This is a genomic window from Paenibacillus hodogayensis (genome assembly GCF_039536325.1).
Classification (GTDB): Bacteria; Bacillota; Bacilli; order Paenibacillales; family NBRC-103111; genus Paenibacillus_AB; species Paenibacillus_AB hodogayensis.
In genome coordinates this window covers 346,030-403,225 of record NZ_BAAAYO010000002.1, presented here as the reverse complement: position 1 = coordinate 403,225, position 57,196 = coordinate 346,030, and the positions used below count along the sequence as shown (strand labels likewise).

General features: G+C 58.9%; 52 protein-coding genes and 2 riboswitches (2 of these 54 running past the window's edge). Of the genes, 45 read left to right on the top strand and 7 right to left on the bottom strand.

Annotated elements, in window-relative coordinates:
• The 7 genes from ABD796_RS07290 to ABD796_RS07260 all read left to right on the top strand — a co-directional run.
• A protein-coding gene (locus ABD796_RS07290) for a glycoside hydrolase family 15 protein (RefSeq protein ID WP_344905205.1) crosses the window boundary here: on the top strand, window positions 1-362 show its end. It extends 1,609 nt beyond the left edge of the window; the window shows 362 of its 1,971 coding nt (coding positions 1,610-1,971); its start codon lies off the left edge, out of view; it ends in the stop codon at window positions 360-362.
• A 164-nt stretch (window positions 363-526) separates the two neighbouring features.
• Window positions 527-2,584: a penicillin-binding transpeptidase domain-containing protein gene (locus tag ABD796_RS07285; protein ID WP_344905202.1), complete on the top strand. Its 2,058-nt coding sequence runs from the start codon at window positions 527-529 to the stop codon at window positions 2,582-2,584.
• A 128-nt stretch (window positions 2,585-2,712) separates the two neighbouring features.
• Window positions 2,713-5,007 (top strand): helix-turn-helix domain-containing protein, encoded by a 2,295-nt coding sequence (locus ABD796_RS07280; RefSeq protein WP_344905199.1) that lies wholly within the window; start codon window positions 2,713-2,715, stop codon window positions 5,005-5,007.
• A gap of 254 nt (window positions 5,008-5,261) precedes the next feature.
• Window positions 5,262-6,197, top strand: a complete 936-nt coding sequence (locus tag ABD796_RS07275; protein ID WP_344905197.1) for an ABC transporter permease — start codon at window positions 5,262-5,264, stop codon at window positions 6,195-6,197.
• A 12-nt stretch (window positions 6,198-6,209) separates the two neighbouring features.
• Window positions 6,210-7,100: a carbohydrate ABC transporter permease gene (locus tag ABD796_RS07270; RefSeq protein WP_344905194.1), complete on the top strand. Its 891-nt coding sequence runs from the start codon at window positions 6,210-6,212 to the stop codon at window positions 7,098-7,100.
• 21 nt (window positions 7,101-7,121) lie between these two features.
• Window positions 7,122-8,771, top strand: a complete 1,650-nt coding sequence (locus tag ABD796_RS07265; protein WP_344905192.1) for an extracellular solute-binding protein — start codon at window positions 7,122-7,124, stop codon at window positions 8,769-8,771.
• A gap of 109 nt (window positions 8,772-8,880) precedes the next feature.
• Window positions 8,881-13,908 (top strand): sugar-binding protein, encoded by a 5,028-nt coding sequence (locus ABD796_RS07260; RefSeq protein WP_344905189.1) that lies wholly within the window; start codon window positions 8,881-8,883, stop codon window positions 13,906-13,908.
• A 196-nt stretch (window positions 13,909-14,104) separates the two neighbouring features.
• Here the strand turns inward: ABD796_RS07260 and ABD796_RS07255 are convergent, their stop codons facing one another.
• Complete coding sequence (locus ABD796_RS07255; protein ID WP_379116348.1) at window positions 14,105-14,917, bottom strand: class I SAM-dependent methyltransferase; 813 nt, start codon at window positions 14,915-14,917, stop codon at window positions 14,105-14,107.
• A gap of 563 nt (window positions 14,918-15,480) precedes the next feature.
• On the opposite strand from ABD796_RS07255, the gene abc-f reads away from it, so the two are divergent.
• The 5 genes from abc-f (at window position 15,481) to ABD796_RS07230 (ending at window position 19,268) form a co-directional block, all read left to right on the top strand.
• Window positions 15,481-17,460, top strand: a complete 1,980-nt coding sequence (abc-f, locus tag ABD796_RS07250; protein WP_344905183.1) for a ribosomal protection-like ABC-F family protein — start codon at window positions 15,481-15,483, stop codon at window positions 17,458-17,460.
• Window positions 17,461-17,557: 97 nt separating this feature from the next.
• The gene (locus ABD796_RS07245) at window positions 17,558-17,866 is read left to right on the top strand and encodes a DUF6442 family protein (protein WP_344905180.1); all 309 of its coding nucleotides are present in this window, start codon (window positions 17,558-17,560) and stop codon (window positions 17,864-17,866) included.
• Between the two features lies 1 nt (window position 17,867).
• Window positions 17,868-18,074, top strand: a complete 207-nt coding sequence (locus ABD796_RS07240) for a helix-turn-helix transcriptional regulator (protein ID WP_344905177.1) — start codon at window positions 17,868-17,870, stop codon at window positions 18,072-18,074.
• Between the two features lie 28 nt (window positions 18,075-18,102).
• The gene (locus tag ABD796_RS07235) at window positions 18,103-18,543 is read left to right on the top strand and encodes a GNAT family N-acetyltransferase (protein ID WP_344905174.1); all 441 of its coding nucleotides are present in this window, start codon (window positions 18,103-18,105) and stop codon (window positions 18,541-18,543) included.
• Window positions 18,544-18,680: 137 nt separating this feature from the next.
• Complete coding sequence (locus tag ABD796_RS07230) at window positions 18,681-19,268, top strand: GNAT family N-acetyltransferase (protein WP_344905171.1); 588 nt, start codon at window positions 18,681-18,683, stop codon at window positions 19,266-19,268.
• A 75-nt stretch (window positions 19,269-19,343) separates the two neighbouring features.
• Here ABD796_RS07230 and ABD796_RS07225 read toward each other — a convergent pair whose 3' ends face one another.
• On the bottom strand, window positions 19,344-19,814 hold the full coding sequence (locus ABD796_RS07225; protein ID WP_344905168.1) for an NUDIX hydrolase: 471 nt from the start codon (window positions 19,812-19,814) through the stop codon (window positions 19,344-19,346).
• Between the two features lie 162 nt (window positions 19,815-19,976).
• Here ABD796_RS07225 and ABD796_RS07220 point away from each other — a divergent pair, with 162 nt between their 5' ends.
• The 6 genes from ABD796_RS07220 to ABD796_RS07195 all read left to right on the top strand — a co-directional run bounded on the left by ABD796_RS07220 (window position 19,977) and on the right by ABD796_RS07195 (window position 24,941).
• Window positions 19,977-20,420 (top strand): MarR family winged helix-turn-helix transcriptional regulator, encoded by a 444-nt coding sequence (locus ABD796_RS07220; protein ID WP_344905165.1) that lies wholly within the window; start codon window positions 19,977-19,979, stop codon window positions 20,418-20,420.
• Between the two features lie 84 nt (window positions 20,421-20,504).
• Window positions 20,505-21,770, top strand: a complete 1,266-nt coding sequence (locus tag ABD796_RS07215) for an MFS transporter (RefSeq protein WP_379116342.1) — start codon at window positions 20,505-20,507, stop codon at window positions 21,768-21,770.
• A 130-nt stretch (window positions 21,771-21,900) separates the two neighbouring features.
• Window positions 21,901-22,815, top strand: coding sequence for a phosphotransferase family protein (locus ABD796_RS07210; protein ID WP_344905162.1), 915 nt, complete (start codon window positions 21,901-21,903; stop codon window positions 22,813-22,815).
• Between the two features lie 124 nt (window positions 22,816-22,939).
• Window positions 22,940-23,443 carry a hypothetical protein gene (locus tag ABD796_RS07205; RefSeq protein ID WP_344905159.1) on the top strand — a complete coding sequence of 168 codons (504 nt, stop codon included), beginning with the start codon at window positions 22,940-22,942 and terminating at the stop codon, window positions 23,441-23,443.
• 162 nt (window positions 23,444-23,605) lie between these two features.
• Entirely contained in the window at window positions 23,606-24,400 is a 795-nt protein-coding gene (locus tag ABD796_RS07200; RefSeq protein ID WP_344905156.1) for an S-layer homology domain-containing protein, read from the top strand.
• 100 nt (window positions 24,401-24,500) lie between these two features.
• On the top strand, window positions 24,501-24,941 hold the full coding sequence (locus tag ABD796_RS07195; RefSeq protein ID WP_344906272.1) for an acetyltransferase: 441 nt from the start codon (window positions 24,501-24,503) through the stop codon (window positions 24,939-24,941).
• Between the two features lie 76 nt (window positions 24,942-25,017).
• Here the strand turns inward: ABD796_RS07195 and queF are convergent, their stop codons facing one another.
• From queF to queC, 4 genes are all read right to left on the bottom strand, one after another.
• On the bottom strand, window positions 25,018-25,524 hold the full coding sequence (queF, locus tag ABD796_RS07190) for a preQ(1) synthase (protein WP_344905151.1): 507 nt from the start codon (window positions 25,522-25,524) through the stop codon (window positions 25,018-25,020).
• Window positions 25,525-25,591: 67 nt separating this feature from the next.
• Window positions 25,592-26,326 (bottom strand): 7-carboxy-7-deazaguanine synthase QueE, encoded by a 735-nt coding sequence (gene queE, locus ABD796_RS07185; RefSeq protein ID WP_344906269.1) that lies wholly within the window; start codon window positions 26,324-26,326, stop codon window positions 25,592-25,594.
• Between the two features lie 62 nt (window positions 26,327-26,388).
• Complete coding sequence (locus tag ABD796_RS07180; protein WP_344905148.1) at window positions 26,389-26,829, bottom strand: 6-pyruvoyl trahydropterin synthase family protein; 441 nt, start codon at window positions 26,827-26,829, stop codon at window positions 26,389-26,391.
• Window positions 26,826-27,500, bottom strand: coding sequence for a 7-cyano-7-deazaguanine synthase QueC (gene queC, locus ABD796_RS07175; protein ID WP_344905144.1), 675 nt, complete (start codon window positions 27,498-27,500; stop codon window positions 26,826-26,828). Before queC ends, ABD796_RS07180 begins: the two co-directional genes overlap by 4 nt.
• Window positions 27,501-27,629: 129 nt before the next feature.
• Window positions 27,630-27,673, bottom strand: a riboswitch (PreQ1 riboswitch).
• Between the two features lie 252 nt (window positions 27,674-27,925).
• Here queC and ABD796_RS07170 point away from each other — a divergent pair.
• The 16 genes from ABD796_RS07170 to ABD796_RS07095 all read left to right on the top strand — a co-directional run bounded on the left by ABD796_RS07170 (window position 27,926) and on the right by ABD796_RS07095 (window position 44,387).
• A complete protein-coding gene (locus ABD796_RS07170; protein ID WP_344905141.1) occupies window positions 27,926-28,780 on the top strand; it encodes a GNAT family N-acetyltransferase in 855 nt (284 codons plus the stop codon).
• A gap of 304 nt (window positions 28,781-29,084) precedes the next feature.
• Window positions 29,085-29,399: a hypothetical protein gene (locus ABD796_RS07165; protein WP_344905138.1), complete on the top strand. Its 315-nt coding sequence runs from the start codon at window positions 29,085-29,087 to the stop codon at window positions 29,397-29,399.
• Window positions 29,400-29,618: 219 nt separating this feature from the next.
• On the top strand, window positions 29,619-30,110 hold the full coding sequence (locus tag ABD796_RS07160) for an Lrp/AsnC family transcriptional regulator (protein ID WP_344905135.1): 492 nt from the start codon (window positions 29,619-29,621) through the stop codon (window positions 30,108-30,110).
• 17 nt (window positions 30,111-30,127) lie between these two features.
• Window positions 30,128-31,348, top strand: a complete 1,221-nt coding sequence (locus tag ABD796_RS07155) for an aminotransferase class I/II-fold pyridoxal phosphate-dependent enzyme (RefSeq protein WP_344905133.1) — start codon at window positions 30,128-30,130, stop codon at window positions 31,346-31,348.
• A 93-nt stretch (window positions 31,349-31,441) separates the two neighbouring features.
• Complete coding sequence (locus tag ABD796_RS07150; RefSeq protein ID WP_344905130.1) at window positions 31,442-31,762, top strand: aspartyl-phosphate phosphatase Spo0E family protein; 321 nt, start codon at window positions 31,442-31,444, stop codon at window positions 31,760-31,762.
• Window positions 31,763-31,925: 163 nt separating this feature from the next.
• Window positions 31,926-32,447 carry a hypothetical protein gene (locus ABD796_RS07145; protein ID WP_344905127.1) on the top strand — a complete coding sequence of 174 codons (522 nt, stop codon included), beginning with the start codon at window positions 31,926-31,928 and terminating at the stop codon, window positions 32,445-32,447.
• A 380-nt stretch (window positions 32,448-32,827) separates the two neighbouring features.
• Window positions 32,828-33,035: riboswitch (cobalamin riboswitch) on the top strand.
• A 181-nt stretch (window positions 33,036-33,216) separates the two neighbouring features.
• On the top strand, window positions 33,217-34,185 hold the full coding sequence (locus tag ABD796_RS07140) for an ABC transporter substrate-binding protein (protein WP_344905124.1): 969 nt from the start codon (window positions 33,217-33,219) through the stop codon (window positions 34,183-34,185).
• Window positions 34,186-35,226, top strand: a complete 1,041-nt coding sequence (locus tag ABD796_RS07135; protein WP_344905121.1) for a FecCD family ABC transporter permease — start codon at window positions 34,186-34,188, stop codon at window positions 35,224-35,226. It abuts the gene before it with no gap.
• A gap of 6 nt (window positions 35,227-35,232) precedes the next feature.
• Complete coding sequence (locus ABD796_RS07130; protein ID WP_344905118.1) at window positions 35,233-36,027, top strand: heme ABC transporter ATP-binding protein; 795 nt, start codon at window positions 35,233-35,235, stop codon at window positions 36,025-36,027.
• A 119-nt stretch (window positions 36,028-36,146) separates the two neighbouring features.
• Entirely contained in the window at window positions 36,147-37,205 is a 1,059-nt protein-coding gene (cobT, locus tag ABD796_RS07125; protein WP_344905115.1) for a nicotinate-nucleotide--dimethylbenzimidazole phosphoribosyltransferase, read from the top strand.
• A gap of 179 nt (window positions 37,206-37,384) precedes the next feature.
• Window positions 37,385-37,966 (top strand): bifunctional adenosylcobinamide kinase/adenosylcobinamide-phosphate guanylyltransferase, encoded by a 582-nt coding sequence (cobU, locus tag ABD796_RS07120; RefSeq protein WP_344905113.1) that lies wholly within the window; start codon window positions 37,385-37,387, stop codon window positions 37,964-37,966.
• Between the two features lie 221 nt (window positions 37,967-38,187).
• The gene (gene cbiB, locus ABD796_RS07115) at window positions 38,188-39,177 is read left to right on the top strand and encodes an adenosylcobinamide-phosphate synthase CbiB (protein WP_344905110.1); all 990 of its coding nucleotides are present in this window, start codon (window positions 38,188-38,190) and stop codon (window positions 39,175-39,177) included.
• Window positions 39,150-39,959 (top strand): adenosylcobinamide-GDP ribazoletransferase, encoded by an 810-nt coding sequence (cobS, locus tag ABD796_RS07110; protein WP_344905107.1) that lies wholly within the window; start codon window positions 39,150-39,152, stop codon window positions 39,957-39,959. The genes cbiB and cobS overlap by 28 nt, the downstream gene beginning before the upstream one ends.
• A 17-nt stretch (window positions 39,960-39,976) precedes the next feature.
• Window positions 39,977-42,769 (top strand): cobyric acid synthase, encoded by a 2,793-nt coding sequence (locus ABD796_RS07105; protein ID WP_344905104.1) that lies wholly within the window; start codon window positions 39,977-39,979, stop codon window positions 42,767-42,769.
• Window positions 42,766-43,344 (top strand): cob(I)yrinic acid a,c-diamide adenosyltransferase, encoded by a 579-nt coding sequence (locus tag ABD796_RS07100; protein WP_344905101.1) that lies wholly within the window; start codon window positions 42,766-42,768, stop codon window positions 43,342-43,344. The genes ABD796_RS07105 and ABD796_RS07100 overlap by 4 nt, the downstream gene beginning before the upstream one ends.
• Window positions 43,341-44,387, top strand: coding sequence for an RluA family pseudouridine synthase (locus ABD796_RS07095; RefSeq protein ID WP_344905098.1), 1,047 nt, complete (start codon window positions 43,341-43,343; stop codon window positions 44,385-44,387). The genes ABD796_RS07100 and ABD796_RS07095 overlap by 4 nt, the downstream gene beginning before the upstream one ends.
• Here ABD796_RS07095 and ABD796_RS07090 read toward each other — a convergent pair.
• Window positions 44,375-44,545 carry a hypothetical protein gene (locus ABD796_RS07090; RefSeq protein ID WP_344905095.1) on the bottom strand — a complete coding sequence of 57 codons (171 nt, stop codon included), beginning with the start codon at window positions 44,543-44,545 and terminating at the stop codon, window positions 44,375-44,377. The genes ABD796_RS07095 and ABD796_RS07090 overlap by 13 nt on opposite strands.
• Window positions 44,546-45,117: 572 nt before the next feature.
• Between ABD796_RS07090 and ABD796_RS07085 the strand changes: the two genes are divergently transcribed.
• The 11 genes from ABD796_RS07085 to ABD796_RS07035 all read left to right on the top strand — a co-directional run.
• On the top strand, window positions 45,118-45,489 hold the full coding sequence (locus tag ABD796_RS07085; RefSeq protein WP_344905092.1) for an arsenate reductase family protein: 372 nt from the start codon (window positions 45,118-45,120) through the stop codon (window positions 45,487-45,489).
• 93 nt (window positions 45,490-45,582) lie between these two features.
• The gene (locus ABD796_RS07080) at window positions 45,583-46,677 is read left to right on the top strand and encodes a site-2 protease family protein (protein WP_344905089.1); all 1,095 of its coding nucleotides are present in this window, start codon (window positions 45,583-45,585) and stop codon (window positions 46,675-46,677) included.
• Between the two features lie 92 nt (window positions 46,678-46,769).
• Window positions 46,770-47,957: an aminotransferase class I/II-fold pyridoxal phosphate-dependent enzyme gene (locus ABD796_RS07075; protein ID WP_344905085.1), complete on the top strand. Its 1,188-nt coding sequence runs from the start codon at window positions 46,770-46,772 to the stop codon at window positions 47,955-47,957.
• A gap of 969 nt (window positions 47,958-48,926) precedes the next feature.
• Entirely contained in the window at window positions 48,927-49,949 is a 1,023-nt protein-coding gene (locus tag ABD796_RS07070) for a LacI family DNA-binding transcriptional regulator (protein ID WP_344905082.1), read from the top strand.
• Between the two features lie 190 nt (window positions 49,950-50,139).
• Window positions 50,140-51,726 (top strand): FAD-dependent oxidoreductase, encoded by a 1,587-nt coding sequence (locus ABD796_RS07065; protein ID WP_344905079.1) that lies wholly within the window; start codon window positions 50,140-50,142, stop codon window positions 51,724-51,726.
• The gene (locus tag ABD796_RS07060) at window positions 51,723-52,043 is read left to right on the top strand and encodes a 4Fe-4S binding protein (RefSeq protein ID WP_344905076.1); all 321 of its coding nucleotides are present in this window, start codon (window positions 51,723-51,725) and stop codon (window positions 52,041-52,043) included. The genes ABD796_RS07065 and ABD796_RS07060 overlap by 4 nt, the downstream gene beginning before the upstream one ends.
• A 37-nt stretch (window positions 52,044-52,080) precedes the next feature.
• Entirely contained in the window at window positions 52,081-53,346 is a 1,266-nt protein-coding gene (locus tag ABD796_RS07055; protein WP_344905073.1) for a 4-hydroxyphenylacetate 3-hydroxylase C-terminal domain-containing protein, read from the top strand.
• 91 nt (window positions 53,347-53,437) lie between these two features.
• Window positions 53,438-54,877 carry a 4-hydroxyphenylacetate 3-hydroxylase family protein gene (locus ABD796_RS07050; protein WP_344905070.1) on the top strand — a complete coding sequence of 480 codons (1,440 nt, stop codon included), beginning with the start codon at window positions 53,438-53,440 and terminating at the stop codon, window positions 54,875-54,877.
• Window positions 54,874-55,626 carry an amino acid ABC transporter ATP-binding protein gene (locus ABD796_RS07045; RefSeq protein ID WP_344905067.1) on the top strand — a complete coding sequence of 251 codons (753 nt, stop codon included), beginning with the start codon at window positions 54,874-54,876 and terminating at the stop codon, window positions 55,624-55,626. The genes ABD796_RS07050 and ABD796_RS07045 overlap by 4 nt, the downstream gene beginning before the upstream one ends.
• Window positions 55,627-55,738: 112 nt before the next feature.
• Window positions 55,739-56,929 carry an LLM class flavin-dependent oxidoreductase gene (locus ABD796_RS07040; RefSeq protein WP_344905064.1) on the top strand — a complete coding sequence of 397 codons (1,191 nt, stop codon included), beginning with the start codon at window positions 55,739-55,741 and terminating at the stop codon, window positions 56,927-56,929.
• Window positions 56,926-57,196 carry the beginning of an LLM class flavin-dependent oxidoreductase gene (locus ABD796_RS07035; protein WP_344905062.1) on the top strand. It continues 1,091 nt past the right edge of the window, so only the first 271 of its 1,362 coding nucleotides appear in the window; its start codon is at window positions 56,926-56,928; its stop codon lies off the right edge, out of view. The genes ABD796_RS07040 and ABD796_RS07035 overlap by 4 nt, the downstream gene beginning before the upstream one ends.

The following is a 57,196-nucleotide window of genomic DNA, read 5'->3' as shown; positions in this document are numbered from 1 at the left end:
GGGAACGGCTGACCGTCCGCACCGACGTGGGCGGGATCGCCCGCTATCGCAACGACTATTATTTCCAGCGGTCGCTTGATACGGAGCGGATTCCCGGCAATCCGTGGATTATCTGCACGCTTTGGATGGCGGAATGGGAAATCGAATGCGCCCGCTCGATGGACGATCTGGCGGCCCCGCGCAAAACGCTGGAGTGGGTAACGCGCCATGCGCTGGAGACGGGCTTGCTGTCCGAGCAGCTCGATCCGTTTGACGGCAGCCCCCTTTCAGTAGCGCCGCTTACGTGGTCGCATGCCACCTTCGTGCTGGCAGTCGTTAAATATGTGAACAAGGCGAAGCAGTTTGCTTCCCGGAATGGATAGGACTCCGGAGTCCGGCGCTGCCGATGCAGCCCGGGCTTTTTTGGGCCATGCCGTTTATTGCCTTGTTACTCCTTCGTGAGGAAGATGTGAGGCTCCGCTTATTGAACGGGCTTCTGTCCTACTCTATGATAAACGGGCAGATCATGCGCGAAGGGGTGCGAACATTGAACAAATGGCTATGGCATGTGCCCGTCCTCCTGCTGCTCCTGCTGTCGACGGCGGCGCTGGGGGCATGCGATCAAGCGGAAGAACCGCCCGTAGAGGCGTTTCGCGCCTATTTGTCCGATTGGCAGCAGTTAGACTATGCCGGCATGTACGACCGGTTGACCCCGGAAGCGCAGGCCGGAATTTCCAAGGAAGATTTTGCCGAACGGTACCGGAATATATACGGAGGTATCGGTGCTGAGCGGCTCGCCGTCACGGCGGCTGCCACCGGACAGGCGGATACGGCCGGCAGCGAGGGCGAAGCCGCATTCGGCTACCATGCCGAGTTGGAGACGGTGGCCGGTCCTGTCCGGTTCGACCACCAAGTGAAGCTGCTCCGCGTCAAGGAGGGCAAGCGAAATGCGTGGAAGGTGCAATGGGAGCCATCGCTTCTGTTCCCTAACATGTCTCTCGGCGATAAGGTACGGGTGCAGACGACCCGGGGGGCGCGCGGCGAAATCTTGGACCGCAACGGCCTGGGCCTTGCCGTCAACGGGACAGGCATCCAGATCGGGATCATACCGGGCAAGCTGGGCGAAGACGCCGAGCAGTCCAAGACGAAGCTCGCCAGCATGCTGAAGATAAGCAAGACGGACATCGACAACAAGCTTAGCGCCTCCTGGGTCAAGCCGGAGCTGTTCGTCCCGATTGCGTTCGTGCCGGAGGAAGACGCAAGCCTGTATCTCCAAATTCCCGGTACGGATTTTCAGAAAAAAAACGTTCGCGTCTACCCGTATGCCGAAGCTGCGGCCCATCTGACCGGATATATCGGCGAGATTAACGCGGAGCAGTTGGAGCGACTCAAGACCAAGGGCTACGAAATGGGTGACTGGATCGGTCAAAGCGGCCTGGAGCAGTTGTTCGAAGAACGGCTTCGGGGAACGGCAGGAGCCCGCATCGCGATCGTGAGCGCGGAAGGCAAGGAGAAGGCGGTCATTGCCCGCACGGAGGCGTCGCCCGGCCAGACGGTCCGATTGACGATCGACGCGGAGCTGCAGAAGACCGTCTACGCCCAGTTCGGCAAGGACGCCGGTTCGGCGGCCGCCATACAGCCCGTGGCCGGCGACATTCTCGCGCTGGTCAGCAGTCCGTCCTATGACCCGAACGCATTCGTGCGCGGCATCACGCGGGAGCTCTACGACCAGTGGAACAATGATCCGCAGACACCTTTTCTGAATCGCTTCACCAAGGGCTACTCGCCAGGCTCCGCGTTCAAGCTCGTCACGGCCGCAATCGGCTTGGACGGCAAGACGCTCGATCCCGCCGAGCCCCGGGAGATCGCAGGACTATCCTGGACGCCGGACAAGTCCTGGGGCTCCTACTACGTGACGCGCGTGAACGGGATCAGCCCGGTCCGCTTGACGGATGCGCTTGTGTATTCGGACAACATTTACTTCGCCCAGACGGCGCTGCGGATCGGCGCCAAGGCTTTCGCCGATGCGGCGGGCAAGTTCGGAGTAGGCGAGCCGCTGCCGCTCCCTTATCCGTTCCGGACCTCCCAATTGGCGAACCAGGGAGGCATCCGGAACGATATTCAACTGGCGGACACCGGGTACGGGCAAGGGGAGGTCATCATGACTTCGCTGCATGCCGCGCTCATCTTCTCCGCTCTCGTCAACGACGGCGATATCGTGTATCCCGCGCTGACTGCAGAAGACGCGCCCGGCGGAGTCTGGAAGCGGCAGGCGATGACGCCGGGGACAGCTTCGCTCCTGCTCGACGATCTCGTCGTTGCGGTCAGCCGTTCCGGCGGCCCCGGCTATGGCGCTTATATCCCGGGCAAGTCGATAGCCGGCAAAACGGGAACGGCGGAATTGAAGCAAAGCAAGGACGCGAAAGGACAGGAGAACGGCTGGTTCGTCGGATTCGACTCGGCGGACCCGACGCTGCTGTTGTCGATGATGGTGGAAGATGTAAAGGGACGGGGAGGAAGCGGGTACGTGACGTCTAAGGTCAAGCGTATTTTTCAACAGGCGTCCGGTCCGCAGGCGATACCGAACAACAGAAAGCAAGGTTAGACGGCTGCCCAACGCGGGCAGCTTTTTTCACTTTTTTGCAGCAGGAAGGAAATGGTTTCCCATCTATAGAACTATATTAAGCAAAATTGTTGCAACTGAGAGATTGTTCCTGGATGGGAGTAACTGACGTGAAAAAATACTGGTTTCATAAGCTCCTGTACTCGTATTTGCCGATCTTCGTCATTCTGATCTCGCTGCTCGTGTTTCTGTTCGCGCTTCTCTTGAGCGATCAGGTGAAGAAGCAGGCGATTCAGGCCAATCTGGCCGGCACGGAGCAGGCGATGCAGTCCGTCGATTATTCGCTGCAATCCATACACGAGACGATTATGAAGGAAATCCGCAACAACGACAATATCGAGCAGTTTTTTAATGAAACCGCCTCTTACAACCCGGTTGCGCACGCCAAAGCTTCCGATATGCTGAACAGTCTCGTGGCTTCGAATGGGCTGATCAGCAGCATATACATGTACCGGGTGTCCGATCATAAAGTGCTCAGTACGCGGATGATGGCCGATATCGGACAATTCGGCGACCGCGCCTTTGCGATCGAGGCGTACAACGACAAGAAGCTGACTAACTGGACGGCCATCCGCGACTTCCGGGACGATTCCATTCAGCCCAACTCGCTGCCCGTCGTATCGCTCGTCCGCCGCTACCCGGTTCTGGAGGGCAGCTCCGGCATTCTGGTCGTGAACGTCGATGCCCGGGCCGTCCAGAAGGCGATCGACGGCATGACCGGGACCGGCCAGCGGTTCATGGATTTGTACGACGGCGGCGGTCGTATCTTTTTCGATAAAAAAGACCAGTTCTCCGACGTAAGCGCGGCAGAGCCGAATGCGTCCCGGCATCAGGCGATCTCGACCGTAAAGTCGTCGTTGACCGGCTGGGAGCTGCGCAGCGGCTTCGTTTCCTTGAGGCTGTTCGACGTCGCCTCCATGCTGACCAACGTATGGGTGCTGCTTGGCTGCGGCGCTATCGTGCTCGGCATTCTGTTCATCGTCTATTTCTCGCATCGGAATTATAAGCCGATCGAGCTTATTCTCCGGCATATTCATAGCAGCGCGGTACGGGCCGGGGCGTCCCCGCCATCGGCGGAGACGGACGAGTTCAAGCAGATTGCCATAGCGATCGACAACCTGGTCGAGCGATCCGACCAGTACAAGCGCCGGCATGACGAGGACCTGATCTACCGCAGGCAGCATTTTTTCCAGGAGCTGATGGAAGGCAGCCGCAAGATCGGCAGCGCCGAGTGGAACCGGGAGCTTGGCCTGTTCGGCTTGAACGGCGACGCGGAGCGGCTGCTCGTAACCGTAATCGAAATCGATCAATATGCCGATTTCTGCGGCCGTTACAGCCAGCCCGACCGCCTTCTGCTGAAATACGCCCTCGACAATGTCGTGAACGAAACGATGAAGGGGGCCAGTATCGGGATATGGGCGGAATGGACCTCGAACCGGCATTTGACGGCGCTGCTGCTATTGAACGGACGTTGGCAAGAGAAGGCCGCACTTGTGCAGGACGTGTGCGAGACGATGCGCGAGTGGGTCAGGAGCAATCTGAGCTTCACCGTCACGTTCGGGATCGGTAAGCTGGCGGAGCATATCGACGAGATCGTCTATTCCAGCGAGGAAGCGTTTAATGCCCTGAAATACAAGCCGGTGCTGGGCGGCGACAAGATCATCCCGGCCGCCGATTTTCCGCCCCAGCCGCAAAGCGAGCTTTACCGTATTTTACAATCGACCCGGGCCACGGTGCAGTCGTTCCGGCTGAACGAGGAACGTTGGCAGGAGGAGCTGGCCCGTTTCTTCGACGGGCTGCGCGAAGGCGTGTGGGGGCGGGACGATATTGTAAACCTGCTGAACTATATGTACTTCCAGCTCGAACGGGAAATGACGGAATTGTCGCCCGAGTTGCAGGCTGTCTGGAGGGAGCAGGCCGCTTCCCGGCTGACGGACGCGATCCGGCAGTTCGAGCTGCTGGAGGAGGCGCGCGAAGAGTTCCATACGGTGCTGGTCGCGCTGGCGGGCAAGCTGGCCGAAGCGAGACAAGGCCATCAGCATCACCAGCAGATCCGTGATATCAAATCGTATTTGGAGGCGAATTTCGCCAATCCGGACTTGTCGCTCGATTACATCAGCAGCCGCTTTGAACTGAATCCGAAAACGTTCAGCCGCTTGTTCAAGGAGGAGCTTGGCGAGAAGTTCGCCGAATTTCTGGCCGGGGTGCGCGTTCAGGAGGCGAAGCGGCTTCTGCTGGAAAGCGACGAGCCGGTTCAGACGATTGCACTGAAGGTCGGTTACGAGCATCCGCTGTCTTTTATCCGCATGTTCAAAAAATCGACCGGCATGACTCCCGGTTATTTCCGCAGCGGTCAGCCGGGAGGCCCCGGCGAAAAAGGTATACCGACTGAGAAAAAGGAATAGGGACGCGCTGCAAGCGACCGCGAAAGACGCTGAAACGAAAGGACGGCGCTCGATCTGCGGTCTTTTTTGCGTAGAGGAATTACGTATATACGGGCACGAAACATGCATATTGCCGGAACGGTGGGGACGGGAGTAGATTAGGGTGGACTTGATGCGACGGCTTCCGGCAGCGTCGGAGGCGGCATTTCATCCTAAGACGAAAGCGAGGTAACGGTATGGCTCAAGGAGCCAAAGCAAACGAAGTCCCTTTGAACATGCGTGTACGGCCCGCGGACCTGCATCGGCAAAGGCAAAAAAGAAAACGATTTCGGCAAAATGTCCCGCTGCTTATTTTATTCGTGCCGATTATCGCCTATTTTGTCATTTTCAAATACGTGCCGATGGGTGGTCTCGTTATCGCCTTCAAGGATTACAGCTTCCGGGACGGCATTCTTGGCAGCCCTTGGGTAGGTTTCGACAACTTCAGGCTGTTGTTTAGCAATCCGATGATGCTGAACATTATTCGCAACACGCTTGTCATTAGTCTGTTGAGCATTGTCATCGGCTTTCCGTTTCCGATTATACTGGCGATTTTGCTGAATGAAGTAAGGAAAGCGGTTTTCAAGAAGCTGGTGCAGTCGTTCGTCTACATCCCGCATTTTCTGAACTGGGTTATTATCGGGGGAATTATCGTCACTTTGTTCGCGCAGCAGGGCGGGACGATCAATATGCTGCTGCAGAAAATAACCGGATCGGTCTACCCGTTCCTGTACAAGGAGCTCAGCTGGTTGTCGATCTTCATCGGCTCCGGGATCTGGAAGTCGGTCGGCTGGGGGGCGATCATCTATTTGGCCGCGCTTGCCGGGGTCAGCCCCGAGCTGTATGAAGCCGCTGCCATCGACGGGGCGTCCAAATGGAGGCAGATGTGGCACATTACACTGCCGGGCATTCGGCCGACGATCGTGCTGGTGCTCATTCTCAGCATGGGGAACGTGATGGAGGTCGGCTTCGACCAAGTATACGTGCTGCAAAATTCCGCTGTCCTGAACGTATCCGAAGTCATCAGCACATGGAATTACAAGAGCGGCTTGCGCGGCAACAACATGTTTAGCGTCGGTACGGCGCTCGGCTTCTTCGAATCGCTGATCGGCCTTATTCTGGTCGTTACCGCCAACCGGATCGCGCGCCGGTACGGGGAAAGTATCTGGTAGGAGGAAAGGCGCATGAAAGCATCCAGAGGAGAGCATCTCTTTTATTCCGTTAACTATGTCATTTTGTCCGTGCTGGCGCTGAGCTGCGTGCTGCCGATCGTCCATTTGTTCGCGGTATCGCTAAGCAACAACGATGCGGTTACATCCGGCCACGTCGCGTTCTGGCCCGTCGGCTTCACGATGGATTCCTATCACCTGCTGATCGACCGAACGCCGGTTATCCGTGCATTCAAGAACAGTCTGGTCATCACCGTAGTCGGGACGCTGCTGAATATGCTGTTCACGATTATGGCCGCCTATCCGTTGGCGCGCAGCTACTTTTATTTACGCCGTTTTTTCAGTCTGGCCATCGTGTTCACGATGCTGTTCAACGCCGGTCTCATTCCCGGCTTCCTGCTCGTCAAATCGCTGGGCTTGATCGATTCGTACGCCGCTTTGTGGCTGCCCGGCCTGGTCAGCGCATGGAATTTGCTCGTGCTCCGTTCGTTTTTCGAACAGATTCCCGAAGAATTGGTCGATGCCGCCCGCATAGACGGCTGCGGCGAGTGGAGGCTGCTGTACCGCGTCTTCCTGCCGCTGTCGCTGCCGGTATTGGCCGCGCTCTCCTTGTTCTACGGAGTCGGACACTGGAATGCGTTCTTCGGCCTGCTGATCTTCATCAACGATGCCGCCAAGCAGAACTTGTCGCTGCTCGTGCAAAATATGGTGCAAAATCAGGAAATGCTGCAGGAAATCAACGGACAGCTGAGCATGAGCGAATCGGCCGATATGCTGAGCCAAATTACGCCGCAGTCAATCCGGGCTGCAGGCATTATGGTGATGGTTATTCCGATGCTGATCGTGTATCCGTTTCTGCAAAAGTATTTCGTCAAAGGGATGCTGATCGGCTCCATCAAAGGATAAAGGATAAGGGGGATACAGAACATGAAAGAAAACACAAGCAGACGCGCCGGCATGTCCGCTTTGGCCGCGGTCATGACGATGGGAACGCTGCTGGCCGCCTGCTCGGGCGGCGCCGGCACGCAGGGTTCGTCGGGAGCGCCCGGCACGGGGGACAAGTCCTCTCCGGCTGCTCCGAAGGAAAGGCCGAAAATTACCGTAACCCAATACGACCGCGGACAAATTCCGCAAGGGGAAGGGGATTTTACCAAAAACCGCTGGACCGAATGGATTAACAAAAATTCGCCTGTCGAAGTCGAATTCGTCGTCGTGCCGCGTACCGGCGAGGTGGCCAAATTCAATACGCTCTTCGCCTCGAACACGGCGCCGGACCTGATTATTACGTATAACGGCGATTACCGCAATAATCTGTACGTGTCCAAGCAGGTCATCCCGCTGGACGATCTGATCGAGAAGAACAGCACCAACTACAAGAAGCTGGTCGGCCAATATTCCGCGCTGAAGAAGACGGGCGTCAAGGATGACGGCAAAAACTACGAAATCGGCCGGGTCACCGGTCTGCGGCAGCACATTACACTGCTCATCCGCAACGATTGGCTGAAGAAGCTGAATCTGGACATGCCGAAGACGCCGGAAGATCTGCTGAAAGTGTCCAAGGCTTTCGCGGAATCGGATCCGGACGGCAACCAGAAGAAGGATACGTTCGGCTTCAACCTGAGCCAGTCCGGCGACGGCATCATCAACGCCATCTTCGGCAGCAGCACGTGGCAGATCGACAAGGATGGCAAGCTGTACCACGATTTCGACCGGGCCAAGGCGGCGCTTGAATTCAAAAAGCAGCTGTACGATTCCGGCTCCGTCGACAAAGACTTCCTGGCCGACAAGGGCGGGGAGAAAGCCAAGCAGGACTGGGTAAACGGCAAGCTCGGCATGTACGCGAGCGGCAAAGGCACCTCCGACCTGCCGCTGTATCAGACACTGAAGAAAAACAACCCGAACGCAGAAGTCGTTCCGCTCCAGCTGCCGGCCGGTCCTTTCGGTCACTTCGGTCCGGAGGTCGACGTACCGGCGGGAACGGTGGCGATGATCAACGCCAATGCCAAAAATCCGGCCGCGGTCATGCAGTACGTCGACTGGCTCATTTCGGAGCCGACCTTGCGCACGCTGAAATACGGCTTTGAGGGCGAGCATTGGAAGAAAGGCAAGAACGGCTGCCCCGAACCGATCGACCGCGAGAAGAACAAGAAAGAGCTGGATTGGAACTACGATTACTGGACACCGCTCGGCAGCACGATTTTCCTCGGAGCGTGCAACGAGCCGACCAGCAGCCTCGATCTCGACGATCCGCTGCAGAAGGAGCTGGCGAACATCTACGAGATGGGCAAGAAAGCGTATATTGACAAGAGCAGACCGGTCTACTCGGATATCGGCTTCCTTCCGCCGCTGCCCAAGGAACTGACGCTGGTCAGCTCGAACGGCTTCAAATATTTGGAGCTGCTGCAAAAGGCGATCGTCAGCGGCTCGTCCTATACGGCCGAGCAAGCGATCAAGGAGTCCAAGGACGTATGGGAGAAGTCCGGCGGCGCCCAGGTCGACCAATACTACACAAAGTACTTCCAAGATAACAAGGATAAGGCGTACATTTCCAAAGTCGATTCGTACGCCGGCTATTAGGAGGTCCCAGCGTAACCCCAACACGAATCGCCCGCAAGCAGCACGGACTGTCATCGCAGCATGACAGTCCGTCTCAATACAGTCATAGTCCGATAAGGAGGGAATTAAGTTGGCATTAGGAAGATGGATGGCGAATCGTACGAGAATCAGCCTGCTGCTTATCGCAGCGCTGCTGGCCGGGCTTGTCTCGGTGCCGGTTACGGCATGGGGAGACCCGGCGGGACCCGCATATTTTCAAGAAAGTTTTGAAGGCGCTGTCAATCAGTGGGACGGAACCCCCTGGGCGAAGGAAACAGACGCTTCCTTGGGCTCCCGGGTTGGCGTGCTCGACGCCTCGGGGGCAGCTTATCCGACGGTCCGGGCGAAGCCGTCCAACTGGACGAACTACGAGACGGCCAAAACGGATTACGAGTTCCGTTTCAAAGCGAAATACGGCGACGCCGCTTCGGGCGCGCCCAAATACGCTCGCGCTCTTTTCCGCTATAATACGGCATCCTCTTCCGCCAATTATTACTACTTCGAGTTCAGGCAGATCGGAACCGCCGTTTATTTCGGCAAATACGCGGACGGCGTCGATTCGCGGATCGGCAACACCGTTAACGTGTCCGCCTTGTTAAGCAATTTCAGCTTTAACGCTTGGCACGACTACGCCATTTCTGTCAAAGGGAATGAGTTCGAGCTGCGGATCGACGGCGTGCTGGTCGCCGTCACACCGGCAGATACGTCGCACACGGGAGGCACGATCGGCTTCGGCGCCAAAAATGCGACGCTGAGGGTAGACAACGTCGAGACCATTCCGTATGTAGATCACTCGCCGCTGTCGCTTGCGTTCTCCAAGGAGCTGCCGACCTATACGTATTACAACGCCGATGTGACAGGGAAATTCACCGTCCCGAACGCAACCGGACCGGTTACGGCGGCGGTGTATTACCGCTATGGCTCGGAGCCCGGCTTCCGCACGGCTGCGGTGGAGCAGACGGGTGGCGAGTTCAACGTGCACATTCCCGGCACGCCCCGCGCTTCCAGCGTAAGCTATGCGTTGTACGCCTACCAAGGGACGGAACGGGTGGGACGCTATCCGCAAACGGGCGAGAATGTATTGGCGGTCCGGCCATTCAACCGCTACTATACCGATTTTGAGAGCGATACCGTCGGCAGCGTTCCTCCCAATTGGAGCGTCCAAGGCAATCAGCCGGACGTTTCCGTAGCCGATGACGAGGGCAAAAAGGTGCTGCGTTTCGGCAACAGCGTCAGCGGCCAGAGCAGCATAGCCAAATTCGTTCATCCGTTCTACGGCAATCTGGACAATTTCACCGTTACCTTCAAGGCCAAATACAAGCGGACCAACCCGGATCCGAACGCATCCTATAATTTATGGAGGCTCCGTTACCGCAATACGGCGGTAAGTCACAATACCGTGGAATGGTCCACGCATAACGCCAAATACATCATGTTCCGCAAAGCGCCACTCGGCCCTTACCAGAACGGCAGCTATTACCAGTCGCTGATTGACGGCTGGCACGAATACAAGCTGGAGGCGGCGGGGGTAAACCACCGGCTGTACATCGACGGAGTGAAGGTGGTCGACTTCCAGGACGTGGATGAGCAGGCGCCGACCCGAGGCGGCTTGCAATTCGAGACGATCGGCGGACTGGAGCTGGAAATCGACGATCTTGAGATTAAGCCGCTGGACGTTCCGTATACGTTCTATGCGCTCCCTTCCGGCGATTTCTCGGGCGTGTTCGAGCAGTCCCAGCCTAAAGGGATCGATGTGACGCTGATCGGCGGCAATACGGCCGGCTCCTTTACCGTCGGTTATTCGGTGGCGAAAGCGGACGGCGACAAGGCGGTCGTGGCGTCGGGACAGCGGACGTACGCGGTGAACGCCGACGAGCGGAAGACGGACACGATTCCGTTCCAGCCCGTTCTTCAGCAGACCGGTACGTACGACGTCACGACAGAGCTGTATGTGAACGGCGTCAAGGCCGACCAGTATACGAAGCGGATGCGTATCGCCGTCATCAAGCAGGCGGCGCCCACGACCGGCCTCGATCTGGATAACGAGTCTCCATACGGCTTCAACACGGGGTACGACTTATCGTGGGACGAAGACCTGCTTCGCTCGATCGCCAAGATGGGCGTCAAGCACGCCCGCCAGGAGCTGAACTGGGCGCTGGTGGACAAAAACAACGGCTCGTACGACTGGACGACGTTTGACGAGATCGTCAACAAGTTCGGCCAGTACGGCATTAATGTAACGCCGATCATGGGCATTCCGTACAACGGCGCCTATGATGCCAACGGCGTGGTCGATACGGCGCAGGGACTGAAGGGGCTCGGCGATTTTACCCGCACGCTGGTCCAGCGCTACAAGGATCGGATTCGCCAGTGGGAGATGCCGAACGAACCCGAGCTTGGGGTGCTTCCTTACACCCCGCAGGAGATCGTTCAGCTCCAGAAGACGTTCTACGTCAATATGAAGCAGGCCGATCCGGATGCGGTGCTGATGGCCGGGGACCATACGTCGGGTGCGGTGAACATCTTGCCGGGCGAACTGGAGTTGGGCTCTTACGACTACGCCGACGCCTTCTCCTATCACCGGTATACGTACGGCGTCATGCCGGACGGCTTCATCCAGAACCAGACGAACGGCGTCAAGCAGCTGTTGAACGACCTGGGGGGCTGGAAGGACCTGTATGTATCGGAGTCTGGCTGGCCGACGGCGTTGGCCGGATACCCGTCCGTTTCGCAGGAGGTGCAGCGGGACTACGCGGTGCGCGGCTATCTCATCGACCGGATCATCGACCAGACCGTGAAGCAGGACCATTTTACATGGAAAAACGCCGGCTTCGACGACAATTTCTACAACACGAGTTTCGGCGTAACCGACGGGGACGGCAGACCGAAGCTGGCTTATGTCGCCCTGCATAATCTGATGACGACGCTCGACCAATCGCTCTACGCCGGCAAGGTGGATACCGGGGACGCGAGCGTGGAAGCTCATCTGTTTCTGAATGACAACGAGCCGATCGTAGCTTTGTGGAAAAAAGTCAACTACGGCAATACGCCGCCGGCTAACGCTCCGACCTCCCCGGTCGTCCTGCCCGCTTACGGGGCAAACGGTTCGGTTACGAAGATCGACGTCAACGGCAACGAAAGCCAGCTTGCGGTCGCGAACGGAACGGTAGCGCTTCAAGCAGGGGGCTCTCCGGTTTACGTGCGCGGATTGGGAACCGGAAGCGTGTATGCATCGGCGGCGACGCTGCTGGCCGAGAAGAAAGCGGAAGCGGCCGGCAAACTGGAGGCGTCCGGCCCGGCGGGTAGCACGGCGGCAGCCGCTTCTGTCGCGGAATTGGCCAGAATCCATACGAACATGGCGAATGCGCTTGCCGCAGTGCAGCCGGCCGCTCGAGCAGCCGGCATCGAACAGGCGATCAAGGACGTGTACGCTCTGATGAGCGCCGTGGCCGGCCATGTTGCGGGCAATGTCCTTGACCGGAACAAAGCCTACGTTGCCCTGGAATCGCTGTACAATTACGCCGAACGGGCTTCCGTATCGCTGATCCGGGCGAAGCAGGAGCAGCAGGTATCTTCGGTGCAGCTCGATTATGCCGCCAAGCTGGGAACGCAAGGCACGAGCGACGCCGCTACGGCGCGGTACGCTTACGATCACAAGATCGGGGCATTCGGCTTGATGCCCGTCTCGACCTCGGCGGTTATGAGGGCGAACCGTTACGGACGGATTGCGGAACAAGCGTCCGCATCCTCCAGGTATGCGAAGAGCTATGTGTATAATATGCTGGCGAGAGAGTTCGCGGGGGCGGTCCAAAGCATCGTCGCTTCCGAACCGGTGCGCTCCACGGCGGTCATGGCTTCGGCCACCCCGCTGAACTCGGTCATCGAGGCTGACGAAAGCAGCGCCGTCACCGTCTCGTTGACGAACCGGAGGTCCGTCAGCCAGACCGCTACCGTCAACTGGAGCTTTCCGGCCGGCTGGGAGCAGGTGCAGACTCAGCCGGTGACGTCGCAGATTTCCATCGGCGGCGGGCAGACGTCAAACCTGACCTATGCGATCAAGGCTCCGGCCAATGCGGCCAAAGGGCTGTACGATGTCAACATGCAATTGGTGCTGGACGGCAAACCGGTGGATTCGCTGCGGTTCAAGCTGAACGTGGCGGATGCCATTCAGGCAAAGCTGCTGCCGGTCACGGCTCCCGTAAGCAGTCTGTCGAAAGTGACGGTCCGGCTGAAGGGGACGTCTAGTATTCCGAAGACGGGCACCGTCGCCTTGAAGGGGCCGGATGGAACAGCTTTGCAGCCGGTCGTGCCGGGGGGCGACGCCTTTACGGTCGCGCTTGGCGGAACGGCGGATCTGGACTTCGTTTGGACGGATCGCACCCAGCGGCCGTTCAACGAACATAAGCTGCAGCTTCAAGTCCGGGATACGGTCAAAAACCGGGTGATTTTCAACGACGATGCCCTGCCGCTCGATTTCCTGCTCATCTCGAAGGCGACGACGGCTCCGGTGATCGACGGCAATCTGCAAGACTGGAGCGACGCTTATCCGATCCATCTGAGCCGGGAGGAGCACAATGCCTCCGGACTGTACGATCACGACGATCTTGACGCGACGGCGTACCTGAAATGGGACAGCGCCAATCTGTACGTGGCCGTCGACGTAACGGACCAGATTCATAAAGCGGCGGAGCCGCCGTCCGGTATATGGAAAAACGATTCCATCCAGATCGGAATCGATCCGCTCAACGACAAGGGCGGAGGCTACAAAGCCGACGATGTCGACTTCGGCTTGGCGCTGAACGACTTCGGGCAGCTTCTCGGCTACGTGTTCGTGGCCTCTGCGCCCAATCAGACCGGCGTTATCCCGAATACGGTGCAGTTCCAGATCGTGAGAGACAATCCGAACGGCAAAACATACTATGAAGCGAAAATTCCCGCCGACTCCATCGTCAAGGGGCTCCTGGGCCGGTTGGCGGCGGGGAACAAAATCGGGTACAACATGATCGTCAACGATTCGGACTTCCAGGACGGACGGCAAAATTACGTCTTCTGGACGCGCGGAATCGCCGAAAGCAAAAACCCGAGCCTGTTCGACAGCTTCACCTTGATCGATCCTTAACCGTTGCGGGATCATTGCCGGCGGGGTTCGTGTCCTGAAGTAGAGTTTGGTCCCTAGCGATGAGACGACGCTACCTCGGTCGGGTTTACCCCGGCAAGCTCCCGATCGATCGAGTAAACGACCAAGATGCGAAAAACGCCCTCGCATCCGCTAAATAGCGGATGCCGGGCGTCTTTTTGCCTGCTGCGCAGTTCGATCACAGCTTCTCGGCGACGAGCGTGAACGTCTTCGGAATGCCTTTGTCGAACGCGTCCGACGAAGCATTTGGCTCCTCCTCGAGCAGGCGGATGAACAGGCCGGCCGAGGCGATGCCGGTGACGATCTCGCCGAGCGTCCATTTGCGCAGCTTCACTTTGTGAAGGTCGGACTGGGCCGACTCCGGCACGAATTTAGCGTAGCTGACGCTGGTTTCCTCCAGCGACGTATCGAAATAATCGCCGTTCACCTTGTGCTTGCGGATGTTGGCTGTCGTTCCCCGGGATTGGATCAGCTTCGTCGAGACCGGATGGAAATCTTGCAGCACGAACCTGCCTCCCGAACGGAGCAGACCGGCAATGACGGCAGCCAGCGGCTCGAGATCGAGGAAATAGTGCAATATGCCGAATTCCATGACGACGAGATCGTAATCGCCGGTCAGCTCTTCGGACGGCAGCTCCAGCACGTCGGAGACGATATAGCGGATCGGCGCTCCGGCCGCTTCTGCCAGCTGCCGCGCGTAGCGGGCGTTCTCGGAGGCGAAGTCGACGACGGTTACATCGGCGCCGAGCAGCGCCATGGCAACGGCTTTATGGCCATGGGAGCCGAGCAGATTGGCCGCCTTGCGGCCGTTCAGTTCGCCGGCGAAGCGGGCGAAGGAGCGGATGCGCGCCAGCGGGTCCTGGACGATTTTGGCCGCCGCCGCTTCGGGCGTGCCGAACCGGTTGACCCAGGCGTCGTATGCCTGCTGGTTCCAGGCCAGCTCGTTGCTTTCATTCAATTGCTTCTGCACATTCGATTCCTCCGCGTTCATTTCTATAATCGGATTCCGCTGTTTTATGTTTTGACGTTTATATTTTAACACATGAATCAAACAAGTCGAACGGGAGGGCGGGCAGCAAGCTGCTTTGCCGGGATTTGACCGAGATGAATGGGATGCCGATGACCGTTTCCGGCTGACGGGCATTCGGTCGGGAGCAAACGCAACGGGCCGGCTTTCAGCGGAATGGCCGAACGGCTGGCCGGCTCTCCCCAGTTGCGCCCCGATTTTCCCTATGCTATAGTAAATGTAATTTCTTTCAATCGATTCGGTAGAGGAGGTGTCACTATGTTGCAAGTCGCTGAACGTAGCGGTTGGTCCCAATATTGGGTACATCAGGCTACGATCGTATTCCGTTTATTCGCTAACGGGAGACGTCTGTCCATTTTTGGCGACTGCAACATTTTGACCCTGTAGATCGCGGTCCGACGCGCGGCGCATTGCCAATAGCTCGGGTCCGGTTCGTATGGCTGACAAGAAGCCGCGGGTAAAAGGTTGCCTTTTGCCTGCAGGCTTTTTTTTGCGTATCCAAAATACCGAAAACGAGGGTGAACGAGATGATCGTATGCATAGCGGAAAACATCAATAAAACATGGGGCGGCACGACCGTATTAACCGAAGTGACGCTGGACATTCACGAGGGGGAGCGTATCGGGCTGGTCGGGCCGAACGGCTGCGGCAAGACGACGCTGCTGAAGCTGCTGGCCGGTATAGAGCCTCCGGATGCGGGGGTCATTCACCGCAAAAAAGGATGCCGGACCGCGCTGCTGGCGCAAATCCCCGATTACGGCCCGGACGCGACGGCGCTTGACGTGCTGCACGAGGCGTTCGGCGAGCTGCTCGCGCTGCGGGAGCGGATGACGCGGCTGGAGATAACGATGGCCAGTCCGGACCCGTCGGTTACGGAGAAGGCGCTCCGCGAATACGGAGCTTGTCAGGAGGAGTTTGCCGCACAGGGCGGCTATGAAATGGACTCCAACGTAGCGCGCGTGGCAAGCGGACTCGGCATCAAGCATCTGCTGCAAACGCCGTTTGCGAGTCTGAGCGGCGGCGAACGGACGAAGGTATGTCTGGGTCGCATCCTGCTGCTGCGGCCCGATCTGCTCCTGCTGGACGAACCGACGAACCATCTCGATCTGGACGCCGTTGAGTGGCTGGAGAGCCATTTGCAAGATTATGCGGGCAGCGTCCTGATCGTGTCCCATGACCGGTACTTTCTCGATCGGGTCGTGAACAAAATTTACGATCTCGAAGGGGGACGCCCGGAAGCTTATCACGGCAACTATTCTTTCTTCGTCGAGGAAAAAGAGCGCCGGCTGCTGCTGGAGTTCGCGGCTTACCAAGAGCAGCAGAAGAAAATCGCCAAGATGGAGGAAGCGATCAAGAGAATGAAGCTGTGGGCCGCCCAAGCCGACAATCCGGCCATGTTCCGGCGGGCGGCGTCGATGCAGAAGGCGCTTGACCGGATATTCCAACTGGACCGCCCCGTGCTGGAGCGGAAACGGATGGGCCTCGCCTTCTCCATGAACGAGCGGAGCGGGAAAGACGTCTTTGTTCTGGAAGGAGTGAAAAAGTCGTTCTCCGTCGACAGCGAGGCAGCTCCTGAAGAAAGTAGCGGGATGGGCGAGACCAGCCGCAGAACGCTCTATGCGGGGCTTCATATGCAGGTGCGGTTCGGAGAGGCGATAGCGATAGTCGGGGGCAACGGGAGCGGCAAAACGACGCTGCTGCGGCTGCTCGTCGGGCAAGCCGAGCCCGATGAAGGCACGGTGAGACTGGGGAGCAACGTGAAGATCGGTTACTTGGCTCAGCAGGACTGGTTCTCCGACGAGAGCAGGACGATCTTGGAAGTGTTTCGGGATACCGTGATGGTCGAAGAAGGGGAGGCCCGCCGCCTGCTTGCCCGGTTTTTGTTCTACGGAGCGTCCGTCTTCCGTCAGGCAAGCAGTTTGAGCGGCGGCGAGCGGATGCGGCTCAGGCTGGCGCAGCTCATGCATCAGGAACTGAACGTGCTGGTGCTGGACGAGCCGACCAACCATCTGGACATCGATGCCCGCGAGGCGCTGGAGGAGACGCTGGCGGCCTTCCCGGGAACGATCGTGTGCGTATCTCATGACCGGTATTTGCTGAACAAGCTGTTCCCTGTTACGTATTGGCTGGAGCGCGGGACGATGAACCGGTACGAGGGCCATTACGCAGAGGCGCGAATGAAGCGGGAGGAGCTCCGGGCAACCCGCAGAGAAGCCTCGGGCGAGGTGAAGGAGGCTGTTTCCGGAAACCGATTTTCAGATAGCGCGGTCACCAGGCGTGTGCGCGAGCCGCAGGCAGAGAGCGGCGGCGCCTCGGCCGGACAACGGGACAGGCATGCCGTCAGACTGGAGAACGATATCGCCTTGACAGAACGTAAAATCGAGCTGCTGGAGAAGGCGATGATGACCGAATCGGATGTCGCCAAGCTGTCGGCGATGCACGGCGAAAAAGAGCTGCTGGAGGCCGAGCGGGAGCTGTTGTACGAGCGCTTGGTGGCTGAAGAGTAGACAGGAAACCAGGTATAGGCGGCGAAGTAACAGACATCCGGCGACTCTTCCCCATCCCTAACAAGAGTAATCAACACGAAGAGGGAGCTTGAAAAACATGAATAAAGAAGATATTTTAGAAAAAAGCAGAAAGTCCCGTTTTGACGAAAGAGAACAAAAAATTTTGGGCGATTCGAACGAGATAGGTTTGATGGTTGTCCTTGCCTTGACGTTGTTTTTTGCAATATGGGGTTTGTTGCATGGAGTATATCGCTATGACCTTTATGCGGTTTTCACCGCATGTGTTGCCGCTAGAAGCGTATATAAATATTTTCAATTGAAGTCGGTCAAATTAGTATTCGCCTCCATATTGGGAATGACGGCTGCGATAGGCAGTACAATTGCGTTCTTTCTGGGAGGAGCATGAATTGAAAGACGATTTGGTTTTAAATAACCGCCTTAAAGTAGCGAGAGCGGAAAAAAATCTGTCACAAGGCCAATTAGCGGAAATGGTGGGGGTATCCCGCCAAACGATCAGTTCTATTGAAACCGGACAGTTCTGCCCGACCGCTAAATTAGCTCTCGTATTATGCATAGCTTTGGATAAGAAATTTGAAGAATTGTTTTATTTTTGAGTGTACGAACAAAGGAAGGGAAGGATGAATGATGTTAATCCCGTTAACGACCCGATTGCAGGACGATGAGGTCGTTTCTCTGCTCGGTCAGTCGGTTTTTCCTGACCCGGCGGCCATTGAAAAGGCGGTTGCCCTGTACAGGGACGACCCGCATCATGAATTGTACGGTCTTGAATTCGAGGGAGCTCTGGTCGGCCTGGCCGGCATTGCCATGGGTAGAGGCGAGCCCGGAACGCTGCAGCTGCGGCATATTGCCGTCCATCCCGATCATCGCGACAAAGGCTTCGGCAGAGATATGGTGGTGGCGCTCATCCCGATGAAGCAGCCCGAGCGGATCGTTGCGGAGACGGATGACGAGGCCGTCGATTTTTACCGGAACATCGGCTTCACGATCGAAAGTCTGGGCGAGCTTTATCCCGGAGTGGAACGGTTCGCGTGCACTTATGTCACGGATGAAGAGGAAGAATGAGGATGTTGTCTGCATAACGGTTCCATGAGGCACCAGGTTCGGGCCCCAAGGAGTGCAGGAGTGGATCGAAGGATAAGAACCTAGGCACCGCAGCGAGCGCATAAGCAGGCGATCTCAAGGAGAAAGAGGCGAATGCGATGCTGGACAAAAGTCTGGAATACTACCGGGTCATTATGAAGCGCGAAGCGGGAACGCCTCTGCCGCAGGCGGACCTGCCGGAAGGCTTTCGCTTCGCTCTGTACCGGGACGGAGACGAGCAGGCTTGGGGAGAAATCGAGACGTCGGTGCTGGAGTTCGAGCAGACGGAGGAAGCGGTACGGTATTTTCGCGAAAACTATGCCGCATATGCTACCGAGGTCAAGCGCCGGACGCTGTTCGTTGAGCGGGAGGACGGCAAGAAGGTGGCCACGTTTACGGCGTGGTGGAACTACACGGGCCGCCGCCGCTACCCGTTCATGCACTGGGTGGCGGTGAAGCCGCGCTACCAGGGACTCGGGCTCGGCAAAGCGATTATCGCCAGAGGCGTCCGACTGATGACGGAGCTCGAGGGAGATTGCGTCATGTACATTCCGACGCAAACGTGGAGCCATAAGGCGATCCGGCTGTACCTGTGGGCCGGCTTCGAGCTGGAGACGGAGGAGCCGGAGCCGGGCGGCGTCATTAACCAGACGAAGCAGGCGCTTGAACTGATCCGTCATTTGATCGAAGAACGCTCCGATCGCTAGAATATTACTGGTGCAAGAAGGGGGCTGGCTTGGGGCTGGCCCCCTTTTACGGCTATCGTTTAGGCTGGACTGAGGCTATTGCTTCGCTTCCAGCTTCGTCTGCGACAAAAATCGGTCGAGAATCGCCCGATGGCTGCCCACAATCCCTTCCGGCAGTTCATCCAGCGGGAAGTAGCGGACGTCCAGCGACTCCTCCCGATCGATCACAAGCTCGCCGTGCACTTCACGGGTGCTGTAGGCAATAGTCACGGCATAAAATTCGTCTCCGTTCGGAGCGGTCATAAACGATTGCGGACCGGAAAATACGTCGATCAGCTTCAACTCGCCAAGGTCGAGAGCGGTTTCCTCGCGCACTTCCCGGCGGACCGTATCCTCGGCCGATTCCCCGAGCTCCATCAAGCCTCCGGGAAACGCCCACTTGCCGGGCGGGTGAATGCGCTGTTGAAGCAAAACGCGATTGCTATTGTCGACGATGACGGCAACCGCCCCGACCAGAATAAGCGGCCGATGCCCGACGATAGCCCGTAAATCCTCTATGTATCCCATGACGCCCCATTCCTCCTTTTTTAATGCCGGTACGTGTTCCACGTAGTGTACCAAATAAACCCAAGCTTGTGAAGAAAGTCGATGCCGCGCAAAAACGATTGACAACAAGTCGGGGCGTCCCTTATATTGTTTGTACATACAAAACAAAAGGAGCGGTTCATGATGAGCAATAACCAAGAGCCGGACGAAAGTTTCCTGCACAATTGTTTGTTTTTTACCGCCAACCGGCTGAGCCGGGCCATTACGAGGATGGCCGAGGAAGAGTTTGCCGCCACCGGGCTTACGCCGATGTACGGCTATTTGATCCGGCTTGTGAACGGAACGCCGGGCATTTCGCAGAAGGAGTTGTCCGAGAAGCTGTACGTCACGCCGTCCACGCTGACCCGGTTTGTCGATAAGCTGGAGAGCAGGCAGCTCGTAAAGCGCAAAGGGCAAGGAAAGACGGTGCTCGTCTACCCGACGGAGAAGGGCCGGCAGTTGGAGAGCAGCATACGTCAAGCTTCGAAGGACTTGCATAAGCGGTATGAAGCCATTATCGGCGAAGAAATGTCCGACCACCTGACGATCATATTGGAAACGGCAAGCGAGCAATTGGAGAAACGCTGACCGTTTTTGCAATTTATTTTGTATGTACAACTAAAATTAAAACTGATGGGTCACCGCATGGGAAGGAAAGGAACGGATGGAGTTATGATGAAAACGTCAAGAATGTATTACGGCTGGATAGTCGTACTTATTACGTTTGCCGCTTTGCTTGTATCGGCTGGGGTCCGCTCCATGCCCAGCTTGTTTATGATTCCGTTCGAACAGGAGTTCGGCTGGAGCCGGGGCGGCATTTCCGGCGTCATTTCGACGGGCATTTTTTTATACGGCTTGGTAGGACCGTTTTCGGCCGCTTTTTTGCAAAAATACGGCATTCGCCGCGTAATGGTATTTTCCTTGGCGCTGCTTGCGGTTAGTCTGTCCATTACGCCGTTCATGACGGCTTTGTGGCAGTTCCAGCTGCTATGGGGGCTTGTGGCCGGTCTTGGAACCGGAGCGATGGCCAACGTGCTGGGCGTTACGGTAACGAACCAATGGTTCGTGAAGCACCGCGGTCTGGTCGTCGGCTTGCTTACGGCCAGCGCCGCGACCGGGCAGCTGCTGTTCCTGCCGCTGCTGGCCAAAATTACTATGGAGGCGGGATGGAAATATGCGATATACGCAGCCGTGGCCGTAGTCGTCGTATTGCTGGTCATCGTAGCCGTTTGGATGCGCAGCCATCCATATGACGCCGGATTGGCCCCCTATGGGACGAATGAGCTGGTCAAGCCGGAACCGTTCCGCGGGAACCTGTTCCTCGTGCCCTTGCAGGCGCTGCGCTCGGCGCTTCGCAATAAGACGTTTTGGCTGCTGGCCGGTACGTTCTTCTTCTGCGGCTTCTCCACAAACGGTCTGATCGGCACCCACTTGATTCCGGCGTGCGGGGATTTCGGCATTAACGAGGTGGCGGCTGCCGGACTGCTTGCGATGATGGGACTGTTCGACCTGGTCGGAACGACGCTGTCCGGTTGGTTGTCGGATCGGTTCGACAGCCGCTGGCTGCTGTTCTGGTATTACGGCTTGCGCGGGCTTTCGCTGATGTTCCTGCCTTATGCGCTCGATTCGAGCCCGGCCGCACTGATGACGTTCTCGGTGTTTTACGGCCTGGACTGGATCGCCACCGTGCCGCCGACGGTCAAGCTAGCTTCCATGGAATTCGGCAAGGAACGGTCCGGCATGATATTCGGCTGGATCGTGGTAGCCCACCAGCTCGGCGCCTCGACGGCCGCCTACGGCGCCGGGGTCGCGCGGGATTGGCTCGGCTCGTACACCGTGCCGTTCGTCGCCGCAGGCTTCGTCTGTCTGTTCGCCGCCCTGATGGCGGTGCGTATCGTCAAAGCAGGCGGCTCCCGGGCTTCTCAGCCTCAAACGTAATGGAGCTTTGCAGCAGCCGAACGTGACAGCCCCCCGCCGGGAATGCACATATTCGTTTTTTCCCTGTCTCGCTGAAAACGGGCGTGATAAAATAAGCGAATAACGTTCCCGACGAAAGAGGCGACTGGCGATGGACTTGACGGCAATACGCGAGCATATTCCCGGATTGGAACCGCTGACCGGCGTGCAGCCGATCAGCAAAGGTTTTTCCTTCGACCGCAAATACGCGCTGCTTGGACAGAATGGTCAGCCCGCCTATGTGCTCCGCACGGCAACCTTGAAGGATGCTGATCGCAAGCGAAACGAATTCGAGATCGTCCGCCGCGTGCACGAAACGGGTGTCCGTACATCCGGGCCGGTGGCGTTCGGCACGATCGAGGCAAGCGACCTATGTTTTATGGTTCTTACTTATGTAGATGGCGACGATGCGTCGGAAGCGTTGCCTCTGCTGACGTCCGACGAGCAGTATGCGATCGGCGAAACAGCGGGAAGCGAGCTGCGGCGGATGCATGAACTGGAGCATCCCGGAGGGCTGGAGGAATGGTCCACACGGCGCCTGGCCAAGCATAAGCGGCAGTTGGAGCAATACCGCTCTTGCGGCGTCGCTATTCCCGAAGAGGCGGCGGTGCTTTCTTTTATCGAGGAGCATGCGGGTCTGATGAACGGCCGTCCGAACCGGTTCCAGCACGACGATTTTCATCCGGGCAATCTGCTCGTCCGCAACAAGGCTTATGCCGGGGCGATCGATTTTAACCGTTACGATTGGGGAGACCCGTATCACGATTTTTTGAAAATTGCCTATTTCAGCAGAGACGTCAGCGTACCGTTCGCGATTGGCCAGATCGACGGCTATTTCGGAGGACGGGTTCCGGAGCTGTTCTGGAAGCTGTACGCTCTGTACACGGCGATGATCGTCCCACCGACGATTACATGGACGCTCCAGGTCGTGCCCGAGCAATTGGATTCGATGCTGGACCGGATCCGGGTCGTGCTGGAAGATCATCGCGGCTTCGATAGCGTCGTTCCGGGATGGTATAAGCCTTAGACGACCGATGACCGATGAAACTGGACCTTGGTCCAGTTCCAGATTCGCGCCGAAGCAGGAGGATTCCTTTCGTTCGTTTGTGGTAAAATGGAAGCAACAAAGAATGAATGAAGGAGTTGTACCGATGAACGTCAGGGTCATTATGGGAGCGGTTCTGCTGCTGCTTGGTGCTTATCTGTTTCTGGATCGCGGGGGGAACTTGGGGCCGGGCACGATATTCGCCTATTTCTGGCCGAGTTTGTTCGTTATGCCGTTAGGATTATTTTTTCATTGGATGTATTTCCGCATGGTTGGTCGCAAAGGAATTGGGCTGCTCATTCCCGGCGGCATATTGCTCACGGCGGGGATCGTTTGCCAGATCGCCATGCTGTTCGACGGCTGGAGCTACATGTGGCCTGGATTTATTATGGCGGCGGCCGTCGGTCTGTTCGAATTTTATTGGCTGGGCAGCCGCAACAAATGGCTGCTGATTCCGATCAACATTTTGGTCGTGCTGTCGCTGCTGTTCTTCATCGTGTTCTCGGCCGGGGCGCTGCTCGGTCATCTGGCCGGTCAGCCGGTTATCGCGATTGCGCTGCTGCTGGCGGGGGCGCTGCTGCTCGTCGGGAAGAAGCGGGAACTGAAATAGGACGAATTAGGGGAAGGGTGCGGCCGCCAGGCCGCCCTTTTCTTTTTTAGCAGGAGGGTGGAACAAAATGGATCGGCATGCGTCAATATACATATCGGAACAATAGCTATTTGGAGATGGGCAACATGAACGGGCTGGCCACTACAAAGGAGCGGATGAGTAATGATTGCAGATTTAAGATGGAGAGCGGGCGCGGTGGGAGCCGTCATGGTTTTGCTGGCGCTGTGCGGGCAGCCGTCCGGCGTGTCGGCCAAGGAGGCGGCTGCCGATCCGATCCTTTATGGTGGAGCCGCCGACATGTCGAAGCAGTTGCCGCCGGATCTGGTAAAGACCCCCGATCTGGTCAAAACCTTACCGCAGGGCGGTAAGAGCGGCAGCCTTGGTTCCGCGCAGGCGGGAGATGTACCCGATTCGGCGGTGGAGGGGGCGAGCGATTGGGCCAAGTCGGACATCAAGCGGGCGATTGCGCTCGGCCTGACGACGGACAAGGCGCTTGGGAGCTTTCAGGAGCCGATCACTCGCCAGCATTTCGCCGGACTGATGGTGAAATGGATGGAGGCGATTACGGGCAAAAAAGCGCAGCCGATCTCTCCGAGTCCGTTCAAGGATACGAACGATTCCGATGTGCTGAAGGCATACGGGCTTAGCGTCGTTCGGGGCGTCTCGGACGATACGTTCGCTCCGTCGGCGAAAGTGACCCGGCAAGAAATGAGCGTCATGATCGAACGGGCGTTTCATCTGACCGGCCGGTTTCCGACGTCGTCGGTCCAGGTCGAGCCGTTTGCGGACGCACAGGATGTGGCGGAATGGGCTGTCGGAGCGGTGACCTATACGGCTTCCGCCGGCATTGTCAACGGCGTCGGCGACGGTCGGTTCGACCCGCTCGGCTCGGCCACGAGAGAACAGGCGATCGTCATCGTCAAGCGCGCATACGAAGCGGTGGAGACCACTCCGTGACCGCAGCTTTCAGCAGCCGGATAGCGGCTGCAGCAGACTGTGGAGCATGGCAAGCTCATCGCAACCTACAAGACTGAAGGAGGCTTTAAAAGTGCGCAAGATGGAAATCCGCCCCTACGCAGAAACGGACCACGACCGGTTGGTGGATATTTGGCACAGGGCGGTTATACGCACCCATGATTTTTTGACCGAAGAGGACATCTCTTACTATTACGGCTTCGTTCAGGGAGGCGCCCTGAACTCTGTGGAAATTTGGGTAGCGCGGGATGAATCCGGGGAGCCGAGCGGCTTTGTCGGCCTCGACGGGGCCAAGGTGGAGATGCTGTTCGTCGACCCGGAGCGTCACGGACAAGGGACGGGAAAAGCCTTGCTCGATCACGTCGTCGCCCTGAAGGGCAAGCCGGTAACGGTCGACGTCAACGAACAAAACGGAGGCGCCCTCGGCTTTTACCGGCGATACGGTTTTGAACAAATAGGGCGGTCCGAGCTCGATGGCTCCGGCAAGCCGTTTCCGCTGCTTCATCTGAAGCTGGATTCCTGAGGCTCCGGCCCGCCACAACGAATAAACGGCAGCGCGGAGGCGTATTACGCTTCCGTCTGCCGTTTTTGTCGTGCGGTTACCGGTTATCGACCTTCTCCGGATACAGATCGTGGTTGAGCAGCCGGTGCTCGGCCATCTGCCCGTACTTGGTGCCCGGCCGTCCCCAATTGCAGTAAGGATCGATGGAAATGCCGCCCCGCGGGGTGAATTTGCCCCATACCTCGATATAGCGCGGCTCCATCAACGCGATCAGATCGTTCATGATGATGTTGATGCAGTCTTCGTGAAAATCGCCGTGATTGCGGAAGCTGAACAAATACAGCTTGAGCGATTTGCTTTCGACCATGCGCCGGTCGGGAATATATGAAATGTACAAGGTGGCGAAATCCGGCTGTCCGGTCATCGGGCAAAGGCTCGTAAATTCCGGGCAGTTGAATTTGACGAAATAGTCCCGTTCCGGATGCTTGTTGTCGAACGCCTCCAAAATGTCCGGCGCATACTGAAACCGGTAATCGGTGCCCTGATTGCCGAGCAATGTAATGTCTTGTAAGTCGTGTCCGCTTCTTCCCAGTGTTTCCGACATAAGAGCAATTCCTCCTTCATAGGTTAACGGTCTTAACCGTCTATCGGTTCCCCGGCTTTTCCGGATGCTAGACGCCCTTCTTGTTGCCCCACAGCCAAGTATGCAGCTGTGGCAGCACATGCGCCCGCTTGAGCCGTTCGTGAGCGATTACGCATTCGACCAGCCAACGGTACCGGTCCAGCAAGTACGGCAGCAGCCGTCCCGGGTCGGTTTCCCGCAGCCGGTCGTTACCGCTTTGCACATAGAACGGCACATCCGGATAACGCTCATGGACCTCGGCGGCGTAGAGCAGGTCGGCATCGTCGAAAATCACGATCTTGAGGCTGAACCGCCGCTTGCGCTCCAATAAGTTCCCGACGATGGAGTCGAGAATCACCCAATCCGTCGACATGCGGGAACTGGGAGGCTTGGGCGACAGCGTCAGCTCGTCGATCTGCCAAAACCAGTCCTGCCAGCGGCTGCCTTGCGTTTCCAGCGCGATCGTCACGCCTTGCCCGCGAAGCAGGTCGACAAGCTCCGCCAGCTGAGGCAGCAGCGCGGGGTTTCCGCCGGATACGGTCACATGGTCGAAGGTGTCCCCTCCGATTGCCCTCAACTCCGCGTATATATCCCGCGCCGTCATCAGGCGAATCTCTTCCTTGCCGGTCCCGTCCCACGTAAACGCCGAATCGCACCAGGCGCAGCTGTAATCGCAGCCGGCGGTACGGACGAACATCGTTTTGCGCCCGATGACCATCCCCTCGCCCTGCACGGTCGGACCGAACAGTTCCATGACCGGAATTCGCCTTGCCGCGCTTTCCATCGTTCCAACAGCGCCGCCTTCCGATTGACTGCCGGTCGGCAGATTCGTTTGTCCGCGGCCGTTCACAGGCTTTCGCCGTCTTTCGGCCGGTATAGGCAATAGCTGGTCGGCGTCTCGCGCACATACACCTGCAAGCAGCGGGGGCGGTTCGCCGTCCCGTCCAAATGTGCCTGAACCAGCTCGCAAATCGTACGGGCGACGACCTCGGTCGTGGGAAACCGATCGGGCCGTTCGTCGTCAAAAAGATCGGAGTCGTCGTTTAACAGCGAATGGTCGAATCTATCGTGAATCAATTGCTTCAGTATGGCGAAATTAACCAGGAAGCCGGATGCGTCCAACTCGTCCCCGGCAACCGTAATATTGGCGAAGTACGTATGTCCGTGCAGCTGCCGGCATTTGCCCGCTTGCTCCGCAGGGACGTAGTGGGCCGCGGCGAACTGCATATCCTTGTTCAACTCGTAGACGAAGCGGTGCGCAATCGCGGGATACATTTGCTGAATCATGGCAGTCCGGCCTCCCGTCCTGGCAAAGCCGCGGCGACGTATTCGTCCAGACCTTTCCGGCGCAGCTTGCATGCCGGACATTGTCCGCAGCCGTCGGCGACGATGCCGTTGTAGCACGTCAGCGTGCGTTCCCGCACGAAGGCGAAGGCGCCGAGCCGGTCGGCCAGCTCCCACGTCTGCGCTTTGTTCAGCCACATCAGCGGCGTTTCGATTACAAACGGATAGTCCATGGCCAGATTGAGCGTGACGTTAAGCGATTTGACGAATACATCCCGACAGTCCGGGTAACCGCTGAAGTCGGTTTCGCATACCCCGGTTACGATATGCCGGGCGCCCGCTTGCTTGGCCATAATGGCGGCGAACGACAAGAACAGCAGGTTGCGCCCGTCGACGAAGGTGGTCGGCGGCGCACCTTCCCGTTCCTCGATGGCTACATCGCTGCGGGTCAGCGCATTGGGCGCCAACTGCCCGAGCAGCGAGAGGTCCATAATACGGTGCGGGACTTTCAAATCGCGGGCGATCGAGGAGGCACATTCGACCTCCCGTCTATGCCGCTGGCCGTAATCGAACGTCACGGCCTCCACTTCGGCGTACCGTTCCATCGCCCAGAACAGGCACGTGGTGCTGTCTTGCCCGCCGCTGAAGACGACGACGGCTTTCGAATCGTTCATTTACGCATCTCCCTCTCTTATCGAGAAGAACGAGATCCTTCGAGATACCCTTCACTAAAGAATCGGCGCGAAGCGTGCTGCCGCTTCGCGCCGAACGCAAAAACGACGATACCTGAACGGGGTCATCGCTTTCACTTAGTTTTTTATCGAGGGAGTTCGCGAACCTCTCCCGGTGGTACCGTCCCGTATAGCTGGACGTTCCTCTCCGGATTTCTTCTTTAGTTTTCCTTCGTACTATAGCACAGGGGCGCGGCAAAGGGAATAGGGTCCAAAGCCGGCGGCCTGTTCGTCGGAAGGAGTCGGGCGTGGCGCCGGAATCGACATTTTGCGCTATTGACCGGGAAGGCCGGCAAGGCTAAAATCGTACTAATCGGATTCGGGTGTATCGGCGTTGCCAGGCCCATAGCGAAGGGGGACATTCATCAATGGAATGGAAACAGTATGACAGCGCCCGGCTCTTGCTCGACAAAGCGGGCGACCTGCTGGAACGCGACGAGGCGGCCAACAGTTTGCTGCTCGGCCTGCTCGATACGCTGGCACGGCAGGAGAACAGCGGTCCGCTCGCTACCGCTCCTCTTGTGGCGAGTGTGGACGACGATCGAGGACGACCGGTGCTCGTCCTTTTGCTGAATGCCATAAATTTGATCGTATACGGGAACGGGCCGGAGCAGGCGCAAGCGGTTCGCGTGGCCGTATCGCACCTGGTCCGGTGGAACCGGCACGTGCCGGGCCTGGTCGGTTCGGTGGAGGTCGCCCGTCAGTTTGCGGAGGAGTGGGCGGAGGCTGCCGGCAAGACCGCCGTTGTTAAAATGAACCAGCGAGTTCACCGGCTAGATGCGGTGAACCCGGTGCGGATCAGTCCGGGACGGCTGCAGCTGGCCGGAGAGGACGACGCTGCTCTGATCGCCGGCTGGGTTCACGAGTTTGCCGAGTCGGTCGGGGAACGGATGACTGCCGAGGAAGCCAAGACGAGAACGCGGGAAGCGATTGCCGGTTCCACTTTGTTTTTGTGGACGGATGCCGGAAAGGCGGTCAGCATGGCCAAAAAAACGCGCCCGACGCGCAGCGGCATCGCGCTCAGCCTCGTCTACACCCCGTCCGAGCTGCGCGGCAAAGGATACGCCACCTCGTGCGTAGCGGCGCTCAGCCAGAGGATGTTGGACGAAGGGCGGCAATTTTGCTGTCTCTACACCGATTTATCGAATCCGATCTCGAACGGCATTTATGCCAAAATCGGTTATAAGCCGGTGCAGGATTCGATTCAATACCGATTCAACTGAACGGTGCGGGCATGACGTACCGGGTTAAGAAAGGGTCTGCCCGGCAATGGGTTCCGCTTTGCGCCAATGTGCGGAAAGCGGAGTCCATTGCCGGGGGACTTTTTTTGCATACAACAAAACTGATTCAAATACCCCAAGAATGGCTTAACTACCTAATAGAAGGACAATGATCCGCGGCGCCGAGGGAGGCGCGGACGTGACGGTGCCCTTTCGTACGGAAAATGAGGCGGAACTGTTCTTTTCGATAGTAGTATTGCATAAATATGCATTGATATGTATAATTTAATCGAGAGGTGAATGAACGATGAATATCGCATTTGACGATACGCTGCCGGAGAAAGCGAAGGTGGCGGCACTTATAGAAGCAAGCGGATTGACGGGACAGTGGGACGCTGGCCGGTTTTTCGGCGAAGCGCAGGAGGAATACCGCGTCATATCAGCTTACGACCGCGACAGACTGGTCGGGATCGGACGCATTCTGGAAGAGGGCCGGTCCGAAGACGAAGGACAAAGCCGATTCGATATCGTGGTCATGCCCGATTACCGTCACCGCGACATTGTGGGAACGATGTTCCGGCTGTTGAACCGCCGCCGCCGTACCCCGGTCAAGCAAGCTTGAGAGCGGTCGCGCCCACGCACACCCGCCCCGAGAAGTCCTGTGGAGCAAACCCGGAGCCATCGAGCGCCCATGCGCCCGAAAGCACGTCCCGGCAAGCGCTCCGCGGACGTTTCGGGGTTATTTTGCTTTGCTTCGGTCGTGAATTGGTGTATAGTGGTTTTAACGTTTTTTCAACGATTATGGGGATTATCCGCGAACCTTACAGGAGGTACACTCGACATGGAAGAATTGAAGCTGAAAGTGCTTGAGTTGCTGAAAGAAGACGCTCGTCGGACCCCGGATCTCGTGGCAACGATGCTTGGCGTCGATGTCGACGAGGTTCGGCGAGCGATTAAGGAGATGGAGGCGGACCATATCATCGTCAAGTACGCCACTGTCGTCAACTGGAGCAAGGTCGACGACGAGAAGGTGACCGCGCTGATCGAGGTGCAAATTACGCCCGAGCGCGGCCGCGGCTTTGACGCGATTGCCGAACGCATCTATCTCCACCCCGAAGTGAAATCCGTCTATTTGATGTCTGGCGCTTACGATCTGCTTGTCGAGATCGAAGGCAAAAACCTCAAGGAAGTCGCTTCGTTCGTCTCCGGCAAGTTGTCGCCGATCGAGAGCGTGCTTTCCACGAAAACGCACTTTATACTCAAAAAATATAAGCAGGACGGGATCATCTTCGAAGATCACGTCGAAGATTTCCGGATGCATATTTCTCCCTAAAGAAAAGGAAGATTCGGATGATGAAACAGGAACAACTTCAGACAGGATCGGTCAACGATTCCACTTCAATGACGCGCTATTTGAACCCGCTCGTACGAGACATGCCGCCATCCGGCATTCGCAAATATTTCGATTTGGCAAGCGGCAACAAGGAAATCGTCTCGCTCGGCGTAGGCGAACCGGATTTCGTCACCCCGTGGCACGTGCGCGAGGCCGCCGTCGCTTCGCTGGAGCGGGGACGTACGACCTACACCCCGAACGCCGGACTGCCGGAGCTGCGGGAAGCGATCGCCGAATATTTGTACACCCAGTTTGATGTAAAATACGAGCCGAGAAACGAGATCCTGGTAACGATTGGCGGCAGCGAGGCGATTGACCTGGCGCTGCGTTCGTTCATCTGTCCCGGCGACGAAGTGCTCGTGCCCGAGCCTTGCTATATTCCTTATGCGCCGATCACCTCGATCTCTGGCGGCGTAGCGGTCGGCATCGAGACGTTCGCCAAGGACAACTTCCGGCTGACGCCGGAGGCGCTGCGCGCCAAGCTGACGCCCCGCTCGAAGGTGCTGATCCTGTGCTACCCGAGCAACCCGACAGGCGGTATTATGAGCTACGACGATCTGCTGCCGATTGCGAAGATCGCCGTGGAGCACGATCTGCTCGTCATATCTGACGAAATCTACGCCGAGCTGACCTACGGCACGAAACACGTGTCGATTGCGTCCCTGCCCGGTATGAAAGAACGGACGATACTCGTAAGCGGCTTCTCCAAAGCGTTCGCCATGACCGGCTGGCGCATGGGCTATGCCTGCGGTCATCCCGATCTGATTTCCGCCATGCTGAAAATTCACCAATATACCGTCATGTGCGCTCCCGTCATGGGTCAGGTTGCCGCCCACGAGGCACTGACCAAGGGAATGGATGAGAAGGACCGGATGGTCGAGTCCTACAACCAGCGGCGTCGGCTTGTCGTCAAAGGATTCCGCGATATCGGCTTGGAATGCCATGAGCCTCAGGGCGCGTTCTACGTGTTTCCTTCGATCAAGCAGACGGGTCTTTCCTCCGACGAGTTTTGCGAACGTCTGCTGCGGGAAGGCAAGGTGGCGACGGTCGCCGGCCATGTGTTCGGGCTTGGCGGAGAGGGCTATATCCGCTGTTCATACGCGGCCTCCGTTGCTCAGCTACAGGAAGCGATCCACCGGATCGATCTGTTTTTGCGCAAGCTGGAGACGCAAGGCTGACGACGGAAATGCCGTGTTCGACAATTGTAAATGTATTACACTTTTTCCTTACTCTCTGGTATAATGGGACTAACCGCATGGGCGGGCAGACTTATGGCACACAAGTTCGAGGAGAGGAAGGGATCGGATGTAATGGTCATGGATGTCGAATTCGGCAATCGTTCGCACCCCAAGTGCGAGAGCATAGCACGACAACCATTGCAATGGCCTTATTCGGCGCTGCGAAAGTCCCGATCCGACTCAGCCGTTGCTGCAGCTTCATTGGAAGACGAAATTACGAGCTTGCGCCGCCAGATGGAAGACGCTTTTGTGCAATGCCATTCCTTTACGTCGGAGCCCGTCATGGATATAAGCCGGAAGCTGGATGTTAAAATTTATGAATATATGAGAGTTTTGCATCAAGGACTGGGGTAACCCGGTCCTTTTTTTGTTTTATCTTTGTTGCCTGCCCGAGTGTACAAAAAGCCGGCCTGGATCGGGATAGCGGCAAGACTTGTAGGGCGCCCGGCAAACTTTCGTTTCGAAACTTGGCGTGCTATCATAGATGTACAGGTTGAAAGTGGAGGGACAAGCGAAGATGAAAGCGTTATGGGGCAGAATGGGGCTGCTTGCTGCGGCAATGGCCTTCTTGTTGGCGGTGGCAACCGCATGCGGGGGATCGAAGGCGGACGCGACGGTTTTTATGATGTTTCCGCAAAATTCTCCGTTCAACAAGCAGGACGAGGTGGTAAAGACGTTGACGGCCAAGCTCGGAGAGAAGCCGACCGTAGAGGTCAGCATCAGCCCGATTTTCGAAATGCAAAAGATGATCGTGGATTTGGCGGCGGGCGATTGGAGCGTTTATGTGCTGCCGAAGGAGCAGTTCGACGGCTTTAAGAAGGAAGGCGGATTCGTGCCGCTCGACGATGTGTTGAAAAAAGAAGATTTTCCGGACGGGGTCTACGACGGTCAACTGGTCGGCGTGCCGCTCAAAGATTCGAAGCTGCTCAAGGATGCCGGTTACAAAGGCGGAGAAGTGTACGGCTTTATTATCCAGCGATTGAAGGAAGGGAAGCGCGAGGCTGCCAAGCAAGTGCTGAAAGCGATGGCGGAACGATAAGCGGATACGATCAGCGCCAACGGGCGTGCCGGACGGCGCGGCCGTTTTTGTTTCTAGTGCGATTGCCGTGAGACGGTCTCAGGGGCAATCGAAATAGACACAGTCCGGCTATGCAGAGAAGGCGGAGGGGAGCCTTTGAGTCCGCAAAAGCGAAGCGGTCGCCTTTGAGATCGGATTCCGCCTGCTACTACTCAAACAGGGAATCCGATTTCAAGTGCGATTGGAGGAGCAAAGGGTCACCGCAGCCTCGCTTTGCCGCCGATTTTTCTTATGCGATTGCCGTGAGACGGTCCCGGAAAGCTATTGTCAGATGAGACAATATAGCCTATAATCGATCCGTAGCCAGATAGCAGTCACAAGCAAGCATGGTGCAGTCCAGACCATAATCGGCCAACAGGTGCCCGGCGTCTTTCGGCGTGCGGGTTAAAAGGGAAGTCGGTGCGAATCCGACGCGGTCCCGCCACTGTAAGCGAGGTATTTGCCCGTATGCCACTGTTCCCGGAAGGGAGCGGGAAGGCGGGGAAAGCGGCGCTGTTCTTTCAAGCGCGCCTCTCGAGTCAGGAGACCTGCCTGTTTTGGCAAAGCTTAAGGATTCCTTCGAGGAAAAGGAGCCGGCTTATTCGGGAACGATAAACCGTTTCGTGCTGTCCGTGCGATTGCCCGTATTTGCTGCGCCCCCGTCCTGATCAGGATGGGGGCTTTTTTGACGGAGGACCTCATATCGCCGCATTCCGGGAACGGTCCGGAGCAAGAGAAGGAGAGAAACGCTATGAAGAAGCTGTCTATGCTGCTGCTGGCATCCGCGCTCGCGCTGAGCCTTGCGGCATGCGGTCAAGGCAAGCAGACCGGCGGGGTCAAGGAGCCTGCCCAGGCACAGCAGGGGGATACCGGCAAAGCGCCGCAGGCGACAAGCAAGAAGACGACTTATCCGCTGACGCTAAAGGATAGCTCGGGCAAGGAATTTACGTTCGCCAAGGCGCCGGAGCGAATTGTTTCGCTTTCGCCTACGGAGACGGAAGTGTTGTTCGCGATCGGCTTGGGCGATAAGATCGTCGGCGTGTCCGATCTGGATGACTACCCGGCGGAAGCGAAGAGCAAGCCGAAGATGGGCAACCTGCAAGGAAATCCGGAGGCGATCATCGCGGCCAACCCGGATATCGTATTCGCCGGGCTGTCGTTGAATAAAAATTCGGTTACCAAGCTGAACGAGCTGAAGCTGAATTTGTTCCAGACGAACCCGAAGACGATCGACGAGGCGATAGACCGGGTGCTGCTGCTGGGGGTTATCACGGATAAGCAGGACCAGGCGGAACAGGTCGCCGGCCAGATGAAGAAGGAAAAGCAGCAAGTCGTCGATGCGCTGAAGGGCTTGAAGCCGGAGCAGAAAAAGAAAGTGTACATCGAATTTTCCCCGGGTTGGACGGTGGGCAAAGGCGAGTATCTGGACGACATGATTGCAATTGCAGGGGGCGTCAACGTGGCATCGGACTTGCAAGGCTGGAAGCAGATCAGCGAGGAGAAGGTGATCCAGGCGAACCCGGACGTCATCTTCTTCGCCAAGGGCGTGCCGAATCTGGAAAAGACGATCCGGGAGCGCAGCGGCTGGGACAAGATCGCGGCCATACAGGGCGGCAAGGTGGTCGGGCTTGACGATAATCTGATGTCGCGCCCGGGCCCGCGCATTACGAAGGCGTTGGTCGATATGGCCAAAGCTTTGTACCCGGAGCTGGTGAAATAGATGAAGCGTAAGCTGTTGGCATGGGGAGTGGCAGGAATGCTGCTCCTCCTTGTTTCCGTCGTTGTCAGTTTGTCGCTCGGCTCGGCGCATATTCCGGTCTTGCAGGTATGGGGAATATTGCTCAAGCAAATTCCGTGGATCGGGGATTCGGTAACCGCCGTCTGGCCCCAATCGTCGGAGCAGATTATTATGAAGGTACGGCTGCCGCGCATCGTGCTCGGCATATTGGTCGGAGCGGCGTTGTCGGTCGCGGGCGCGGGGTTTCAGGGCGTGCTGCGCAATCCGCTGGCCGATCCGTATACGCTTGGGGTAGCGTCCGGCGCTTCGGTCGGGGCGGCCTTTCTCATTTTATTCGGACTTCATTATGCGTTATTCGGGATATGGACCATTCCGATCGTCGCTTTTGCGACCGGTCTGCTTACGCTGTGGATCGTATTTCGGCTGGCCGGCGTGCAGGGGAAGTTTCGCACGGAGACGGTTATACTGTCCGGCGTGGTGGTGTCGGCTTTTCTCGGCGCGCTCGTTTCGTTCATGGTGGCGCTCGCCTCGGACCGGATCGTCAATGAAATTTTGTTCTGGCTGATGGGCAGCCTGTCGCTGAGAGGATGGCCGTATACGACGGTCGTGCTGCCGTATCTGCTTATCGGGGCGGTTATTCTGATTCCGATGGGCCGCCCTTTGAACCTGTTTGCGATCGGCGAACGGCACGCGGCCCATCTGGGCGTCCGGGTCGACCGGACGAAGTGGATCGTACTGCTCGTCTCTACGATTCTGACTGCCGCCGCCGTGTCGGTATGCGGAGTTATCGGCTTCGTGGGCTTGATTACGCCGCATTTGGTTCGTCTCATGGTCGGGCCGGATTACCGGCTCATTATCCCGCTGTCGCTTTTGTTCGGCGGCATTTACGTGCTGTGGGCCGACACGCTCGCCCGCATGGTGCTGAGCCCGACGGAAATTCCGCTGGGCGTCGTCACCGCGTTTCTGGGCGCTCCGTTTTTCGCCTATTTGCTGTCCAGACAAAAGAAGACGTTGAAAGGTTGATCGGTTATGATCGAGGTAAACGGTCTGTCGAAATCGTTCGACGGCAAAAATGTGCTGGACGATGTGTCGTTTGCCGTGGCCGCGGGCGAAACGCTCGGCATCATCGGGCCGAACGGCAGCGGGAAATCGACGCTGCTCAAGCTGCTATCCGGGGTGGAGCAGGCGGATGCGGGACAAATCCGGCTGGAAGGAAAGCCGGTCAAGTCGTATTCGCGCAAGGAGCTGGCCCGCTGGCTCGCCGTGCTGCAGCAGGATGCGCTGCCGCCCGTCGGCTTTACCGTGCGCGAGGTCGTCGAGATGGGGCGCTTCCCGTTCCAGAACTGGCTCGGGGACGAGCCGGACGACCAATCCGCCCTTGTCGAAGGCATCATGGAGCAGCTGCGCTTGGCGCCGTTCGCCTCCCGTTCGCTGGAGCATTTGAGCGGCGGGGAGCGGCAGCGCGTAGCGCTCGGCAAAGTGATGGCCCAGCAGCCCAGGCTGCTGCTGCTGGATGAGCCGACCACCTATCTCGATATCGGCTACCAGATGCAGATGATGGATACGGTGCGGCGCTGGCAGGAGAAGGAAGGACTGACGGTGGTCGCCGTGCTGCACGATTTGAACTTGGCGGCGCAATATTGCGACCGGCTGCTGATGATACATCGCGGGCGGCTCGTGCGGATCGGCACTCCATGGGAAGTGCTGGAGCGGGGACTTATAGCGGACGTGTACGAGACCGAGCCGATCGTGACGGCTCATCCGGTAACCGGCTGCCCGCAGCTGCTGCTCCAACCCGGAGCAAGCCCGGCAGCCGGCTCCTGAGACGGCCGTGTCGGTACGGGCGGACCGCCCCGGAGCTCCCGGGGAAGAGAGCGCCAGACTGGGCTGGAGAGACAGGAAGCGGAGACTTCCCGGTAAAATCGCTTCAGGAGGGGTAGCGGATGGAAAATGAATCTTTATGGGAGCGGACGGCTGCGCGCATCGGCGGATTGGACGAGGCCGCCATGGCGAAGGCGGAGCATAAACTCGACCGGCTGACGAAGCCGCCCGGCAGTTTGGGCCGACTGGAGGAGCTGGCCCGGCAGCTGGCCGGGATAACCGGTGAGCTGAAGCCGGACTTATCCAACAAAGCGGTCGTCGTCATGGCGGGAGATCACGGCGTATGCGCGGAAGGCGTGAGCGCCTTCCCGGCGGCGGTGACGCCGCAGATGGTGTTGAATTTTCTGAACGGGGGAGCGGCGGTTAACGTGCTGGCCCGCCATGTCGGCGCGGACGTCGTTTGCGTGGATATCGGGGTCAACGCCGAGCTGAATCATCCGGAGTTGCTCGTACGCAAAGTCCGGCCGGGCACGGACAATATCGCCGTCGGTCCGGCCATGTCTCGCGACGAAGCCGCTCGTGCAATCGAGGTCGGCATCCGCATCGCGGATGAGCTGGCGGAGCGCGGTTACCGGCTGTTCGCGACGGGAGAGATGGGCATCGGCAATACGACGCCGAGCTCGGCTATGCTGGCGGCGCTGACCGGGGCGGAGGCGGCCGATGTCGTCGGCCGCGGCACCGGGATTGGGGACGAGGCGCTGAGCAAGAAGCGCGATGTCATTCGCCGAGCGCTGGACGTCAACCGTCCAGACGCGAACGATCCGCTCGACGTGCTGGCCAAAGTCGGCGGCTTCGAGATTGCCGGACTTGTCGGCGTCATTCTCGGCGCGGCGGCGCGGCGCTGTCCGGTCGTCGTGGACGGCTTCATTTCGTCCGTGGCCGCACTGGCGGCGGCGAGGATCGCGCCGCTGGCGGCGGGATATATGCTGCCGTCGCATCTGTCGCAGGAGTTGGGCCACCGGCTTCTGCTGGAGCATATCGGGCTGAGGCCGATTTTGCAGATGGATATGCGGCTTGGCGAAGGAACCGGAGCGGTTTTGACGTTCCCGATCGTCGAGGCGGCGGTGAAGCTGATGAACGAAATGGCTACCTTCGAAAGCGCCGGCGTCTCCGAGCAATGACGGTTTACGGAACGGACGTCCGTTCCGCGTGCTCGGCGGCGACAGCCGGAATGCGTCGAAAGCGAGGCGGTTGATGCCGCCGCGCGTAGCAAAAACTGGCGTCAAGCCAAGCGGAGCGGGTGGTGGGCCCGAACAGCGCGTGGAGATATTTTTGAACGCGAAAGGGGCGGCATAACAAGATGCGGATTATGGTGACAGGCGGGGCGCGGAGCGGCAAAAGCTCGTTCGCCGAGCGGTATGCGGCGAGCCTCGCCGATTCCGGGATCTATATCGCCACGTCGCAGCCGTTCGACGATGAAATGGCGGCGCGGCTGGCTTTGCACAAGGAGCGCCGGGACGAATCGGACTTTCCGTGGAAGACGGTGGAGGAGCCGCTCGATGTTGCCGGTTTTTTACTGCGGCATAAGCCGGAGAGCGGCCAGGCGGTTCTGATCGATTGCCTGACGCTGTGGTTGTCCAACTGGGTGCTCCGCCACGAGCAAGATGCTGATATGGAGAAGCTTATCGGCGAGCGGATCGGCGAGCTGGCCGAGGCGGTGCGGCAATACGAAGGAACGGTGCTGCTGGTGACGAACGAGGTGGGCAACGGCATCGTGCCGGAGTACAAGCTGGGCCGGGTATACCGCGATCTGTCCGGCCGGATGAACCAGCGGATCGCCGAAGCGTGCGGGGAAGTATTCCTCGTCACGAGCGGCATTCCCGTCGAATTGAAGCGGCTGGCATTTTGGCCCGTCCCGCGCTCCGGGCAAGAGCGGAAATAAAGAGTATCTATGTGGAACGAATGTTTTGGAAGCCCGTTTCATTCCGAAAAGGACTGCCTTGCTGCTCAGACATGTTGTTTTCAACTCCTTGATTGAAAAAAAGACTCGGCGGAATGGAGTTGAAAGCCAAAACTAGCTGCAAGGCAGATCCCTTTCTTCATTTCACTTTTCCAGGAAGTGATTTCGTTCCACATAGATAGGTGCCGGAAAGGAGAGCGGCCATGCTGCTGTTCGGTTGGGAAGAAACGGCGTGGATGGCGCTGGCGGCGATTGCGCTCGACTGGCTGGTCGGCGATCCCCGCTGGCCGACCCATCCCGTCATCTGGATCGGACGGCTCATTGCGCGTCTGGAGCGGCTGCTGCGTGCCGGAGAGAAGCGGGGAGCGGCCTCGCCGCGCCGGGTTCGGCTTACGGGCGTCGCGTTGACCATGCTGACCGTCGGCGCGGCTTTTTCCGTCATGACCGCCATCGTGCTTGCATGCAGTTGGGTTCATCCGTGGCTCGGCTATGCGGTCAATACGTGGTTCATCTCCACGACGCTGGCGGTCAAAGGCTTGAAGGACGCGGCGATGCTCGTGTACCGCCCGCTTGCGGATAACAATTTGCCGGATGCGCGCAAATATGTCGGCTACATTGTCGGCCGCGATACGACGCAGCTCGATGAACCGGAAATCGTGCGCGCGACGGTGGAGACCGTGGCCGAGAATACGGTAGATGCTTTCGTCTCTCCCATCGTCTTCGCGCTGCTTGGCGGAGCGCCTCTGGCCATGCTGTACCGGGCGGCCAATACGCTCGATTCGATGGTCGGCTACAAGAACGCCAACTATATGTACTTTGGCTGGGCGTCGGCGCGGTTCGACGACGTATTGAACTATATACCGGCCCGGCTGACAGGGCTGATGATCGTCATCGTCAGCTTTTTCGGCAAGGGGCTATCGGCCGCAAGGGCGCTCAAATCGATCCGCACGTTCGCCGCGCTGCATCCGAGCCCGAACAGCGGCATCCCGGAATCGGCGGCCGCGGGAGCGATCGGCATCGAGCTGGGAGGCGTGAACCGGTACGGAGATGTCGTCAGCGACCGAGCGCGGATGGGCTGGCCGCTGCGCGAGCGGGGGCGCGGCGACATCGTGCTGACGGTCCGCATCTGTTACGGAGTAAGCTATTTGGCGGCGGGAGGGCTGGTATGCGCGATTATCGCCATGCATGGATAACCGAGTGGCGCGCATGCGCTGCGGCGTTTCAGTTTTTGACGCGGTTTCCGGTGAACATTCAACTTCAATATACGGATGATCTGTTCCGCCGCAGCGCGGTCTATTACCCGCTCGTCGGAGCCGCGATCGGAGGGCTGCTGGCGCTGGCCGGCTGGCTGCTCGGCTTCGTGCTTCCCGCCGCGCCGGCGGCGGTGCTCGTGCTCGGGATTTGGGTGGCGGCCACCGGAGCGCTTCATCTTGACGGTCTGATGGACACGGCCGACGGCCTGCTCAGCCACCGGTCGCGGGAGCGCATGCTGGAAATTATGAAGGACAGCCGCGTCGGAGCGATGGGCGTGGTCGCCGGCGTGCTGCTTATGCTGCTGAAGGGTTCGCTGCTCCTGTCGCTGCCCCTTCAATCGGCCGCCTATGGCGCAGCCGTCATGGCCGCTCCTCTGTGGAGTCGTGCGTTTGTCGTATGGGCGATTGCGGGATGGCCTTATGCCAGAGAAGGGAAAGGACTCGGCAGCCTGTTCGCGGCGGTTACCCGGGCCGAAGCGTGGAAAGCGACGGCTTTGGCCGTCGCGGCCGGGCTGCTTCTGTTCGCGGCATACGGCTTAAGCTGGGGGGAAGCCGCGGCATATGCGCTCGGGCTTACCGTCATCACGGGGGCCGTCGGCTACGGACTGGCGAGAGCAATGGCAGGCAAGCTGGGCGGACTGACGGGCGATACGTACGGAGCGTTGATCGAGCTGCTGGAGTGCACGGCGCTGCTTGCGGCCGTTGTCGCAGCAAGCCGATAAAGACGGGAGGAAGCGCAATGTTGGAACGATATGGACACGGAGGCGACTTAACGACGGCGGAAGCGGTATTCGGCAAACCGCCGGGGGGCTTTCTCGATTTCAGCTCGAATATGAACCCGTTCGGGCCGCCGGAGGCGATCGGAAGGCTGCTGGCCGAGCGGTGGCGGGAGCTTGCCCGTTACCCCGACCCGGCCGTACGGGGGTTGCGCCGGGCGATCGCGGAGAAGTACGGCATCCCGGAGGAGAGCGTGCTGGTCGGCAACGGCGCGGCGGAGCTGATCGACTTGTCGGTAAGGGCGCTGGCGCCGGGCAAGGTTGGTCTCGCCCGGCCGTCCTTCTCCGAGTACGAGGAGGCTGTACACAAAACGGGCGGGGAAATCGTCGATATTCCGCTGTCGCCCGAGGACGGTTTTATCCTGCATGAAAAAGCGCTGCGGAATGCGGCAGAACAGGCCGATCTGCTCGTGCTCGGCCATCCGAACAATCCGACCGGCCGTTTGGCCGACGCGGCAATGCTGAAACGGATTGTCGCGGATCGTATCCCGCTTGTTCTCGACGAGGCGTTCGTCGATTTCGCGCCGGATGAAGAGACGGTCAGCTTGATCCGGCTGGCCGCGCAGTCCGAGCGGCTGTACGTGATCCGCTCGATGACGAAATTTTACGCCGTTCCGGGCATCCGGCTCGGCTTCATCGTGGCGCATCCGGACGAAATCCGCAAGCTGGCCCGTCTGCAAGTGCCTTGGAGCGTCAATTCGATGGCGCAATGGATTGGCGAAGCCGTCCTGGGGGATCGGGAATACGCCGACCGGACGCGGCGCTGGCTGGCCGAGGAGCGGCCCGAGCTGGCGAAAGGGTTGGAGAAGCTGGGCTTGCGCGTGTTTCCGGGGCAGGTCAACTTCATCTTGGCCTCCATTCCGGAACGGTTAGGATGCGGGGTGAAGGAACTGCAGAAGCGGATGGGCGAGAAGGGCGTGCTCATTCGCGACGCTTCGCTGTTTCCGGGGCTGGACGGTTCCTTCTTCCGCGTCGCCGTGCGGCTTCGGGAAGAGAACGAGACGCTACTGCGCTGTTTGCAAGCGACGCTCGGCGGCGGACAGGAAGCGGAGGCTATGGAAGCGAGCGGCGCTGCTGCCGTTGCGGACGCTGTGACGGCTGCGAGGCAGGGGCTGTCGGTTGTTGCGGCCGACGAAGTCCCGGTGGTCGAGACGGGGAGGGGCGCCGCTGCGGAGAAGAGCGTTGCCGATACTGCCGGCGAACCCGCGCGGCTGGCCCCGACGCTCATGTTCCAGGGCACCTCCTCGGATGCGGGCAAAAGCATCCTGACGACCGCTCTGTGCCGCATTTTGCTGCAGGACGGCTGGAAGGTGGCTCCGTTCAAATCGCAGAACATGTCGCTCAATTCCTATGTCACGCCGGACGGCAAAGAAATCGGCCGGGCGCAGGGCATGCAGGCGGACGCCTGCCGCGTTCCGGCGACGACGGATATGAACCCGATTCTGCTCAAGCCGAAGAAAGATATGGTATCCCAGGTCGTCGTGCACGGCAAGCCGCTGCGCGACTACGATGCGCGCACGTACCGGGAGAAATATCTCGGCGAGGCGGAGCATATCGTGAAGGATGCGCTTAAGCGGCTGCGCACCCGCTACGAAGCTGTCGTCATCGAGGGGGCCGGTAGTCCGGCCGAAGTGAATCTGAAGGACCGGGACATCGTCAACATGCGGCTGGCGGGCTGGGCCGATGCGCCCGTGCTGCTGGTCGCGGACATCGACCGGGGCGGCGTGTTCGCCTCGCTTGTCGGTACGATGGATATTTTGACGCCCGAGGAGCAGGATCGGGTCCAGGGTTTTGTCATCAACAAGTTCCGCGGCGATGTGACGCTGCTGCAGCCGGGACTGGATTGGCTGGAGCGTCGCACCGGGAAGCCGGTGCTCGGCGTCATTCCTTACTTGCCGGACGTCGGACTGGAGGACGAGGACTCCGCCTCGCTCGACGCGAAGCGCCTGTCCGGCCCGAAACGGGAAGGGCAAATCGATATCGCCGTCCTGCGGCTGCCGCGGCTGTCCAACTTTACCGACTTCGATCCGCTGTTCGAGGAGCCGGATGTTCACGTCCGCTATGTGTCTACCGTATCGGAGTGGGGGCAGCCGGATGCGGTTATTATTCCGGGCAGCAAAAACACGATCGACGATTTGCAGTTTTTGCGCGCAACGGCTTTGGAGACGCGCATTCGCCGTCATGTCGAGGCGGGGGGCCGGTTGCTGGGCATCTGCGCCGGCTACCAGATGCTCGGGCGTCGGCTGCTTGACCCGCAGCGGATCGAGTCGGATACCGAGGAGCTGTCCGGCATCGGGTTGTTCGACGCGGAGACGACGTTCACTCCCGACAAGCGGACCGAGCGCGTCTGCGGAACGGCGCACTGGCCCGGCCTAGAGCCGCTCCCCGTGGAAGGTTACGAGATTCACATGGGACGGACGCGCTTCGGGGACGAGGTTCGTCAGCCCTTTGCGATCCGCATTCACGACGCGCCCGACGAGGCCGGTTCATATCACGCCGACGGGGCGCTGTCGCCGGACGGCAAAGTATGGGGGACTTACATGCACGGCGTGCTGCATAATGACGGGCTGCGGCGGCAGTGGATCAACGAGATTCGAGCTGACAAGGGCTGGGAGCCGTCCGCGGGCGAGCTGAAGTTTTTCGGTCAGCGTGAAGCGGCGTTCGACCGGCTGGCGGATCATGTCCGGCGGCATTTGGATATGGATCGTATTTATGCGATGATGAATAGGAAGAACGAAAGGGGACGTGAAGCATGAGAATTTATACGAGAACGGGCGACAAAGGGCAAACGGGCGTAATCGGAGGCCGCGTGGACAAGGATGACGTACGGGTCGAGGCGTACGGCACGACCGACGAGCTGAACTGCTTCCTCGGCCAGGCGATCAGCGCGATCGACGCTGCGGAAGAGCGTTTCGCCGACCTGCGCGACGACTTGCAGACGATCCAGCAGGAGCTGTTCGACTGCGGCTCCGACCTGGCTTTGCTCAAACCGGAACTTCGTCCTTACAAGGTAACCGCCGATCTGGTAGACCGGCTGGAGACGTGGATCGATAAATACGATGCGGAAACGCCGGACATCGCCCGCTTCATCCTGCCTGGCGGCTCGGAGCTGTCTTCCCGCCTGCACATCTGCCGGACCGTATGCCGCCGGGCGGAGCGGCGCGTCGTGACGCTGTCGAAGCAGACGGAGATCAACGAAGAGGTGCGCCGCTACCTGAACCGGCTGTCCGATTTGTTCTTCACGGTCGCCCGCACCGCCAACCACCGCCACGGCGTGTCCGATGTGGAATATATCCGGAGCCCCGACGTATTCCGGCGCAAGTCTAAATGAGCTATTACGAGCCGCTCACGTACGTCGTGCCGCCGGAGGAGGACGGAACGCTGCTCAAGACGGTGCTGCGGGACCGGATGCAGCTGTCCCGCAAGCTGCTGTCGCGGCTGAAGCTGACTCCCGAAGGCATTGCGGTAAACGGCGAAAGGCGCTACACGTCGACGCGCGTCCAGGCCGGCGACATCGTGGAGGTACGGATGGAGGAGGAGCAGTCCGAGGATATTTTGCCGCAGCCGCTTCCGCTGGACATTCTGTATGAGGACGACCATCTGCTGATCGTCAACAAGGCGGCGGGGATGATCGTCCATCCGACCCACGGCCATTATATGAATACGCTCGCGAACGCGGTCGTGCACCACTGGCTGGAGCGCGGGGAGAAGGTGCGCTTCCGGCCGGTGCACCGGCTGGACCGGGAGACGTCGGGGGTGCTGGCCATCGCTAAAAACCCGTATGCTCATCAGCATATCTCCGAGCAAATGCAAGCCGGCGAGGTGGATAAAACGTACTTGGCGATCGTACACGGCGCGCTTAAGGAATCGCGCGGAACCGTCGATGCGCCGATCGATCGCAATCCGGAATCGCCGCATGTGCGGATCGTGCTCCCCGGGGGTTACCGGTCGGTTACCCATTTCGAGACGGTCGAGCGCTACGGCGAGTCCGCTTCCCTGGTCCGGCTGCGGCTGGAGACGGGGCGGACGCACCAGATTCGCGTGCATATGAAGCATATCGGCCATCCGCTCATAGGCGACTCTATGTACGGTCCGGACGCGGATGCCGCTTTTGCCGCGGGAGCGGAAGACGGCTTCGCAAGCGGGTCCCGCTCCGACGGCGAGCCGGGCGAACCCCTCGATGCTTTCGCCGCGGCAGATGAAGTACCGAACGCCAAAAAGGCCGGAGAGCTGTCTCTCGGCCGCCAAGCGTTGCACGCCTCGCAGTTGGCTTTTGCCCATCCGGCGGACCGCCGTCCTGTCCGGTTCGAGGCACCTTTGCCGGCGGACATGGAGCTGCTGCTGGGGCGTTTGAAGCGCGCTTATTTGGAATGAAGGTTGCCGCTGTGCGTTTTGTTGCCGGTTCCGCCCTGGGTGTCGTCCCGCTGGTTCAACTGTTGCTGCTTGACAGTCGACTGCGGGCCGCACCCGGACGCGATGACGGCGGCGAGCAAGCCGACGGTCAGCACGAACGCCGTTTTTCGCAAAGTCATGTCGCTTTCCTCCCCCGGTGCAGTGTTCGTCCTCTGTTTACTGTCTCAAGTTCCCTTATTTTTTATCCGTAAATCTCCTTAAATTTGTGTATTGCGGCACTTTTTTGTTCGATCAATTCATGTATAATAAGAAAAGCTCTGATTCGAAGCCTTTCGAAGAAGTATATCCGAGTTTTAATTTTTGCTTTTCTTGGTACAGAAAGTTAACTTCGCTTCGCGCCTTGCTTTAGCGAAGTTAACTTTCTGTAACGTTAAGAAAAGCTTCCGATTCGAAGCCTTTCGAAGAAGTATATCCGAGTTTTAATGGTTGCTTCTCTTGGTACAGAAAGTCGCACCTCGCTTCGCGTCTTGCTTTAGCGAAGTTAACTTTCTGTAACGTCAAGAAAAGCTTCCGATTCGAAGCCTTTTCGAAGAGGTACATCCGAGTTTTAGAGGTTGCGCTTTAGCGAAGTTAAATGTTCGTAACATTAAGAAAAGATTCTTTCGAGGGCAGCCGGGACAGTGCATTGCGCCTGGTCCTGCGGTTGGCGTCTGCCCGCAACCTACATCATGTTTTTAGGAGGAACCGCCCCATGAGCGAGAAACGGGTTACCGTTTATTTATATCCGAAATGCAGCACGTGCCGGGACGCCCTGAAGTCGCTGGACAGGAAGGGGGTCAAGCCCGACGAGACGGTCGATATTTTCGACACCCCGCCTTCGCGCGAACGGATGGCCGAGTTGATTGCTCGCAGCGGCTTGCCGATCCGGAAGTTTTTCAATACTTCGGGTGAGGTGTACCGCGAAATGCAGCTGAAGGACAAGCTGCCGGAAATGAACGAAGCGGACATGATCGATTTGCTCGCCTCCAACGGCCGGCTGATCAAGCGTCCGATCGTCACCGACGGCGAGCGAGTAACCGTCGGATTCAAGGAAGACGAGTACGAGCGGGTGTGGAAGCGGTAGCCGACGAACCCTCGTCTGTACGATCGAACAAGCGCTTCAAGGGCACAGGTCCATACATAATGCAGAGATAGAGATAAAAGGGGGGCCGGGGCCATGAAACGGCAAGTCAAGCCAATCCGTGAAGGGAACTCGGAGCCGGGTACCGTCAGTCTGTTCTCGATTGCCGGCATCAAGACGCTGCTGCAGTTTTTGCGACTGGGCAAAAAAAGCGGCGCACTGCTGAGCATGGCGGTCGCGACCGCGATTTACACGTGGTTTTATCAATGGGAGTTTGCGCTTGGCGTGACGGTAATGGTGCTCGTGCACGAGCTTGGCCATGTCGCCGCTGCCAGGCAAAAGGGCATTCCAGTCACGGCTCCGTTCTTCATCCCGTTCCTTGGCGCTCTGATTATGATGAAGCGCAATCCGCGCGATGCGGCGACGGAAGCGTATATCGCGATGGGCGGGCCGCTGGTCGGCACGATCGGGGCGTTCGTATCGTTTCTAATCGGGTTGTTCACCGGCCATTCGCTGTTCTACGCGATCGCTTATATCGGCTTTACGCTGAACCTGATCAATCTGCTGCCGATTCACCCGCTGGACGGAGGAAGGATCGCTTCATCCGTTACGCGCTGGCTATGGGTCGCCGGTGCGGCGGGGGGCTTGTTTGCGGTCATCTTTTTGAAGTCGTTTTTGTTCTTCGTGCTGTGGGCTTTGTTCGTATGGGACTTGTTCTCCAAATATATCGTTCACCGCGGCAAAGCAGCCGAATATTCGTGCTGGGGCAAAATCGAAGTGCCCTTCGATCAAATTCCCGGCGAGAACTGGATGCTCATTCCGTTCAGCGAGCGCGAGCCGCTGCCGTACCGCACCTATTCCGATATGGACGGCAAACAGTGGGTGGATATCAATTGGGAGGAAGCCGATGTCGTGCATCCGGTCAAAATGCAGGAGCAAGGCCTGATCCGCTCCGTGTTCAGCACCAAGGTGGAGCGGCGCTGGCAGCAGACGCCGAAGGTCGTCGTCCTGCGCTATCAGATCGACTACGAGCCGCACGAAATCGAGAACTATTACGAAGTGCCGGAGAAGGTTCGCTGGAGATTCGGCATCAGCTACGGGGCGCTCGCGATTGCGCTGTTCGTTCTGCTGGATCTGGTGCAGCTGATGATGAACGAGCAGGGTGGGTTTTTCCATTCGTTACGAAAATAACAGCGAGCCGCACGAAGGAATGGATCGCAACGGGAGTGGCTTCCGTAAATCGCTTCCATCCATCGTTAGGCTTCGTCAAGGTGAGGGTTAGCATGAAAGGGATAGGTTCGAGCCGGCTTCAGCTTCTGGGGTCGGCTATTTTTTCGGAAGTGGCGGAATGGAAGCGGGAAGCGGCGGCCAAAGGATTGGAGATTATCGACCTGGGGATCGGCAGCCCGGACCGTCCGCCTTCGCAGCGGGTTATGGAGGCGCTGTCCGCTGCTGCGCGCAATCCCGTTCATTATGGGTATCCGACTTCGGAAGGGAGTCCGGCTTTTCGTGCTGCCGTAGCCCGCTGGTACGATTTCCGCTTCGGCGTGCAGCTCGACCCGGAACGGGAAATAACGACTTTGATGGGGTCGCAGGACGGTTTGGCCCATCTGGCAATGGCGGTCGCCGATCCTGGCGATTTGGCCATCGTGCCGGACCCGGGCTATCCGATTTATTCGGCAAGTCTCGTTTTGGCGGGTGTAAAGCCTTATTTGCTTCCATTGAGCGCGGATAATGGCTTCTTGCCTAAGCTGGACGATATTCCGGAGGAAGCGGCCCGCAAAGCCCGATTTATGCTGTTGAACTATCCGAGCAATCCGCTGTCGGCGGTGGCGGACTTCGACTTTTTCGAGCGGCTTGTCGATTATGCGCGCAAGCACGAGCTGCTGCTCGTACACGATGCGGCTTACACCGAGATGGCATTCGACGGGTTCCGCCCATGCAGCGTGCTGGAGGTGCCGGGGGCGAAGGAGGTCGCCGTCGAATTTCATTCGTTGTCGAAAAGCTTCAACATGGCCGGCTGCCGGATCGCCTTTATGGTCGGTAATGCCGAAGCTGTCGGAGCGCTGCGGACCTTGAAGACGAATATCGATTACGGGGTGTTCTCGGCCGTTCAGGAGGCGGGAATCGCTGCGTTGGACGATGCGGTGTCCGGTTCCGGCTGGGAGGTCGCTTCAATCTATGAGCGGAGACGAAATCTGGTCGTGGACGGGCTGCGCGAGGCGGGCTGGGACGTGCCGAAGCCGCAGGCGACAATGTTCGTCTGGGCGCCGATTCCGTCAGGATGGACATCTCGACAAATTTCCCGGGAAATGCTGGTATCTGCGGGTGTTGTCGTAATTCCGGGGGACGCTTTCGGCGAACAGGGACGCGGATTCGTGCGATTCGCCCTTGTGCAGGAAGAGGACAAACTGGAAGAAGCGGTCAGGCGTATCGGCCGTTTTTTACGCGAACGGGATCCTCAGGGGTAATGGGTTCGCGTAAGAGGAATGAGGGAGTGAGAGAACGGAGTTGCAAGTGGGCTTAGTGTTCGAAGGAGCGCTATTTCAGCGAAAGAAGCTTTTTTTTGCGGCGATAAGGTTGTTTCGAGCACTAACTTGCTTCTCTCGTGAAAACTGGCCTCGGTATGGTAAGTTACAGGAGGGCGTAGTGTTCGAAGGAGCGCTATTTCCGCGAAAGAAGCTTCTTCTTGCGGTGATAAGGTTGTTTCGAGCACTAACTTGCTTCTCTCGTGAAAACTGGCCGCGGTACGGTAAGTTATGGGAGGGCGTAGTGTTCGAAGGAACGCTATTTCAGCGAATGAAGCTTCTTTTTGCGGCGATAAGGTTGTTTCGAGCACTAACTTGCTTCTCTCGTGAAAACTGGCCTCGGTACGATAGGTTACGGGAGGGCGTAGTGTTCGAAGGAGCGCTATTTCCGCGAAAGAAGCTTCTTTTTGCGGCGATAAGGTTGTTTCGAGCACTAATTTGCTTCTCTCGTGAAAACTGGCCTCGGTACGATAGGTTACGGGAGGGCGTAGTGTTCGAAGGAGCGCTATTTCCGCGAAAAGAAGCTTCTTTTTGTGGCGATAAGGTTGTTTCGAGCACTAACTTGCTTCTCTTGTGCAAACTAGCTTTGGTTTGGTGAGAGGCGGCAGTTGTCATAATGAAAAGTGCGGGCTTTGTTTTTGTCTAATCGACTTCTGTACAAGTTTACAAGGATAAGGTTTTCTGGGAAGTGAAAGAAGCGCCAACCCAACCCAACCCCCAACCGGATTGTCCCCTATGATCAACCTCCGGCCTTTACCTGTTTCAGGTTGAGACCGGAGGTAATTTTTTTAATCGCGGCAACTATCGTAAAGCACACGAAAAACGAGGGAAAATTTGTCTTGACTGTGTATTCTAATTGGTTTACTATGAATTTATTAAATCGATTTAAAAAGAAAGAATCAGGGAAGCGGCATGACTACGACTCATGTGACTTTAAAGGATATTGCCCGCAAGGCAGGGGTATCGACCGCCACGGCGTCGCTGGCTCTGTCGGGAGACAGGCGGGTCAAAGAGAAAACGAGACGAGCCGTGGAAGAGGCGGCAAGCCTGCTTAATTATGTGCCGAATGAGATCGGACGGAGCCTTCGGGCCAAGAAAGCGGAGACGATCGCGCTTATTTTTCCCAACACGCCGCGGTTTGCATTCTCCCATCCGTATACGGTTCATCTGCTTCAAGGCATATCAGAGGTTCTTGTGCACAATCACTTCCACCTGCTCGTCTCCACGGCTCCGTCCGAAGCGGATGAGACGGCGGCTTACGAGAAGATCGTACGCAACCGCAGGGCGGACGGCATCATTTTGTGGCCGGCGACGGTCCGCGACCGCCATATTTTGCGCATTCTCGATTCCGGCCTGCCTGTCGTATATCTCGGCAAATGGCACGACGGAGAGGTGGCGACGGTGGAGCGGGACGAGTTCGGCGGCGCCTACAAGGCAACCGAGCATTTGCTGAAGCAGGGACGCAGGCGCATCGCCCATATTTCTACGCCACAGCATTATCAGGTGAGCATCGACCGGCTGGCGGGCTACAAAAGCGCGCTTGAAGATTACGGTATCCCCTTCGACCCTTCCATGGTGATCGGGAAAGATTTCTCGATGGAATCGGGGGCCGACGCGGCTCGGCAGCTTCATGCCGGCGGCTTCGTCTTCGACGCGATCTTCGGAGGCAACGATCGACTGGCTATCGGCGCCATGCGGGCGCTGCAGCAGTTGGGCTTATCGGTGCCGCACGATGTTGCGGTAGCGGGCTGTACCAATCTGGAGATGGGGACGATCACGACTCCGGCTCTTACGACGATCGACCAACCGATGGCGCAGGTCGGCACATTGGCCGCCCAGAAGCTGATCCATATGCTGAACGGGGAACCGCTGGAGCAGAGGCAGACGCTCGTATCGCCCCAACTGATTATTCGCGGCTCATGCGGCGCGCAATAATCGTTTTTTTCAGCAAAAATTAAATCGATTTAAAAATGCCGAGGAGCAAAAGAGCAAAAAGAGTAACCTATCGAGAATAAGCGGCTACCGGTCAACTGGAGGCAAACATGCGCGGAATACGGCGCTTTGTTGTCTCCTTTGTTTTTTGTTTGAAACGAAAAACAGGAGCTGCTACGAAGGAGGAGACAGGATGGGCCAGGACCAAACGCGGATAAGCGCTGACGTGCTCGTCATCGGAGGCGGGCCGGCAGGATGCTGGGCGGCGCTGACGGCTGCCCGCGAGGGAGCCAAGGTCGTGCTTGCCGATAAAGGATATTGCGGTACGAGCGGGGCGACGGCTCCTTCCGGGACGGGCGTATGGTATGTGGAGCCCGATCCGCAAGAGCGTGTGGAGGCGATGAAGAGCCGCGAGGAGCTTGGCGGGTATTTGGCGGACCGCGAATGGATGCGGAGGGTGCTGGACCGGACGTATGCCAACGTGAGCGAGATCGCGGCATGGGGGTACCCGTTCCCGCTTGACGAAGCCGGCCGGTCGTACCGGAAAAGCTTGAGCGGTCCGACCTACATGCGGCTCATGCGGCGCCACGTACAGAAGGCGGGGGTACGCATTCTCGATCATAGCCCGGCGCTGGAGCTGCTGGCCGATACGCATGGAGTCGCAGGGGCGGCGGGCGTCCACAAGCAGACGCGGACCGCCTGGCGAGTCGAAGCTTCCGCCGTTGTAATCGCAACGGGTGGGTGCGCTTTTTTGAGCAAAGCGCTTGGCACGGACGTGCTGACCGGCGACGGCTATCTGATGGCGGCGGAAGCCGGAGCGGAGATGTCGGGGATGGAGTTTTCCACCGCGTATTCGATCGCTCCGGCATTCTCGCCGGTGACGAAATCCGCTTTTTACAAATGGGCCACCTTTTACCGCGAGGACGGCACGATCATCGAAGGCGCCGGAGCGCAGCGGGGCCGCTCGGTCATTGCCCGTACGCTGATCGATCAGCCGGTATACGCATGTCTTGACAAAAATGTCGACGAGCAGACCCGGAAAGGGATGCGGCTGTTCCAACCCAACTTTTTCCTGTCGTTCGACCGCGCGGGCATCGATCCGTTTACAGACCGCTTCCCGATTACGTTGCGATTTGAAGGGACGGTTCGCGGCACGGGAGGCATTCATATCGTCAACGAGCAGTGCGCCACCGGGGTGCCCGGTCTTTATGCGGCCGGCGATGCGTCGACGCGGGAGCTGATCTGCGGCGGGTTTACCGGGGGCGGCAGCCACAACTCGGCTTGGGCGATGTCATCGGGCTATTGGTCGGGCGAGGCGGCGGCCAAGTACGCCAAGACGCTGGGAGGCCAAGGCTTGAGCCGCAGCGCCAAAGGGCTTGCGGAGCAGACGGACATCCCGCTCTCGGCCGGACGCAAAGGCGGCACCGCGTACGGGGAAATCGTTCAAGCCGTGCAGCGGGAGGTATTGCCGTACGACCGCAACTGGTTCCGAACCGGCGAGGGGCTGAAACAATCGATCGGCCGTCTGGACGATTTGTGGAAGCAGTTGAAGCACGGGGTCCATAGCGGGGAAGCGGACATCTCACGGGCCAGGGAGAGCGTGGCGATGGCCGCCACCGCGCGGTGGATGTACGCGAGCGGTCTGGAGCGCAAGGAAACGCGCGGGATGCACCGCCGCGAGGAATTTCCGGAGCTTGACCCGCTGCAGCAAGACCGGCTGATCAGCGGCGGGCTGGACCAAGTCTGGGTGAAGCCGTTGTCGGAAGGAGCCGGACGATGATCGAGCTGTTGAGCGAAGACCGCTGCATTTCTTGCAATCAATGCGTCAAAGTGTGTCCCACCAACGTATTCGAAGCGACGGAGGACGGGGTTCCGGTCATTGCGCGGCAGTCCGACTGCCAGACGTGCTTTATGTGCGAGCTTTACTGCCCGGTCGACGCGCTTTATGTGACGCCGTTTGCCGAGCAGGCGGTGGCCGTATTGGAAAAGGATGTCGAGGAGCGGGGGCTGCTTGGCAGCTACCGGTCCAGCTTCGACTGGAACAAACGGAAGAAGGCGGAAAAAGCAAGTGAGGACAAACCGCTTATGAAACTGTAAAGCCGGTCTGACAACGCAAGAGAAGGGATGAGCAACGATGATTCAGCAAAGCGAACAACGTTCAGCCCGCTATCGTCGGGGTCGATACGATCAAGACGAGACATCGGGCGGAATATCGCGGGGGGATGTGGACGACGAGCGCTCCTATCGTGCGGCGGCGGAGCTGCTCGACGATCCCGCCCATCCGCTGCGCGCGGCGGCGTACCGGTACCCGGTCTCGCGCGATGAGCTGCGTGCGAGCCGGGAGGGCTTCCGCAGTTTGGCCGGAGGAGCGAGCGTCTTTGCCGGAGGGGTGGCCGATTACGCCCATTCGCTGTTGGCTTCGTGGTACGCCTTGCGGGAGCATGAGGAACTGGCCGGACGGTTGGAAGAAGACCGTTTGGCGGACTGGTTTGCCGCCAGCCGCTTGAAGGGCGCGGTCGTCACGACGAGCTTGCAGCCGGTACGACCGATTCATCCGTCGAGGACGGCCGATCCGGTGGCGGTGTATGCGGAGGAAGGGCTCGTGCTGAGCGGAGCACAAACGTTCGAAGCAGACGCCTTGTTCGCCGACGAGCTGCTCGTGCTGCTGCATGAGGAGGGCGGCCGGACGCCGGTCACCATTGCGCTCGTGCCCGCCGACGATCCGCGCATTGTTGTGCAGACGCGCCCGGAGCTGACGTCATTCGTTAACGTTGTTTATGAAGCGGTGCAGATTCCGTGGAAACGCGTCCTCGTGGACCGCAGCGAAAAGGATGTCTCGGCACTGCTGGGCGCCCCTGCGGCTTCCGCGTACCCGGCATACCGCTGGCTTGCCCGGCAGCTCGAGGAATTGGAGCTGATGGCCGGCACGCTGTTTGCGGTAGCGGAGAAGGGAGTCCTGCACAAGCAGCTCGCCGCTCAAGGGGAGCTGGCCGAGGCGATTCAAGGCTTGGAGACGGTAAAGGCGCTGTTGGAAGCATCCGAGCTTCAAGCCGTCCGCAGCGCGTCAGGCGCACTCGTCCCGGCCCCTCTTCCGCTTCAAGCGGCCAAGCGGGCGTTCGGGCCCGCCTACCGGCTGACGCTGGAACTGCTGAACCGGTTCAGCGCCGCATGGCAGCTGGACGCTCCGGCCGCGCACGCGCACGGAACGGAAGAGGACGCGGCGCTGCTGCGCTGGGTGCAGTCGCTGACCGGCAGCACGCAGGCTGCGCTGCGCAGCCTGCATGTGCAATATGCCTTCGGCGATTCCGCCGAGCAGGGCACCGCTATATATGCCGGATACCCGCTGGAGCCGCTCAAGGAGCGATACCGCCGGTTTTGGCGGCAGCATGCCGCGGAGTAGGCGAGCATGCCGAAGAGTAGGCGTAACATGGACGGTGATCCGCTGCCAGAACGCCAGGCAAGCCAAATGACGATAAAGGAAGGTGCAGTCTGTGTCGGAAGCGAGCAACTATTTACAGCGGCTGCAGGACGGCAGGAACGTGTGGGTGAACGGCGAGCGGGTCGCGGATTTGACGACTCACCCGGTATTCAGCGGAACGGTGAAAACAGTGGCGAGAACGGTCGCTTTGCAGGACGACCCGGAGGTTGGCGGAGAGCTGACGTTTGAAACGGATACGGGCGTGCGCTCGCATAATGCCTTTCTCGTGCCGGAGCGTGTGGAGGACATCGCCCGCCGCAGCCGGGCGTTTGAAATCTGGACGGATGCTTCGTTCGGCACGATGAGCCGGCTCGGCGGCTCGTACCGCTCGCAGGTGACCGGTCTGTATATCAACCGGGCGTTTGCGGTTCCGGACCAGCCGCATTATGCGGAGCGGATGGAGCGCTATTACCGGGATGTGCGGGACCGCAACCTGCTGGTCACCTCGGCGGGCCACGATCCGCAGATCGACCGGACCAAGCTGGCATCCCAGCTCGGCGACCTGTATACGGCGGTCCGGATCGTGCGCGAAACCGAGGAAGGTATCGTTCTGCGCGGAGCCAAGATGATCGCGACGGGCGCCCCGTATATGGACGAGATTATCGTATCCCCGCTAAAGCCTATTCCAGCCTCGGAAAAAGACTATGCATTGATGTTTTTCGTGGCCGTCGGAACTCCGGGAGTCCATCTGCTTTGCCGCGAATCGTTCGCCTCCGAGAACGAAGAGGACCACCCGCTCAGCTCGCGGTACGATGAGATGGATGCGGTCGTCATTTTCGACGATGCGCTCATTCCGTGGGAGCGGGTGCTCGTGAAAAACGATCCGGACTTGTTGTGGAAAGTGCGTTCCCAGAGCATTGTCGGCAATCTCTCGGTTCACGAGAACATCGTCCGCTCGGTGAACCGGCTGGAATTCGTCGCCGCCGTCGGCAACGAGCTGGCCGATTCGATCGGTATCAAGAAATTCGCCCACGTCCAGGATAAGCTGGCCGAGCTGTTCTACCAGATCGAGGCGATCAAGGCGCTGCTGCTCGTGTCCGAGCGCAATCCGGTACGGCATCCAGCGGGCGTATGGCTGGCGAACGGAAAGCCTTTGACAACGGCCAAAAATTTGATGAATCGTTTTTATCCCCGAGCCGTAGAAATTTTGCAGCTGCTGTCCGCATCGGGCGTTCTTCAGGCGCCTTCGACCATGGCCGATTTCCGCGGTCCGCTCGGTCCGCGACTGGAAGAGTATTTCCGCGGAGCCGACCGCAGCGCACAGGAACGGATCCAACTGCTGAAGCTCAATTGGGAACTGACCGGCAGCAAGCTGGGGGCGCGCCATGTACTGTACGAGCGCTATTACGGCGGAGATCCCGAGCGCACGCATGCGAGGCAATACGAGGAGTACGACAAGCAGCCGCTGCTGGACAAGGTGAAAGCGCGTCTCGCGGCAGGAGGCTTCCGATGATTCGGCTTACCAACATCCACAAATATTTCGGCAAAACCCATGTGCTCAAAGGCATTGATCTGACCGTGGGCAAAGGGGACGTCGTGGCGATTATCGGGCCGAGCGGTTCCGGCAAAACGACGCTGCTGCGCTGCATCAACTTGTTGGAGCGGCCCCAGGACGGCGAGGTGACGATCGGTTCGCTTCATGTGCGCTGCGGTGCGGCCAAAAAATCCGAGATGACGCTGTTGCGTCGCAAGACGGCGATGGTGTTCCAGCAGTACAACCTGTTCCGGCATAAAACCTCGCTGGAAAACGTGATGGAGGGACTCGTAGTCGTCCAGAAAATGCCGAAGGAGGAGGCCCGCCGCCGCAGCCTGGAGCTGCTCGAGAAGGTAGGTCTGTCCGGCAAGGCGGACGCTTACCCGAGCGCCCTGTCCGGCGGTCAGCAGCAGCGGGTCGGCATCGCCCGGGCGCTGGCGATCAACCCCGAGGTGATTTTGTTCGACGAGCCGACTTCGGCGCTGGACCCCGAGCTGGTCGGCGAGGTGCTGGCGGTGATGCGCGATATCGCCCGCGAGGGCGTGACGATGATTGTCGTGACGCATGAGCTGAATTTTGCCCGCGAAGTGTCCAGCCGCGTAGTATTTATGGATGAAGGGAAGATCGTCGAGCAAGGCACGCCCCGGGACGTATTCGATCATCCGCAGGAGGAGCGCACGAAACGGTTTTTGAGCCGTCTCAATCCGGATTGGAGTTTTGTGATCTGAAGCAGAAGGCAAAGGCTGCATGCAACCGGCCGGAGTAACGGGACGGGCGATATGCCATGTTTAAATATCATACTTTTCCAGTAAGAATAATTGGAAATTGGAGGTAGTGTTTTTGACGAAACGAGTCGGACAGATGCACATATCCGTCGCTTTGTCCGGAGCCGGCCACCATCCGGGAAGCTGGCGCAGTCCGGCGGCGGAGCCGGACCGGCTGCTGGACCCGCATTATTACTACCGGCTGGCGCGGACGGCCGACCGGGCAGGCTTTGACCTGCTCGTGGTCGACGCCCCTCCCGCTCTTGCCCGCCCGGAGGCGGAAGGACGAGAGCCGGGCTTGCTGCTGGAGCCGCTTACCCTGTTGACCGCCCTCGGCTCGGTCACCGGGCGGATCGGGCTGGCGGCAGAGGTTGAGACGGCCGTCAGCGAGCCGTTTGCGGCCGCCCGGATTCTCGCCGTCCTCGATCACCTGAGCGCAGGGAGGGCGGCGTGGCAGCCCGTAACGACCGGCCAGGCGGAACCGCACCGGCCCGTGCAGGGCCGGGCGCTGCATACGGAGGAGGAGCTTCGGGCCCGCAAGCGGGAGTTCGTCGATGTAGTGAGGCAGCTGTGGGACAGCTGGGACGAGGACGCCCTGCTGGTCGACAAGGAAGCCGGTCGCTTCATCGATCCGCAGAAAGTCCGGCCGATCGGCCATACCGGCGCCTATTTTCGCGTACAGGGCCCGCTCAGCGTACCGCGACCGCGTCAGGGCCGACCGTTAGCCATCAGCTCGCACAGCGGTCCGGGCATCCCCGATGCGTCGGAGCTGGAAGGGACGGAGCTTGCGTTCCTCTCCTTCTCCGGCCTGAGCGAGGCCGCCGCCGGTTATGCCGAGCTGCAGTGTCGCGTCGAGGGCCAGGGACGGCCGCGCGGCTCCGTAAGGGCGTTGGCGAGGCTTATGCCAATTCTTGCGCCAACGGAAGCGGAGGCGCGCGCCAGAGCCGAGCAGCTGCGTGAGCTGGCCGCATGGTCCCTCGGGACGGCCTTCGCTGCCGGTTCCGGGGAGGTGGCGCCGCTTTTTGTCGGCACGCCCCGGCAGTTGGCCGACCTGATGGAGGAATGGTTCGTCGGCCGCGGTTGCGACGGATTTCATCTGCATCCCGCGGTGCTGCCGACCGACTTGCAGCAGTTGGCCGACGAGGTCATGCCGCTGCTGCAAGCCCGGGGACTGACGCGCATCGCGGATGACGCAACTACATTGCGGGGACGGCTCGGACTCGAATTCCCGCCCGGCCCGGCAAGGACAAAGGAGGCCTATGAATGAGCGGCTCTAAACGGCAAATGCATCTCGGCGTCTTCCTGTTCGACGTCGGCCAGCACGTAGGCGGCTGGCGCCATCCGAACACTTACTCCGACCGGCTGCTGGACCTGTCGTTTTACCACGATTTCGCCCGGATGGCCGAGCGCGGCAAGTTCGATACGATCCTCGTGCTGGAGCACTTGACGATAGGCGGAGTGAAAGGGATTGTAACCGGGGAGCGCCCCTTCCCGCAGCTCGACACGCTGACGGTGCTGGCGGCTATGGCCTCCG

Excerpts from the sequence above, each read along its gene's own strand:
- ABD796_RS07275 (WP_344905197.1), top strand. The coding sequence starts at position 5,262 with ATGCGTGTACGGCCCGCGGACCTGCATCGGCAAAGGCAAAAAAGAAAA.
- ABD796_RS07270 (WP_344905194.1), top strand. The coding sequence starts at position 6,210 with ATGAAAGCATCCAGAGGAGAGCATCTCTTTTATTCCGTTAACTATGTC.
- ABD796_RS07265 (WP_344905192.1), top strand. The coding sequence starts at position 7,122 with ATGAAAGAAAACACAAGCAGACGCGCCGGCATGTCCGCTTTGGCCGCG.
- ABD796_RS07255 (WP_379116348.1), bottom strand. The coding sequence starts at position 14,917 with ATGAACGCGGAGGAATCGAATGTGCAGAAGCAATTGAATGAAAGCAAC.
- abc-f (WP_344905183.1), top strand. The coding sequence starts at position 15,481 with ATGATCGTATGCATAGCGGAAAACATCAATAAAACATGGGGCGGCACG.
- ABD796_RS07245 (WP_344905180.1), top strand. The coding sequence starts at position 17,558 with ATGAATAAAGAAGATATTTTAGAAAAAAGCAGAAAGTCCCGTTTTGAC.
- ABD796_RS07235 (WP_344905174.1), top strand. The coding sequence starts at position 18,103 with ATGATGTTAATCCCGTTAACGACCCGATTGCAGGACGATGAGGTCGTT.
- ABD796_RS07230 (WP_344905171.1), top strand. The coding sequence starts at position 18,681 with ATGCTGGACAAAAGTCTGGAATACTACCGGGTCATTATGAAGCGCGAA.
- ABD796_RS07225 (WP_344905168.1), bottom strand. The coding sequence starts at position 19,814 with ATGGGATACATAGAGGATTTACGGGCTATCGTCGGGCATCGGCCGCTT.
- ABD796_RS07220 (WP_344905165.1), top strand. The coding sequence starts at position 19,977 with ATGAGCAATAACCAAGAGCCGGACGAAAGTTTCCTGCACAATTGTTTG.
- ABD796_RS07215 (WP_379116342.1), top strand. The coding sequence starts at position 20,505 with ATGATGAAAACGTCAAGAATGTATTACGGCTGGATAGTCGTACTTATT.
- ABD796_RS07210 (WP_344905162.1), top strand. The coding sequence starts at position 21,901 with ATGGACTTGACGGCAATACGCGAGCATATTCCCGGATTGGAACCGCTG.
- ABD796_RS07205 (WP_344905159.1), top strand. The coding sequence starts at position 22,940 with ATGAACGTCAGGGTCATTATGGGAGCGGTTCTGCTGCTGCTTGGTGCT.
- ABD796_RS07200 (WP_344905156.1), top strand. The coding sequence starts at position 23,606 with ATGATTGCAGATTTAAGATGGAGAGCGGGCGCGGTGGGAGCCGTCATG.
- ABD796_RS07195 (WP_344906272.1), top strand. The coding sequence starts at position 24,501 with ATGGAAATCCGCCCCTACGCAGAAACGGACCACGACCGGTTGGTGGAT.
- queF (WP_344905151.1), bottom strand. The coding sequence starts at position 25,524 with ATGTCGGAAACACTGGGAAGAAGCGGACACGACTTACAAGACATTACA.
- queE (WP_344906269.1), bottom strand. The coding sequence starts at position 26,326 with ATGGAAAGCGCGGCAAGGCGAATTCCGGTCATGGAACTGTTCGGTCCG.
- ABD796_RS07180 (WP_344905148.1), bottom strand. The coding sequence starts at position 26,829 with ATGATTCAGCAAATGTATCCCGCGATTGCGCACCGCTTCGTCTACGAG.
- queC (WP_344905144.1), bottom strand. The coding sequence starts at position 27,500 with ATGAACGATTCGAAAGCCGTCGTCGTCTTCAGCGGCGGGCAAGACAGC.
- ABD796_RS07170 (WP_344905141.1), top strand. The coding sequence starts at position 27,926 with ATGGAATGGAAACAGTATGACAGCGCCCGGCTCTTGCTCGACAAAGCG.
- ABD796_RS07165 (WP_344905138.1), top strand. The coding sequence starts at position 29,085 with ATGAATATCGCATTTGACGATACGCTGCCGGAGAAAGCGAAGGTGGCG.
- ABD796_RS07160 (WP_344905135.1), top strand. The coding sequence starts at position 29,619 with ATGGAAGAATTGAAGCTGAAAGTGCTTGAGTTGCTGAAAGAAGACGCT.
- ABD796_RS07155 (WP_344905133.1), top strand. The coding sequence starts at position 30,128 with ATGATGAAACAGGAACAACTTCAGACAGGATCGGTCAACGATTCCACT.
- ABD796_RS07150 (WP_344905130.1), top strand. The coding sequence starts at position 31,442 with ATGGCACACAAGTTCGAGGAGAGGAAGGGATCGGATGTAATGGTCATG.
- ABD796_RS07145 (WP_344905127.1), top strand. The coding sequence starts at position 31,926 with ATGAAAGCGTTATGGGGCAGAATGGGGCTGCTTGCTGCGGCAATGGCC.
- ABD796_RS07140 (WP_344905124.1), top strand. The coding sequence starts at position 33,217 with ATGAAGAAGCTGTCTATGCTGCTGCTGGCATCCGCGCTCGCGCTGAGC.
- ABD796_RS07135 (WP_344905121.1), top strand. The coding sequence starts at position 34,186 with ATGAAGCGTAAGCTGTTGGCATGGGGAGTGGCAGGAATGCTGCTCCTC.
- ABD796_RS07130 (WP_344905118.1), top strand. The coding sequence starts at position 35,233 with ATGATCGAGGTAAACGGTCTGTCGAAATCGTTCGACGGCAAAAATGTG.
- cobT (WP_344905115.1), top strand. The coding sequence starts at position 36,147 with ATGGAAAATGAATCTTTATGGGAGCGGACGGCTGCGCGCATCGGCGGA.
- cobU (WP_344905113.1), top strand. The coding sequence starts at position 37,385 with ATGCGGATTATGGTGACAGGCGGGGCGCGGAGCGGCAAAAGCTCGTTC.
- cbiB (WP_344905110.1), top strand. The coding sequence starts at position 38,188 with ATGCTGCTGTTCGGTTGGGAAGAAACGGCGTGGATGGCGCTGGCGGCG.
- cobS (WP_344905107.1), top strand. The coding sequence starts at position 39,150 with ATGCGCGATTATCGCCATGCATGGATAACCGAGTGGCGCGCATGCGCT.
- ABD796_RS07105 (WP_344905104.1), top strand. The coding sequence starts at position 39,977 with ATGTTGGAACGATATGGACACGGAGGCGACTTAACGACGGCGGAAGCG.
- ABD796_RS07100 (WP_344905101.1), top strand. The coding sequence starts at position 42,766 with ATGAGAATTTATACGAGAACGGGCGACAAAGGGCAAACGGGCGTAATC.
- ABD796_RS07095 (WP_344905098.1), top strand. The coding sequence starts at position 43,341 with ATGAGCTATTACGAGCCGCTCACGTACGTCGTGCCGCCGGAGGAGGAC.
- ABD796_RS07090 (WP_344905095.1), bottom strand. The coding sequence starts at position 44,545 with ATGACTTTGCGAAAAACGGCGTTCGTGCTGACCGTCGGCTTGCTCGCC.
- ABD796_RS07085 (WP_344905092.1), top strand. The coding sequence starts at position 45,118 with ATGAGCGAGAAACGGGTTACCGTTTATTTATATCCGAAATGCAGCACG.
- ABD796_RS07080 (WP_344905089.1), top strand. The coding sequence starts at position 45,583 with ATGAAACGGCAAGTCAAGCCAATCCGTGAAGGGAACTCGGAGCCGGGT.
- ABD796_RS07075 (WP_344905085.1), top strand. The coding sequence starts at position 46,770 with ATGAAAGGGATAGGTTCGAGCCGGCTTCAGCTTCTGGGGTCGGCTATT.
- ABD796_RS07070 (WP_344905082.1), top strand. The coding sequence starts at position 48,927 with ATGACTACGACTCATGTGACTTTAAAGGATATTGCCCGCAAGGCAGGG.
- ABD796_RS07065 (WP_344905079.1), top strand. The coding sequence starts at position 50,140 with ATGGGCCAGGACCAAACGCGGATAAGCGCTGACGTGCTCGTCATCGGA.
- ABD796_RS07060 (WP_344905076.1), top strand. The coding sequence starts at position 51,723 with ATGATCGAGCTGTTGAGCGAAGACCGCTGCATTTCTTGCAATCAATGC.
- ABD796_RS07055 (WP_344905073.1), top strand. The coding sequence starts at position 52,081 with ATGATTCAGCAAAGCGAACAACGTTCAGCCCGCTATCGTCGGGGTCGA.
- ABD796_RS07045 (WP_344905067.1), top strand. The coding sequence starts at position 54,874 with ATGATTCGGCTTACCAACATCCACAAATATTTCGGCAAAACCCATGTG.